The organism is Pseudomonas sp. MWU347 (assembly GCF_017947305.1).
Taxonomy (GTDB): Bacteria; Pseudomonadota; Gammaproteobacteria; order Pseudomonadales; family Pseudomonadaceae; genus Aquipseudomonas; species Aquipseudomonas putida_A.
In genome coordinates, this window is the sequence record NZ_JAFGZB010000004.1 from 226,054 (window position 1) to 281,012 (window position 54,959).

The following is a 54,959-nucleotide window of genomic DNA, read 5'->3' on the forward strand; positions in this document are numbered from 1 at the left end:
GGGACAGGGCGCGGGAGCATGGTGTCGAACCTGTTGTTATTGGTTTTGTGGAGCGAATGGTGCGGGGGGCGATGGGCGGGATTCAATCGGGGAAAGCGGGTTTTGGGCGATTATCGAACGCAAGATTGAGCCGGGTTTTTTCTCGCGTCTATCAGGGCCTCTTCGCGAGCAAGCCCGCTCCCACAGGAGAATGCATTCCAAAAGTGGGAGCGGGCTTGCTCGCGAAGAGGCCGGCTCAGACGCCACAATATTTCTGACAGGCAACAAAAAGCCCGCCAAGTGGCGGGCTCCTTGTGTTCACCGGATGATCAGAACAGCTTCATCTTCGGTGCTTCTTCTTTCAGCGGTTCGTTCTGCGCGGTCTGCGCATTCCAGCCACCACCCAGGGCCTTGTACAGGTTGACCGCACTGGTCAGCTGCGCGAGGCGGTCGGTGATCAGTGCCTGTTGCGCACTGAACAACTGACGCTGGGCGTCGAGGAAGGTCAGGTTGCTGTCGACACCGATGCGGTAACGACGCTCGGCCAGGCGGTAGTAATCCTGGTTGGCCGCGACGAAGTCACGCTGCGCCTGCAACTGCTCGGTGTAGGTCTGGCGGGCAGCCAGGCCGTCGGCGACTTCCTGGAAGGCGGTTTGAATCGACTTCTCGTAGTTCGCCACGCCAATGTCCTTCTGGATCTTGGCATAGTCGAGGCTGGCACGCAGGCTGCCGGCGTTGAAGATCGGCAGGTTGATCTGCGGCTGGAACAGCCAGGTCCCCGAACCGCCCTTGAACAGACCGGACAGGTCCGGGCTCAGGCTGCCCGCGTTGGCGGTCAGGCTGATGCTCGGGAAGAACGCTGCACGGGCGGCGCCGATGTTGGCGTTGGCCGCTTTCAGGTTGTACTCGGCCTGGAGGATGTCCGGACGACGCTGCAGCAGGTCCGAAGGCAGACCGGCCGGTACATCGCTGAGCAGGTCATCCGACAGCGGTTTGGCCGCTTGCAGATTGGCCGGGATGCCGGTGCCGAGCAGCAGCGTCAGGCTGTTTTCGTCCTGAGCCACCTGACGGGTGTACTTGGCCAGTTGCGCCCGGGCGTTTTCCACCGAGGTGCGCGACTGCGCCAGGTCCAGCGCCGAGGCCACACCGACTTCATTGCTGCGGCTGGTCAGCTTGTAGCTTTCTTCAAAGGCACCGAGGGTGTCTTGCGTCAGCTTGAGCAGTTCCTTGTCGGCCTGCCAGGTCATGTAGGCGTTGGCGACACTGGCCACCAGACTGATCTGCGTGCTGCGGCGCGCTTCTTCGGTGGCGAAATATTGTTGCAGCGCTTGTTCGCTCAGGCTGCGCACCCGACCGAACAGGTCGAGTTCGTAGGCGCTGATGCCGACGGTCGCGGTGTAGGAGCTGCTGATGTTCGCTTCACCGGTCTGCGACGCACGGGCCGGAACCCGCTGACGGCTGCCGCTGGCATTGGCCGACACCGCCGGGAACAGGTCAGCACGCTGGATGCGGTATTGAGCCGCATAGGCGTCGATGTTCAGCGCCGCGACACGCAGGTCGCGGTTGTTTTCCAGTGATACCTGGATCAGCTGTTGCAGGGCCGGGTCATGGAAAAACTGCTTCCAGCCCTGTTCGGCAGCGGCTTGCGCCGGAGCCTGGGCCGGCGAGTACGCCGGGCCCTGCGGGTACGCCGGGCCCTGCGGGTACTGGCCCGCGACCGGTGCTTCAGGCTGCTGATAATCGGGGATCAGCGAGCAACCGCTCAGCACGAAGGCGGCGACTGCGATGGAGAGTAGCGACTTGCTCATTGGCCAGCCTCTTTAGGAGTTTCAGTCGTCTCGTCCGGGTCGGCGATTTTACGCTGGCCGATGGACGAAACCGTGACGAAGAACAGTGGGACCCAGAAGATCGCCAGGATCGTGGCCGTGAGCATACCGCCAATCACGCCAGTACCGATCGCGTGCTGGCTACCCGAACCGGCACCGGTGGAGATCGCCAACGGTACTACACCGAGGACGAACGCCAGCGAGGTCATGATGATCGGTCGCAGACGCATGCGGCACGCTTCGATCGCCGCATCGCGCAGACTGCGCCCTTGTTCATGCAGCTCCTTGGCGAACTCGACGATCAGAATGGCGTTTTTAGCCGCAAGACCGATGGTCGTCAACAGGCCCACCTGGAAGTACACGTCGTTGGACAGCCCGCGCAGGCTGGTGGCCATCAGCGCACCGATGATCCCCAGCGGTACCACGAGCATGACCGCGATCGGAATCGACCAGCTTTCATACAACGCCGCCAGACACAGGAACACCATCAGCAGCGACAGGGCGTACAGCGCTGGCGCTTGCGAGCCCGACAGACGTTCCTCGTAGGACAGACCGGTCCAGGAGATACCGACACCGGCCGGCAGCTTCTTGGCAATCGCTTCGACTTCGGCCATCGCTTCACCGGTGGAGTAACCCGGCGCCGGAGAACCGAGCACTTCCATCGCTTCGACGCCGTTGTAACGGGCCAGTTTCGGCGAACCGTAGATCCACTCGCCCTTGGCGAACGCGGAGAACGGCACCATGGTCCCGGCGCTGTTGCGCACGTACCACTTTTTCAGGTCTTCAGGGCTCATGCGCGCACCGGCCTGACCTTGCACATACACCTTCTTCACCCGACCACGGTCGATGAAGTCGTTGACGTAGCTACTACCGAAGGAGATCGACAGGGTGCTGTTGATGTCGGAGAGACTCAGACCCAGGGCCTGGGCTTTCTCATCGTCAATTTCCAGGTGGTATTGCGGCTCGTCGTTCAGACCGTTCGGACGCACCTGGTAGAGCACCTTGCTCTGCGCGGCCATGCCGAGGAACTGGTTGCGGGCTTCCATCAGTTTTTCGTGACCGATACCGGCGCGGTCCTGCAGGAACACGTCGAAACCGGTGGCGTTACCCAATTCCAGTACCGCAGGCGGGGCGAACGCAAACACCATCGCATCGCGGAAACTGAAGAAGTGTTGCTGCGCACGCTGTGCCAAGGCAAACACGCTGTTGCTCGAATCACGCTCGTGCCACGGCTTGAGCATGATGAACGCCAGACCCGAGCTCTGACCACGACCGGCAAAGTTGAAGCCGTTAACGGTAAACACCGAGGACACCGCGCCCGCCTCTTTATCCAGCAGGTAGGTACGCATCTCGTCGATCACGACTTGAGTACGTTCGGCACTGGAGCCAGCCGGGGTTTGTACCTGGGCGAACAGTACGCCCTGGTCTTCTTCCGGCAGGAACGCGGTTGGAATGCGGGTGAACAGCCAGATCATGCCGACGACGATCAGCAGGTACGCCAGCAGGTAAGGGGCTTTGCGCGACAGCATGTTGCCGACACCGCGCTCGTAACTCCTGACACCGCGATCGAAATTGCGGTTGAACCAGCCGAAGAAACCTTTTTTCGGCGTGCCGTGGTCACCCTTGGCGATCGGCTTGAGCATGGTTGCGCAGAGCGCCGGGGTGAAGATCAGTGCAACCATTACCGACAGGGCCATGGCCGAGACGATGGTGATCGAGAACTGCTTGTAGATCACACCGGTGGAGCCGCTGAAGAACGCCATCGGCAACAGTACCGCCGACAGCACCAGGGCGATACCGACCAGGGCACCCTGGATCTGGCCCATGGATTTCTTGGTCGCTTCCTTCGGTGACAGGCCTTCTTCGGCCATCACCCGCTCGACGTTTTCCACCACGACGATGGCGTCGTCCACCAGCAAGCCGATGGCCAGCACCATACCGAACATGGTCAGGGTGTTGATGCTGAAACCGGCGGCGGCGAGGATGCCGAACGTACCGAGCAATACCACCGGTACGGTCATCGTGGTGATGACGGTGGCGCGGAAGTTCTGCAGGAACAGGAACATCACCAGGAACACCAGCACGATCGCTTCGACCAGGGTTTCAACCACACCCTTGATCGACTCGGTCACGACCGGAGTGGTGTCATACGGGAACACCACTTCCATGCCTTGCGGGAAGAACGGCTTGAGGTCGTCAATCGTCTTGCGCAGCGCTTTGGCTGTGTCGAGGGCGTTGGCACCGTTGGCCAGTTTTACCGCCAGACCGGACGCCGGGCTGCCGTTGAACTGCGCAGAAATACTCGAGTTCTCACCACCCAGACCGACGTCGGCCACGTCGCCGACACGGACCTGGGAGCCATCCTGATTGACCTTCAGCAGGATCGCCTTGAACTGCTCGGCAGTCTGCAGACGGGTCTTGCCGATGATCGTGGCGTTCAGTTGCTGACCTGGCAGCGCCGGCAAACCGCCGAGCTGACCGGAAGACACCTGGACGTTCTGCGCCGAGATCGCGGCGCTGACATCCGACGGCGTCAGGTTGTACTTGTTCAGCTTGGCCGGATCGAGCCAGATGCGCATCGCGTATTGGGCACCGAAGACCTGGAAGTCGCCGACACCGGCAGTCCGCGAGATCGGATCCTGCATGTTCGACACGATGTAGTTGGACAGGTCGTCCTTGGTCATGCTGCCGTCACGCGACACCACGCCGATCACCAGCAGGAAGTTCTTCACTGCCTTGGTGACGCGGATACCCTGTTGCTGCACTTCCTGCGGCAGCAGCGGGGTGGCCAGGTTCAGCTTGTTCTGAACCTGAACCTGCGCGGTGTCGGAGTTGGTGCCTTGCTCGAAGGTCGCGGTGATGGTCATGCTGCCGTCGGAGTTACTTTCCGAGGACACATAACGCAGGTTGTCGATACCGTTGAGCTGCTGCTCGATCACCTGGACCACAGTGTCCTGCACGGTTTGCGCCGAAGCGCCCGGGTAGGTCACGGAGATCGCGATGGCCGGCGGTGCAATGCTCGGGTACTGGTTGATTGGCAATTTCAGGATCGATAATGCCCCGACCAACATGATCACCAGGGCAATTACCCAGGCGAAAATCGGACGGTCGATAAAAAATTTCGACATGAGTTACTCCCCTTTGCCGCCAGCGGCTTTGTCAGCTGCTTGAGCGGGGGCCGGGTTCTTGGCTACGTTGGTCGCTTCGGTCGGGTTGACCTGAGCACCTGGGCGAACATATTGCAGGCCTTCGGTGATCAGACGATCGCCGGCTTTCAGGCCATCTTCGATCAGCCACTGGCTGCCAACGGTACGGCTGGCCTTGAGCTGACGCAGTTCAACCTTGTTGTCCGGGCCGACGACCAGTGCGGTCGGAGTGCCCTTGAGGTCACGGGTCACGCCTTGTTGCGGCGCCAGAATGGCCGCGGCGTTGACCCCGGCCTGCAACTGGGCGCGGACGAACATGCCTGGCAACAGGGTGTGATCCGGGTTCGGGAACACGGCGCGCAGGGTCACGGAACCGGTAGTCGGATCAACCGATACTTCGGAGAATTCCAGCTTACCGTCGAGCTTGTACTGGCTGCCGTCCTCAAGGGTCAGCTTGACCGCTGCCGAGTTGTCGCCGGCCTTCTGCAGACGACCGCTTTCCAGCTCGCGGCGCAGTTCCAGCAGCTCAACCGAGGACTGGGTAACGTCGACGTAGATCGGGTCCAGTTGCTGGATCGTCGCCATCGCGTCGGCCTGACCATTGCTGACCAGTGCGCCTTCGGTCACCGAGGAACGGCCGATACGGCCGGAGATCGGCGCGTAGACCTTGGTGTATTTCACGTTGATCTGCGCGCTCTGCAGCGACGCTTCCGATTCCATGCGATTGGCCACGGCGGTGTCGTATTCCTGGCGGCTCACAGCCTGCTCGTCGACCAGTTGCTTGTAGCGGTCGGAGATCGACTTGGTCGAACGCAGGTTGGCTTCGGCGCTTTTCAGGGTCGCTTCATAGACTGCCGGATCGATCTGATACAGCTGCTGGCCGGCTTTGACGTCGCCGCCTTCCTTGAACAGACGTTTGAGAATGATGCCGTTGACCTGTGGTCGAACTTCAGCGATGCGGTACGCACTGGTGCGCCCCGGCAGTTCCGACGTGAGGGTGAACGCTTGTGGTTGCAGGGTGACGACGCCGACCTGAGGAGGCGGAGCGGCTGGGGCCGCTTCTTCCTTTTTACATCCGCTGAGCAGCGATGCCAGGGCGACGGCAGTGACCAGAGCGGTAACAGCTGGCTTGAATTGCATGAAGATCCTCGGGTCAGGCGCGCACATTGCGCACAAGAAGTGTGAAAGGGTAAAAAAATCGGGTCGAGTGGATAAGTAGCTTGCTAAGGAATATACTTACGTTCATGGTTGTTTGTAAATAGCTTGGCGTCGTACCCACCCTGTTACAAAATGCGTCGCAAGGTTTGAAATTGTAGGCCGGGGAGCCGATTCGTGAGAGATCAGCCCCCTCTTTATTCAGCGGATATTCAGCCATCCCTGAAACATCCTGTTTGAGGTTTTACTGCCATGGTCCGTCGTACCAAAGAGGAAGCTCAGGAAACGCGCAGCCAGATTCTCGAAGCGGCCGAGAAAGCGTTTTATGAAAGGGGTGTGGCCCGCACGACCCTGGCGGATATCGCGACGATGGCCGGCGTGACGCGCGGTGCCATCTATTGGCATTTCAGCAACAAGGCCGATCTGGTGCAGGCGATGCTCGACAGCCTGCATGAACCGCTGGATGAATTGGCCAAGGCCAGCGAGAGCGAGGACGAACTCGACCCGTTGGGGTGCATGCGCAAGCTGTTGATCCATCTGTTTCATCAGGTAGCCCTGGATCCGAAGACCCGTCGCATCAACGAGATTCTGTTTCATAAGTGCGAATTCACCGATGAAATGTGCGATCTGCGCCAGCAGCGCCGCACAGCCAGTCTCGATTGCAACCTGCGCATCGGTCTGACCCTGCGTAATGCGGTCAATCGCGGCCAGTTGCCGGAAGATCTCGACACTGCCCGGGCGGCCATCAGCATTCATGCGTATATCGATGGCCTCCTGTATGGATGGCTGTTGGCGCCGGACAGCTTTCAATTGCATGCCGAAGCCGAGCGCTGGGTCGATACAGGGCTTGATATGCTGCGCCTGAGCCCTAGCCTGCGCAAATGAAACAAAATGCGTAATTGAATCTGTCCGTGTCAAGACTTGAAGCGGGAAATGTCCCTGCTTCAAGTCTTTTTGTAATGGAGTGCTTTTATATACGTACGTTGGCCAGGTTGATAGGTAGCGAGCTACGTATTTTGTAGGGGTTTTGTGTCGACTGTGTGAATGAATGTTAACGACTCGGGCTAAAAGGGCGCCGAGCAGCCGATACGCACCAACCGATCCGTTTCGTTTTTGAGTTCCCTTTGCCCGATCCTCACCACCAGGCTGCGTTACTTCCGATGGGCTCGAGCCACGGCCTTTAGTTTGCTCGCGCCTCTATAATGTCAGCGTTGTCCGTACCGTTACTGCATGAGCAGGTAACTCTCTATCAGGCCGATGGCGTCATGAATGCGATCATCTTATAGCTGTAAGGGTAAACCGGGTTTTCATTTTCCAATGCTGCGCCGCAGGTGATGGGGTCGGCGCCAACAGAGAACGCGTTGGTATCCCAGAAAAGTTCGACTTTTGGAGCCCTGTGCCCCGCCATTTGTCGGTAGCAATAACTGAGCGTAGTGTCGAACCGTACTTTCTGCTTGTAGTTGGTGTAGCAGATGTAAGTGTTGAATACCTCTTTTTTGATATCGTAATCAATAACGATGTCCTGTTTCAGATGAGGATCTCCTTCAAACAGCATAAAGACGGTCTGGTAAGGGAGGATCTTGTCGATACGCGTCAAGGGTGGGTGCTTTGGAGAGGCATCGTCAAGCCAGAAAGTAGAATCCGTGGCATTGGTGATTTGCAGGAGGAATGTAAGTTTGTTTGGATCTATATCATTCATCTTTATATTGCCTTGTTAGATTAAGTTGGTGGGTTGTAATTGATGAGTTGCTGGACGGAGCTTAGGTTTATATTGTTCTGATGGCGAATCTTTAAATGTATGAAAATAAAAAAAGCCCCGCCTCTTTCGAGGCGGGGCTTACTTGTTAGTTGTTGTTGTTTACAGCGTTGGATAATCGATATAACCGACCGGGCCTTTCGCGTAGAACAACTCGGGACGTGCGTCGTTCAGCGGTGCGTCGGCCTTCAGGCGTGCCGGCAGATCCGGGTTGGCAATGAACGGTACGCCGAACGCTACCGCGTCAGCCTTGCCTTCAGCCAGCCACGCATTGGCGCTGTCCTTGGTGAAGCGTTCGTTGGCGATGTACGCGCCGCCGAAAGCTTCTTTCAGCTGTGGGCCTAGGCTGTCGGCGCCTTCTTTCTCGCGGGAGCAGATGAAGGCGATGCCGCGCTTGCCCAGCTCGCGAGCCACATAAGTGAAAGTCTCGGCCAGATTGTCGTCGCCCATGTCATGGGAATCGGCGCGGGGTGCCAAGTGCACGCCGACACGGCCGGCGCCCCAGACGTCGATCGCTGCGTCAGTCACTTCCAGCAGGAGACGCGCACGGTTTTCCAGGGAGCCACCGTAGTTATCGGTGCGCTGGTTGGTGCTGCTTTGCAGGAACTGGTCGAGCAGGTAGCCGTTGGCGCCGTGGATTTCCACACCATCGAAACCGGCGGCTTTGGCGTTCTCGGCACCGGTGCGGTAGGCCTCGACGATCTCGGCGATTTCAGCGGTTTCCAGAGCTCGCGGGGTCGGATAGTCGGCCAATGGACGCACCAGGCTGACGTGACCTTTAGGCTGGATGGCGCTCGGCGCGACCGGGGTTTCGCCGTTGAGGTACGACGGATGCGAGATGCGGCCGACGTGCCACAGTTGCAGGACGATCTTGCCGCCGGCAGCGTGCACGGCTTTGGTCACGTTGGTCCAGCCGCGCACCTGGTCGTTGGACCAGATGCCCGGGGTGTCCGGGTAGCCGACGCCCATCGGCGTCACCGAAGTGGCTTCGGAGAGGATCAGACCGGCGGAGGCGCGTTGCACGTAGTACTCGGCCATCAGCGCGTTCGGCACGCGGCCTTCGTCGGCGCGGCAGCGGGTCAGCGGAGCCATGATGATGCGGTTGGACAGCTCGAGGTCGCCCAGTTTGATCGGATCGAAAATAGTTGCCATGTGTACAACCCTCGTCAGTTAAGTGGTTAATCAGTGGGTAGCGGGGGCCAGACCGGCGTCGCCGTTCTGACGGAAAGTGATCAGGGTCACCAGCAGCGCGAGCACGGCCAGCGCGGCGGCGGCCAGGGGCACGCTGGTCAGGCCGAAACCGTGGGCGATGACGCTGCCACCGACCCAGGCGCCCAGGGCGTTGCCGATGTTGAAAGCGCCGATGTTCAGGGTCGACACCAGGTTCGGTGCGGCCTTGCCGAAGGTCACCACGTTGACTTGCAGCGCCGGGACGGCGGCAAACGAAGCGGTGGCCCAGAGGAACAGGGTGATCTCCGTCGGGATCAGCGCAACGCTGGTCCAGCTCAGCACGGTGGAAACCACCGCCATCGCCACGAACACGCCGATCAGGGTCGCGCCGAGACGCTTGTCCGCCAGTTTGCCGCCGATGATGTTGCCCACCGTCAGACCGAGGCCGATCAGCAGCAGGGTCCAGGTCACGCCTTTTGGCGAGACACCGGTGACATCACCGAGCAGCGGCGCGACATAGGTGAAGAGGGTGAACATCGACGCGGCGAACAGCGCGGTCATGCTCAGCGACAGCCAGATGCCGGCGCCTTTGAGGGCGGCGAGTTCGGCGCGCATGTCGAGTTTTTCCTCGTCACGCTTGGCCGGCAGGAAGCGGATCAGACCGATCAGCGCCACTACACCAATCACGGTCACCGCCCAGAAGGTCGAGCGCCAGCCGGCTTCCTGGCCCAGCGCCGTGCCCAGCGGTACACCGAGCACGTTGGCCAGGGTCAGGCCGGTGAACATCAGCGCCACGGCCGATGCGCGTTTGTTCGGCGCCACCAGCCCGGCAGCTACCACAGAACCGATACCGAAGAACGCACCGTGGCACAGCGCCGTGACGACACGGGCAAACATCAGCACGTTGTAGTCACTGGCGATGGCACACAGCAGGTTACCGACGATAAAAATGCCCATCAGCGCTACCAGTGCGGCCTTGCGCGGCATTCTGGCGGTGGCCAGTGCCATGAACGGCGCACCGATGGCCACGCCCAGGGCGTAACCGGTCACTAGCCAGCCAGCGCCGGGAATCGACACACCGAGGTCGGCCGCCACATCGGGCAGCAGGCCCATGATGACGAACTCGGTGGTGCCGATGGCGAAGGCGCTCAAGGCCAGAATGAGTAGCGAGAGGGGCATTTGAATCAATTCCTTGTGGGAGCGCTGAGCTCTTTGACGATGGCGTCGAGGAACGCCTGGATCACGTCCTCGTTGCGTTTGAAGAAGTGCCACTGGCCGGCTTTCTGGCTGCTGATCAGACCTGCGCGTTGCAGGGTCGCCAGGTGGGCGGAGACGGTCGACTGCGACAGGCCGCAGCGTTGATCGATCTGCCCGGCGCAGATGCCGTACTCGTGGTTGTGTATCTGCTCAGGAAACTGGGCTTTGGGGTCTTTCAGCCAGATGAGAATGTCTCGCCGTACTGGGTGTGCCAGGGCTTTTATTATTTCGTCGAGGTCGAGGTTCATGGCTTTATGCTCGTGATGTGTAGCGCTATATCGCGATGAGGCGAACTTTAAATCGGTATTTCGCGATATACAAATATGAATTTGATCTGACGACCGCATAAATCGGTATATCGGGTTATAACGATACGTGTGCTGTAACGATGAAAGCGCGCAGTGCTAAGCTGCGCCCATGAACTATCTCGCACATTTACACCTCGGAGGCCAGCACCCCGAGCAATTACTCGGCAGTCTGTATGGCGATTTCGTCAAAGGACGCCTGCAAGGGCAATTTGCACCGCAGATTGAAGCGGCGATTCAGTTGCATCGGCGCATTGATGTATTCACCGATCGCCACCCGTTGGTGGACATCGCCCTCGGGCGTTTCACCGAGACCCGGCGGCGTTACGCGGGGATTGTCCTTGATGTGTTTTTCGACCATTGCCTGGCGCGGGACTGGACGCAGTACGCCGATCAGCCACTGGGGCAGTTCACCGCCGACGTTTATCGGGTGCTGTCGAGCGAGCCGCAATTGCCCGAACGCCTGGCGAAAATCGCCCCGCACATGGTCGCCAATGATTGGCTGGGTTCGTATCAGGAATTCGAAGTGCTGGACCAGGTGCTGCGCGGGATCTCGCGGCGTCTGACTCGGCCTGAGGAGCTGGCGGGGGCTATGCAGGAATTGCGGCGGTTGTACGAGCCGCTGAGTGAGGATTTCCGTTTGTTCTATCCGCAGCTTCAAGAATTTGCACAAACGTCGACAACGCAGTAACCCCCTGTGGGAGCGGGCTTGCTCGCGAATGCGGTAGGTCATTCAACATGTGCATTGGCTGAACCACCGCTTTCGCGAGCAAGCCCGCTCCCACAGGGGGGATCTGTGTTTCAGGCGGCGATCAATTCGCCGGCGCGACGCGGTTCGGCAGGTTTGGCCACCTCACCAAACAACGCCTTCTGCACCGCCTGCTGTGCTTCGAACGCCAGTGCTGCACGCTCGCGACCGACGCAGGCAATCGGCTTGAGCACGTGAATCTCGACATCGCCGCAGTCGTTGCTGAACAGACGCATCAGGTGCGACAGCAAGTCATCGTCACCAATGAACGGCGCCAACGCGTCGATTTCGCCATTGCGCAGATAACGGATTGCCACCGGTTGCAGCATCACCTCCGAATCAATCGCCGCCGACAGCAGGCGACCATGAAAGGTGCGCAGCGAGCGGCCATCGGTGGTGGTACCTTCCGGGAACATCAGCAACGGATGTTGCGTTTGCAAGTGACGGGTCATCTGTTTGCGGATCAACTGGCTGTCGCCCGAGCCGCGACGGATAAACAGACTGCCGGCCTTCGCCGCCAGCCAGCCGGCCACCGGCCAGGTGCGCACTTCGGCCTTGGACAGAAACGACAGCGGCGTGAGCATGCCCAGCACCGGAATGTCAGTCCATGACACATGATTGCTGACCCACAGCATCGGCTGCTGCGGCAACTCGCCGTGCACGGTCACGCGAAAGGGCAGGGCATGGCTCAAACGCGCCATGAAAAACCGTGACCAGCGCTGCCGACGTTGCATCGAGTGCGCCAGGCCCAGACGTTCGAACACGCCGAAGACGCTGGCCATGGTCAAGCCCAGCGCCACCACCAGCAGCACCCGCGCGATCCGCGCGTACACGCGCAACCGGCTCATCACACGGCCGCCTTGAAGTGCTTGGCGTAGCGCGGGCAGAGTTCGTCGCGCTTGAGCAGGATAAACACGTCGGCGACCTGGAAGTCTTCGTCCCAGCACGGCTCGCCGCAGATCTTCGCACCCAGACGCATGTAGGCCTTGAGCAACGGCGGCATCTCGGCGATCACGTTCGATGGAATATCCAGCGACGGCAGTGGATTTTTCGGCTCGGCGCGCAAGTGTTCGGTGCACAGATAACGTTCGCGCAGACGCTGCATGATTGCGTGGGCCTGTACGCCGCCGTCCTGCATCGGAATGCTCGCGCAACCCATCAGGTAGCTGTAGCCGCCCTGATTCAACACTTCGGCCAGTTCACCCCAGAGCACGGCGATGGTGCCGCCGTTGCGGTAGGCCGGGTCGACGCAGGTGCGGCCGATTTCGAGGATCGGGCCTTGCAGATGGGCGAGGCCGTGCAGGCTGAATTCTTCTTCGCTGTAGAACTTGCCCAGGCTGCTGGCGGCGGTGTGATCGAGCAAACGAGTAGTGGCGACCAGACGCCCGGTGTTCAGGTCACGCACGCCGATGTGGCTGCAGTGAACATCATAGTCATCCATGTCCAGACCCAGTTCCGCGCCTTTCAGCTTGGCGTTGAACTCGCCGCTGAATACGCTGAAGCGCAAGGCCTGGGCTTGCTGCAAGGCCTCGGCGCCGATCAGGCGTTCGGCTTGCAGGCGGCGTTCATTGCCGGTGTCGCTGATGCGGGCGATCTGAGTCATTTGAATCTCCGTACGGGCCTTGAACCCGTCGTGGGTTGCAGCCGATCGACTTTCTTTATGCAGCCATGTTGTGCAAAGTCAGGCTATGTAGCCCCGGTGTCATCACCGTGAACGTTTGGTGATGCTTGTATGACAGCCCTCAAGGAGCCTCTTATGCCCTGGCCCAGCCTGCTCGAAAGCCATGAACGCCTGCCCGCCGTGACTGATCTGGCGGAAGGTTTCGCTACCTTGCTGCATCAATTGGGCAACGTGACGCCGTTCGAACTGGCGGTGGCCGGAGGGCGGCGGATGGCGACGCCGGGGCTGGCATTTCTGGTGGGGTATCAGGCGGCGTTGCGCATGCTCTGGCCGAGCGCGCCGCCGAGTCTTGGTGCGTTGTGTGCGACCGAGCAGCGCAGCCTGCGCCCGGCGGACATGCAGACGCGCCTGACGGATTTGCGCCTCAACGGGCGAAAGGATTTCGTCACCGCCGGGGATGCGGCGGACTGGCTGCTCGTCGCCGCGCGCAGTGAAGAACCCGGCGAAACGCCGCGCCTGAGTCTGGCGGTGGTCTATCCCGGCGAGCCCGGCGTGCGCGTGGAAAAACTCCCGGCGCTGCCGCTGATGCCGGACATCAGTCACGGTCGGCTGCATCTGGACGGCGCGTTGTGCGAATTGCTCGCGGGCGATGGCTGGGACGCTTATGTAAAGCCGTTTCGTACCCTGGAAGATGTCTATGTGCTGAGCGCGATGACCGCGTGGTTGTACGGTGTCGGTCAGGACAGCGGCTGGTCGCAGCCGCTGCTGTTGCGCTTGCTGGCGCTGTTGGCCGGGTGCGCGGAAGCGAGTCGCCAACCACCGAACAACCCGGCCGGGCATGTGCTGTTGGGCGGGTTGTTTGCGCAGTTTGATGCGCTGAAGGGCGAGATCGATCAGGCGTTGCGCGCGGGTAATCCGGAGTGGGCGCAGATGTGGCAGCGTGATCAGGGGGTGATGCAGTTGGCAGCGGGGGCGCGGGCCAAACGCTTGGCCAAGGCTTTGGCGGTGGGCTGACTGGCCTCTTCGCGAGCAAGCCCGCTCCCACCCTTGGAAAGCGTTTCAAATGTGGGAGCGGGCTTGCTCGCGAAGGCGGTGGCAAAAACACCACACATCTGTCATGTGGCAAGACTACCCTCAGCAGGTTCTCCCCAAGAGCCCTCACCATGTGCAAAAGCCTGTCCCTGTTTCTGCTGCTGATCAGCTTCACGGTCCAGGCCGAGCAATGGCCCGGTGAGCAATGGCCGACTGGCGCAAAAATCAGCGGCGCAGCGGTCGAGGCATTAGAGACCTACGCCTTCCCACCCCGCGACGACACTACCCGCCAGGGCATCCGCACGGACGCGCTGCTGATCATCCGCGACGGCCAGTTGATCTACGAACGCTACGCCGGCCCGACCCGTGCCGAGACCCCGCACCTGACCTGGTCGATCAGCAAAAGCCTGATGGCCACGGTACTCGGCGTGGCGTATGGCGAAGGCCTGTTCAAACTGGATGATCCGGTTTCGAAGTTTTATCCGGCGCTGGAAAAACATCCGGCGATCACCGTGGCGGATCTGCTGCACTGGGCTTCCGGGCTGGACTGGCAGGAAGACTACGAATACGCGCCGCTGAAATCCTCGGTGGTGGCGATGCTCTACACCCGTGGGCACCGCGACATGCCAGGGTTCACCGCCGATCACGACGCCTACGCGCCGCCGGGGCAGGCGTTCCGTTACTCCAGTGGCGACAGCAATCTGCTGGCCGCTGCGTTGAAAGCCATGGTTGGTCCGCAGCGTTATCCCGACTATCCGTGGACGGCGCTGTTCGAGCCGCTGGGCATCCGCCATGCCGTGTGGGAAACCGATGCCGGCGGTACGTTTGTCGCGTCCTCTTATGCCTATCTCACGGCGCGGGATCTGGCGCGGGTCGGTCTGCTGATGGCTCGCGACGGACGTTGGGGTGACCGGCAATTGCTGCCCAAGGATTGGGTCGCTTTCAACCGCACTGCCTTTGCCGGCTACAAGGCGCATCAGGACGAAGCGGTGCCCGGTGGTCAGTGGTGGCTCAATCGCCCGGCGGATGGCGCCGCCGCGCCGTGGCCCGACGCGCCGCCCGACACCTTCGCCGCCCTCGGCCACTGGGGCCAGGCGCTGTATGTGATCCCCAGCGAGAAACTGGTGATCGTGCGTTACGCCGATGACCGCGACGGCAGCTATCGCCACAACGAGCTGCTCAAACGCGTGCTCAAGGCGGTGCAGCTATGAAACTGTTGAAGCGGGTGTTGCTGCTGGCGCTGATCGTGCTGCTGGGCTGGATCTGGCTCGAACGGGACAACCTGTGGGCGTTCCCCGACATCATCAGTGCCTACACGGCCAAGGAATATTGTTCGTGTCGTTATGTGATGAACAACGATGCCGAATACTGCCGGGGTTATGTGAAACAGTGGCTGCCAACCAGCGAATTCAGCGATGACAGCGCGAGCAAAACCATCACCGTCAGCGGCATGGGCCGCAGCAACCGCGCCCAGTGGCTGAGCGAACGGCAGGGCTGCCGCCTCAATCCTCAAGTCAATAGATAACCCTGTGGGAGCGGGCTTGCTCGCGAATGCGGTGTGCCATTCAGCATTTGTGTTGACTGATTCACCGCCTTCGCGAGCAAGCCCGCTCCCACAGGAGGTTTCACCAATCGATAGATTTGCGGCGATCAGTTTGCAATAACGGCGTGGGCGGTTAAGGTTCGTGCAGGTTTATCGCCCCCACGAGTATTCAATGTTCAACCGCTCCCTCTATACAGCCTTCGCCAGTCTGCTGCTGACTGCCGCCGCGCTGCCGGCGCAGGCCAACTGGTATCTGGATGGCGAGTCGTCGCGGCTGTCGTTCGTCAGCACGAAAAACGCCCACATTTCTGAAGTGCAGCGCTTTCTGGTGCTGCACGGCAAGGTCGATCCGGATGGCCGCGCTGAAGTCGAAGTCGAGCTGGACTCGATCAACAGCGGCATCCCGCTGCGCGACGAGCGCATGCGCAAGGAGCTGTTCCAGATCGAGCAATTCCCCGAAGCGACCATCAGCACCCGGATCGACCTGCGCCCGATCAACGATCTGGCCCCCGGTGCGCAGCTGGAATTGCGTCTGCCGCTGACCGTCAACCTGCACGGCAAGCAACATGAATACCCGGCAGAGTTGCTGGCCACCCGTCTCGACGACCGGCGTTTTCAAGTGGTGACCCTGGAGCCGGTGGTGATCAACGCCGAGGATTTCGATCTGGCGCCGGGGCTGGAAACCCTGCGCAACCTGGCCGGCCTGTCGGCCATCAGTCTGTCGGTACCGGTGGGTGCGGTGCTGATTTTCACGGCGCGCTGACATGCGCGGCGCGGTGTTCCCTTGGCGTGACGGCAACCGGTTCGAACTGTTGATTGACGGCCCGCAATTCTTCCCGCGCATGCTGGTGGAAATTGCCCGCGCCGAGGAGCAGGTCGAACTGGAGTTGTATCTGGTGGAGGCGGGCGCTTGTGCCGAGGCCGTGGTTCAGGCGCTGGTGCAGGCCGCCGAGCGCGGCGTGCGGGTACGCTGCCTGTTCGATGACTACGGCAGCCTCGCGTTTACCCTGCACCTGCGTCAGCGCCTGACCAAAGCCGGGGTCGAACTGCGTTTCTACAATCGCCTGAACTGGCGGCGCTGGGTCGGCAACTTCTATCGCGATCACCGCAAATTGCTGCTGGTCGATCAGCGTCTGGCGGTGGTCGGCGGCACCGGTGTTACCGATGAATTCTGGACACCGGGGCAGGACAGCAGCGAGTGGCACGAAGTGATGGTGGAAATCAACGGCCCGCTGGTGCTCGACTGGCAAGTGCTGTTCGACCGCCAATGGATCGCCAACCGCCATCGCCGGGCGTGGAAACCGTCGGCGCATGTCGGCCTGCCACGCTTGCCCAAGGTTCCGGACATGGGCGAGGGCATGGGCCGTGTGGCCTATGCCGATGCGCGTCAGCATCGCGACATTCTGCAGTCGCTGTTTCGTGCACTGAACAGCGGGCAGAAGCGCATCTGGATGGCCACCCCGTATTTCCTGCCGACCTGGAAAATCCGCCGCTCGCTGCGCAAGGCCGCTGCTCGCGGTGTCGACGTCCGGTTACTGCTGACCGGGCCGCGCACCGATCACCCGTCGGTGCGTTACGCCGGCCATCGCTACTACCCGCGCCTGCTCAAGGCCGGGGTGCAGATCTTCGAATACCAGCCGTGCTTCCTGCATCTGAAAATGGTGTTGGTGGACGAGTGGGTGAGTATCGGATCGTGCAACTTCGATCACTGGAACCTGCGCTTCAATCTGGAGGCGAATCTGGAGGCACTGGACCCGTCGTTGACGGCAGCGGTGGTGCAGAGTTTCGAGAAGGATTTCGGTCTGAGCCAGCAGGTCAGTCTGGAGGAGTGGCAGCGCCGGCCGTTGTGGCGGCGAGTGAAGCAGCGGATCTGGGGTTGGGTGGATCGGCTGGTGGTCAACATTCTCGATAGACGCGGTTAACGCCAATTCCGAACCCAGTGGATTCCAATGTGGGAGGGGGCTTGCTCCCGAAGGCGGCATGTCATTCAGCATTAATTTAGCTGATACACCGCATTCGGGAGCAAGCCCCCTCCCACAAAGGCCCCTCTCACACGGGCATTGGTTACTGAATAATTACAGCAACTCAAAGCTCTGCTGCGTCACATCCTGCGAATCCAGGCCGATCTGCACGTTGAACTTGCCAGGCTCGGCCGCGTACTTGAGCTGGGCGTTGTAGAACTTCAGGTCATCCTCGGTGATGGTGAAGTGCACGACTTTCTGTTCGCCGGCCTTGAGCATGACTTTCTGGAAGTTCTTCAGTTCTTTCACCGGGCGAATCATCGAACCGGCGACGTCCTGGATGTACAGCTGCACCACGGTTTCGCCGTCACGTTTGCCGGTGTTTTTCAGGGTGACACTGGCATCGAGCTTGCCGGTCTTGTTCAGCGTGGTTGACGACAGCGCCATGTCGCTCAGCGTGAACTGGGTGTAGCTCAGGCCGTAACCGAACGGGAACAGGGGACCGGTGGTGTCATCGAAATACTGCGAGGTGTAGTTGCCCGGCTTGCCCGGCGTGAACGGCCGGCCAATGCTCAGGTGGTTGTAGTAGGTCGGGATCTGGCCCACGGAACGCGGGAAGGTCACCGGCAGTTTGCCCGACGGGTTGTAGTCGCCGAACAGCACATCAGCGATGGCGTTACCGCCCTCGGTGCCGCTGAACCAGGTTTCCAGAATCGCATCAGCCGACTGGTTCTCTTCGAGGATGGTCAGCGGACGGCCGTTCATCAGCACCAGTACCAGCGGTTTGCCGGTGGCTTTCAGGGCACGGATCAGCTCGCGCTGGTTTTCCGGGATGTTCAGGTCGGTGCGGCTGGAGGATTCGTGGGACATGCCACGGGATTCGCCCACAGCGGCGACGATCACGTCGGCGTCCTTGGCCGCTTTCACCGCTTCGTCGATCAACACGTTGGCCGGGCGCGGATCATCGACCACTTCCGGGGCGTCGAAGTTGAGGAAGTTCAGGTAATCCAGCACCTTCTTGTCGCTGGTGATATTCGCGCCACGGGCGTAGATCAGGTTGGCCTTGTCGCCAATCACCGAGCTCATGCCGTCGAACAGCGTCACCGATTGCGCCGGCTTACCGGCCGCCGCCCAACTGCCCATCATGTCGATCGGCGCCTTGGCCAATGGACCGACCAGCATGACTTTCGCGTCTTTCTTCAGCGGCAGGGTTTCGTTCTGGTTCTTCAGCAGCACCAGGCTGCGGCGTGCCACGTCACGGGCCTCGGCGCGGTGCAGACGGCTTTCGGCGTAGGTGTCGGCCGGATCATCCTCGGCCTTGCCGATGCGCAGGTACGGGTCCTTGAACAGGCCCATGTCGTACTTGGCGGCGAGCACTTCGCGCACGGCGTTGTCGATGTCTTTCTGCTCGATCTCGCCGGACTTGAGCAGCCCCGGCAGCTCTTTGCCGTACAGGGTGTCGTTCATGCTCATGTCGATGCCGGCCTTGATCGCCAGCTTCGCCGCTTCACGACCGTCGGCGGCCACGCCGTGCTTGATCAGCTCGAAGATCGCCCCGTGGTCGCTGACGGCCAGGCCCTTGAAGCCCCAGTCCTTGCGCAGCAGGTCGTTCATCAGCCAGGTATTGGCGGTGGCCGGGATGCCGTTGATCGAGTTCAACGCCACCATCACCCCGCCGGCACCGGCGTCGATCGCCGCGCGGTACGGTGGCAGGTAGTCCTGGTACATCTTCACCGGGCTCATGTCGACGACGTTGTAGTCGCGCCCGCCCTCGACCGCGCCATACAGGGCGAAGTGCTTGACGCTGGCCATGATGCTGTCAGCCGCGCTCGGCGTGTCGCCCTGATAGGCCTTGACCATCACTTTGGCAATGCGCGAGGTCAGGTAGGTGTCTTCACCGAACCCTTCGGAGCTGCGGCCCCAGCGCGGATCGCGGGAGATGTCGACCATCGGCGCGAAGGTGATGTCGAGGCTGTCGGCCGCGGCTTCCTTGGCGGCAACGCGCCCGGACTGACCGATGGCGTCCATGTCCCAGCTCGATGCCAGGGCCAGCGGAATCGGGAAAATCGTACGGTGACCGTGGATCACATCGTACGCAAAAAACATCGGAATCTTCAGGCGACTGCGCATCGCCGCGTCCTGCATCGGACGGTTTTCCGGGCGGGTGATCGAGTTGAACGTACCGCCGATGTTGCCGGCGGCGATCTCTTTGCGGATCAACTCACGGGGCATTTCCGGGCCGATGCTGATCAGGCGCAACTGGCCGATCTTTTCATCGAGGGTCATTTGTTTCATCAGATTGCTGATGAACGCGTCCTTGTTTTCCAGGGGTACCGGGGTCGTGGCGGCCAATACTTGATGACTGGCCAGGCTGACGAACAGGCCCAGCAAACACAGCTTCTTCATGAATATTTTTCTCAAGGGCCCAAGCGGCAATGCAATGCCGGCCAGCCAAAAGTTAGGGAGCGACTATTGTTGTTCGGGTGCAGGCTCAAAATGACCGAGCCAAAAACGCCCGCCGACACTCGGCTGCGTTTGCGCAGGGCCTCTTTTTAGCCCATCGGCCCGTTGCAATCCAGTGGCGCGGCCGATTATGCCCCAACCGCTGATGCAGAAGGTTTCACGGTCGGTTTTTTATGAAATATGCCAGGGAGCATCACTTTGATGAATGTCAGTCCAACCTACCGCTCGCGACTGCAGGTCGCCACGCTGCTGGTGCTTGCCACGTTGTTGACCGCGTGCGGCATCAACAATATCCCGACCCTCGATGAACAGGCCAAGGCGGCCTGGGGTCAGGTCCAGAACCAGTACCAGCGTCGTGCCGACCTGATTCCCAATCTGGTGGAAACCGTCAGAGGCTATGCCAAGCATGAAGAAGCAACCCTGACTGCAGTGGTCGAGGCGCGGGCCAAGGCGACGTCGATCCAGGTCGATGCCAGCACCCTCGACAATCCGGAAAAACTCAAGCAGTTCCAGCAGGCTCAGGATCAGTTGAGTGGCGCGCTCAGCCGTTTGATGGTGGTCTCCGAGCGTTATCCGGACCTGAAGGCCAACCAGAACTTCCTTGCCCTGCAATCGCAGCTCGAAGGCACGGAAAACCGGATTGCCGTGGCGCGGCGCGATTTCATTCTGGCGGTGCAGAAGTACAACACCGAGATCCGCACGTTTCCCGGGCGCCTCTGGCACAGCGTGATGTACAGCGACCTGCCGATTCGCGAAACCTTCGAGGCCACCACCCCCGGTGCGGAAAAGGCCCCGGAAGTGAAGTTCTGATTCGAGGTTGCCCATGCGTGTGTTGAAGATAGGCCTGGTGCTGATGCTCTGGCTGTTCGCCGTCAGCGCCCGGGCCGAGTTGACGTTCCCGGCGCTGAGCGGGCGGGTGGTGGACGAGGCGCAGATGCTCGAGCCGTCGGTGCGCGCCCAGTTGAGCCAGCAATTGCAGGCTCACGAGCAAGCTACCGGCGAGCAACTGGTGGTGGTCACGGTGCCTGATCTGCAGGGCACCACCATCGAGGATTACGGCGTACAACTGGGCCGGCACTGGGGCATCGGCCAGAAAGACAAGAACAACGGCGCGCTGCTGATCGTCGCCCGGGACGAGCGCAAACTGCGCATCGAAGTCGGTTACGGGCTGGAAGATCGGCTGACCGATGCACAGAGTTCGGTGATCATTCATCAAGTGATCACCCCGGCGTTCAAGGCCGGCAATTTCAGCAAGGGCATCAGCGACGGCGTTGCGGCGATGCTGGTGGTGCTCGGCGGCAATCCTCTGGACGAACCGTCGACGGTGTACGAGTCGAGCGGCGATCCGCAGAGCGATTTTGTCTCGCGTCATCCGCTGTTGTTCGTTTTTCTGGTGGTGTTGTTCATCCTGACCGTGTTTGTCTGCCAGATGCTCGGTATCCTTCCCGCCGGCCGTGGCGGCTCCGGAGGCGGGGGCGGTTTCGGCGGTGGTGGATTTGGCGGTGGTGGATTTGGCGGTGGCGGTGGAGGCGGGGGCTTCAGCGGCGGCGGGGGCAGTTTCGGCGGCGGCGGTTCGTCCGGCGGCTGGTGAACACACAACAATAATGATCAGGCATTTTTCGACATGGCATTACTGAGCGAACACGAACAACGCAAAGTCGCCGAGGCGATCGCCCGGGTCGAGCGCGACACCGACGCCGAACTGGTCACCGTGCTGGCGGCCCGCGCCGATGACTACGCGTACATTCCGTTGCTGTGGGCCAGCCTGCTGGCGCTGCTGGTGCCGGGCATCGTCCATTACCTGACTGGCTGGCTGACCATGCACAGCCTGTTGCTGGTGCAATGGGGGCTGTTCATCGTCCTGTGCCTGCTGTTTCGCCTGCCGAAGATCACCACCCATCTGATCCCGCGCCGCGTGCGCCACTGGCGGGCATCGAATCTGGCGCGGCGGCAGTTCCTCGAACAGAACCTGCACCACACCGTCGGCAGCACCGGGATGCTGATCTTTGTCTGCGAGGCCGAGCGCTACGTGGAGATTCTGGTGGACGAGGGGATTTCCCGGCGGCTGGACAACAAAAGCTGGGACGCGATCGTCGCCGCGTTCACCGAGCAGGTGCGGCAGGGGCGCACGCTCGAGGGCTTTGTCACCTGCATCGAGGCCTGTGGGGAACTGCTCAAGGTGCACGTGCCGGTGACGCAGGTGAGGAATGAATTACCCAATCGGTTGGTGGTGCTGGCCTAGAAGCCCCTCACCCCAGCCCTCTCCCGGAGGGAGAGGGCGCCGACCTAGATGTCTTGCGCTCGACATCGGCCTTAGAAACCGAGTCGATTATGGATTCAAAGGCACTCTTTCAAGTCGGTGAACCTCTTCAATATCCCCCAATCAGTCCCCTCTCCCTCCGGGAGAGGGTTAGGGTTAGGGTGAGGGCGCTTTTAAAGCCGTTGGGTAAATAAGAACGTGTCCCCAACCCCCATCCCCCCTAAAATACTCGCCATTCCCGTTTCGCCCCGCCCGAGGCCGCTTGTTCATGTCCGTTACCGCCCCATCCGCGCCGTCTGCCAAACCCGCGCCCGATCATCACGCCCAGTTCATCGAGCTGCTGCAAACCAGCCTCGAACACAACGGCTTCATCAAACTGGTGCTGGCCAAGTACGTGGGTGAAGAGGCGGATCTGCAGCGGATCATCATCAAAGCGGTGACGGTCAAGGCGCAGCCACACCTGTCGTTTGTCTATCGCTACAAGACCCGCGACATCACCAAGAATCTGCCGCTGAGCGAAGGCGTGGCGGTGATTGCCGAGCTGTTGCCGGCCGCGTTCAAGAATGCGCATCTGCTGACCGTGACCGACGAAGCCCAGCTCGAATACAGCAAAAAGGGCAAGAGTTCACTGTTCAAGAGCAAACCTCAGCAATTGCGTGAAGCGCCGTCCGCCGAGCACAACCGTGAGAAAAACCGTTTTCTGGACTTGAGCCGACCGTTCCTCAAGGACCTGGGCGTGACCAACGCGCAGCATGAGCTGATCCCGGCGATGTCGCGCAAGTGGAAGCAGATCAACAAGTTCATCGAAGTCTTCAGCCACGCCCTGACCTCGTCACCGCTGGCGCTGGACAAACCGGTGCGGGTGGCGGATTTCGGTTCGGGCAAGGGCTACCTGACGTTCGCCATCCACGATTACCTGCGCAACACGCTCAAGGCCGAAGGCGAAGTCACCGGCGTCGAGCTGCGCGAAGAGATGGTCAACCTGTGCAACGCCGCCGCGGCCAAGTTGGAGCACCCGGGGCTGGTGTTCAAGTGCGGTGACGTGCGCAGCGTGGCGCCGAGCGAACTGGACGTGATGATCGCCCTGCATGCCTGCGACATCGCCACCGACTACGCGATTCACACCGGCATCCGCTCGGGCGCGTCGATCATCATGTGCTCGCCGTGCTGCCACAAACAGATCCGCCTGCAGATCCAGAGTCCGGCGCTGCTCAAGCCGATGCTGCAATACGGTCTGCACCTGGGCCAACAGGCGGAAATGGTCACCGACAGCCTGCGTGCACTGTTCCTCGAAGCCTGCGGTTACGAGACCAAAGTGTTCGAATTCATCTCGCTGGAACACACCAACAAGAACAAGATGATTCTCGCGGTGAAACGCGCCGAGCCGGTCGACCCGGCTCAGTTGCTGGTGAAGATTCAGGAGCTCAAGGATTTCTACAACATCAGCGAGCACTGTCTGGAAACGCTGCTGCGTTCGGATGGCTACCTCTGATCCTGTGGGAGCGGGCTTGCTCGCGAAAGCGGACTGACAGTCAACGATGATGTCGACTGTTACGGCCCCTTCGCGAGCAAGCTCGCTCCCACATTTGATTTTACTGCGGTCTTGCGCCCGAGCATCACCGTCGCGATCACCCCGCAGGCAAACACCCAGGTGATCGGCTCGACATGTTCACCAAAGAACAGCGCCGAAAACGCGATGGTGAAAAAGATCTGCAGCAACTGGATCTGACTGACCCGCGCGATCCCGCCCATCGCCAACCCGGCGTACCAGGCGAAGAAACCGAGAAACTGCGAAAACAGTGCCACGTAGCCGAAGGCCCACCAGGCCTTGGCTGACACTGCACCGTGATGCTGCAGCGCCAGATACAAGACTGGCCCGATCAGCAGCGGCGTCGACAGCACCAGCGCCCAGCAGATTACCTGCCAGCCGCCCATTTCCTTGGCCAACCGGCCACCTTCGGCATACCCCAGACCACCGACGGCAATTGCGCCGAGCATCAACAAGTCACCGGCCTGAATGCTCCCGGCTCCGGTGTACAACGCGTAGCCGAGCACCAGCGCACTGCCCAGTGCGGCGCAGGCCCAGAAGGCTTTCGATGGGCGTTCATGGGACAGCCACGCCGCATACAGCGCCACGCACAGCGGCTGCAACCCGTTGACCAGCGCGCCGTGGGACGCCGGCAAGGTCTGCATGGCCCACGCCGACAGCACCGGGAAGCCGAGAATCACCCCGGCGATCACCAGGCTCAGGCCTTTGATCTGCTGCCAGCTCGGCCACTTCTCGCGTCGCCATAACAACAACGCTGCCGCGGGAATCGCCGCGAACAGCGCGCGGCCGAGGCCGTTGAGCAGCGGATGCAGTTCCTGCACCACGATCCGGGTGAAGGGCAGGGTCAGGCTGAAAATCACAACCCCGAGCAGGCCGAGGGCCATGCCGGTGTTTTCGCGCGAGGACATGTGAGTGACCAGAATTGAAGGTGACAGGGAGGTGGCTTCATCTAGCCATAAACCGGGCGGGTCGGGCTGTTACAGCTAGGCACAGACTTAGGCGTACAGTTTGCGGACGCTATCGCGAGCAGGCTCACTCCTACAATTGGAATGCATTCCCCTGTAGGAGTGAGCCTGCTCGCGAAGAACGATAACGCGGTCTTCGAGGTAGTAGCCGGTTGTTACCCGGCCCAACCGATAAGGTCTACCTTGAATACTCCTGCAAGCCCATTCCCAGAGGAGTCCTCCCCATGGCCGCGAAAAAAATCCTGATGCTGGTCGGCGATTACGTCGAAGACTACGAAGTGATGGTGCCGTTCCAGGCCTTGCAAATGGTCGGTCACACCGTGCACGCCGTGTGCCCGGACAAGGCTGCGGGCAAGACCGTGCGCACTGCGATCCATGACTTCGAAGGCGACCAGACTTACAGCGAGAAACCGGGTCACCTGTTTGCCCTCAACTTTGATTTCGCCAAGGTCGCCGAGGCCGATTACGACGCGCTGCTGATCCCCGGCGGACGAGCGCCGGAATATCTGCGCCTGAACGAAAAAGTTCTGGAGCTGGTGCGCGCCTTCGACAAGGCTGGCAAACCGATTGCCGCTGTGTGCCACGGCGCGCAGTTGCTCGCGGCGGCGGGTGTTCTGGAAGGTCGCGAATGCAGCGCCTATCCGGCCTGTGCGCCGGAAGTACGCCTGGCCGGTGGCACGTTCATCGATATCCCGGTGACCGACGGCCACGTTCAAGGCAATCTGGCGACTGCGCCAGCGTGGCCGGCGCATCCGAACTGGCTGGCCGGTTTCCTCGGCCTGCTCGGCACCAAGATCACCCTGTAACGAGGATCCGCCGATGTGCGAGCTCTACGTCAAGGCCGACCCGATTCTCTACGAATCCCGCTCGCGCTCGCTGCGCATCTGCGGCGTAGTGACGACGCTGCGCCTGGAAAACCAGTTCTGGGACATCCTCAGCGAAATCGCCGAAGTCGATGGCATGACCACCAATCAACTGATCGCCAAGCTGTATGAAGAGGTGATGGATTATCGCGGCGAGGTGGTGAATTTTGCCTCGTTCCTGCGGGTGAGTTGTACACGCTATCTGAGTCAGCGGCGGGTGACGGAGCCGCAGTTGTCGGTGGTGCGGGCGGGGGTGAAATAGCTGATTGCGAGTCGCCCCCTTCGCGAGCAAGCCCGCTCCCACAGGTTTCTCAGGTGCTCACAAGTTTTGTGGCCGCTGAAGAACCCTGTGGGAGCGGGCTTGCTCGCGAAGAGGCCATTACAGGCGACAGAAATCTCGGGCTGGTCTTTACTCACTGGCGCAAAACCTTTCAACCGCCAAGGAGAAACGAGCATGTCCGGATGGTACGAAGTGAGCAAAAGCAGCAACGGCCAGTTCAGGTTTGTGCTGAAGGCCGCCAACGCTGAAACCATTCTCACCAGCGAGCTCTACACCACCCGCGCGGCTGCCGACAACGGCATTGCTTCGGTGCAGACCAATAGCCCGCTGGATGAACGCTACGAGAAGAAATCGACGAAGGATGGCCACCCATACTTCAACCTCAAGGCCGCCAACCATCAGATCATCGGCAGCAGCGAGTCGTACTCCACGGACGCCGCGTGCGCCAAAGGCATCGCCAGCGTCAAGGCCAACGGGCCGAGCAAAGTGATCAAGGACAAGACGTTGCCGGTGCTTTGAAATAACTCCACGACTCAGTCGCCAAAACAATGGCGACTGAATTCTGGCTATGTGCCACTACATCGCTTATCCTTCGCGACCAATCCATGGAAGGGGCGGCGTTCAATACTCTTTCGTGTGTTTTTCAATGTTTACGCGAGAGTTTTTCCTTTGATGATTCGCTTTTTCGCTGTTCTGACGGCGCTGCTCGGCCTGAGCGGTTGCTACAGCATGTCACCCACCCACATTGACGATGAACTCAAGCCAACCGCCGATTCCGGCGTGGCTTATGTGGTAGGTGTGGTCGGCATCTGGCCCAAGACGAGGTTTTCAGCGAAGGAACAAATGCTGATGATCCGTAAGCGTGGAAGCGATGATTTCGCCACTGCACGCCTGCACAACGAGTTTTACGCCCGAACCGAGCGAGATGTACGCGAGACCGATCACGGCATCGGCACGTTGTTTGTGATGCCGCTCAAACCCGGTCGTTACGAGATCTACAACGTGCGTTTCGATCATGGGCAGTCGGTGACGTGGAGCCGTGAAGACTTCACCATCGGCATGCAACTCGAGGCGGGCAAGGCTTATTACATCGGCGATTTTCGCGCCGGGTGCCTGATCGGTCTTCAGCTGTCATGCCTGTTCCTGCACAGCGATCATCTTGAACGTGATGCGGCGCTGGTTCGTGCCAAATACCCGCAAGTACCAGGATTGCAGCGTCTGGACATGCCGAATCTGGACACCGCCACGCCGTTCATTCGCGAAGAAAACGGCCCCAGCGCCTCTGTCTATAAAGCCATGTTGTCAGGAAAACTCTAATGCGCCTCAAGCTTCTGTTTCTGGGATTGCTCATGTTGCTGGGTGGTTGTCAGGCGACCCACAGCCTCAAGGCCCCCGACGTCGACTACAGCCAGCAACTGCCGGCGATCAACGTCAATGTGCTCGGTCTGCCGAGCTGGATGTTGCGAGACGAACTGCGTCGGCGCGGCACTTTCGACGAAGTTCGCGCCGGTCGAAGCGAGGATGGCTACAACGTTCTGGTAGTCGCCAACAGCGATGTCGGCGCGCTTCAGCCTCAGTTGTTCCTGAGTGCCTTCACGCTGTTCCTGGTGCCGGTACCGGTGAGCTTCGACAGCACAGTGGTGTTCAGTCTCAGCCATGGCAAGGAGATACTGGGTGTCTATGCCGTGCATAATCACACTGAATCCTGGCGGGGCGCCTTTAACGCCTCGGGCGGGCAGTTCGAACATGTGCGCTTGATCACTGACACGTTCATTGCGCAGGTCCTGAAGGATCAGCCCTTCCACCGCGAAGCGATGAAGCACGCCGCCAGTCTTTGACCGACAGGCAGGAAAAATCCCGCCCGGAGTGTTCCGGGCGGGATTTTTTTCATCAGCGCAAAACGTCGAGCAGCGCTTTGAGGTGATGTCTGCCGGTGTCACTCAACGGGAACACTGGCAACCGGGGATCGCCGACCTCCAGCCCCGTCTCGCGCAGTCCGGCCTTGATCGTCGCTGGCAAACCGCCCTTGAGAATGAAGTCCAGCAGCGGCAACTGGCGGTAGAACAACTCACGTGCCCGAACCAGATCACCGGCCAGCGACGCCGCATACAAATCCAGATTCAGCTGCGGTATCAGGTTTGGCGCGGCGGTGCACCAGCCTCTGGCGCCGGCGGCAAACGCTTCCAGTGCCAGCGGATTGCAGCCGTTGTAGAACGGCACCTGACCTTCACCGAGTAATTGCAGCTTGTGCATGCGCTGAATGTCGCCGGTGCTCTCCTTGACCATGGTCACGTTTTCCACGCCATTGACGATGCGCAGAATCAGCTCCACCGACATGTCGGTGCCGCTGGTGGCCGGGTTGTTGTAGAGCATGATCGGCACACCGACGCTGTCGCCGATGGCGCGGTAGTGCGCGAGGATTTCCGCTTCAGTCAGCTTCCAGTACGACGCTGGCAGCACCATCACCACGTCAGCGCCGTGGGCTTCAGCGAAGCGTGCGCGGCGCACGGCTTTGGCGGTGGTCAGATCGGAGACGCTGACGATGGTCGGCACCCGTTTGCCCACGTGTTTGATGCTGAATTCGGCGACCTGATCCCACTCGGCGTCGCTGAGGTAAGCGCCTTCGCCGGTGCTGCCGAGCGGGGCGATGGCATGGACGCCGCTGTCGATCAGACGATCGATCGATTGGCCGAGGGCCGGCAGATCGAGGCCTTCGCCGTGGGTGCCGAACGGGGTGATGGTGTAGCCGATGATGCCGTGAATGTTGGACATGATGAGTCTCCGGGAAAGGCTGAAATCAGTTCAGGCAATCGGCGTGTTGGCGCAGGTTCTGCCGGGCGTAGTAGTTGAAAGCGGCGGCGTGGCGCTTGGGTTTCGACACCCAGTCATGGGCCTCGCGCCCCAGCGCCGGAATGATCGGTTTGATCGTCCCGGCGGCCATTGCCAGCAGTTGCAGTTTGGCGGCGCGCTCGATCAGTTGGGCGATGACACAGGCTTCTTCGATCGTGCTGCCGGTCGACAGTTGGCCGTGGTGCGACAGTAGAATCGCGCGCTTGTCGCCCAGTGCACCGGCAATCAGTTCGCCCTCTTCGTTGCCCACGGGCACGCCCGGCCAGCCTTCGAGAAACGCACAGTCGTCGTACAGCGGGCACAGGTCCATGTGGGAAATCTGCAGTGGCACCTCCAGCATCGACAGCGCGGCAATGTGCGTCGGGTGCGTGTGGATGATGCAGTTCACGTCCGGCCGGGCGCGATAGACCCAGCTGTGGAAACGGTTGGCCGGGTTGGCCATGCCGTGGCCTTCGAGCACTTCCAGATCTTCGTTGACCAGCAGCAGATTGCTCGCGGTGATTTCATCGAAACCCAGGCCCAGTTGTTGAGTGTAATAGGTCCCCGGTTGTGGGCCGCGAGCGGTGATTTGTCCGGCCAGACCGGAGTCGTGACCGCTCTCGAACAGGATCCGGCAGGTCAGCGCCAGCTTTTGCCGGTCAGTCCACGTATTATCCGCCAGGGTGTTTTGCATCTGGGTCAGCGCTTGCTTGACCAGTTGCGCTTTGGGTAGTGCTAATGTCTTGGCCATGTCGGTGTCCTTTGGGTGATTGCAAATGACACTAAAGAGCCTATATGACACAAAGTGTCATAAGCAAGCATCAATCGTCGTTTCCTTGATGGAATAACTGCTGCGCATGTCTATCCGTTTGAAATTGTTGAGAAAAAAACTTGGCGTGACACTTGAGGCACTGGCGGAAAAATCCGGCATGACCAAGAGTTATCTGTCGAAAGTCGAGCGCGGGCTGAACACCCCGTCGATTGCGGCCGCGCTGAAACTGGCGAAGGCACTGAACGTGAAGGTCGAGGAATTGTTCTCCGAAGACAACGTCAGCCTCGACAGCTATAGCCTGGTACGCAGCCACGAACGCCAGTCACTGGCGGCCAACGATCAGAGCCCGGGGTATGCGGTGCTGGCACATCAGGTCAGCGAACGCAATCTGCTGCCGTTCATCATCTACCCGCCGCGCGAATTCACCGACAAGACCTTCAAGGAGCACTTGGGCGAGGAGTTTCTGTTCGTCCACGAAGGGCAGGTGGAAGTGGATTTCATGAACGAGCGGGTGCTGCTGGAGCGTGGCGATGCGCTGCACTTCAATGCGCAGAAGCCGCACCGGATCAGATCGGTGGGCGAGGTGCAGGCGCAGTTGCTGGTGGTGGTGCACAGCAGCGAAGAATGAGTTGGCCCCAAAAGCTTCGCGAGCAAGCTCGCTCCCACAGTAGTTCGCGTTCCAATGTGGGAGCGAGCTTGCTCGCGAAGGCGTCAGTCCGGTTACATCAAACCTCGACCGGCACCGAAAGCTTCGGATCCCCCAACGCATGCGTCTTCGCATCAAAAAACCGCAACGCAATCCCGGTGCCCTCGAACACCTTGGCGTAATGGCGTTTCTGATGCTGAATGAACGCCGCACTGCGCGGATAGATCGAGATGGCCACGCTCGCCGGTTTCGCCAGGCGCAGCGCCCTGACGATGTGAGCATCCTGCTCGCCCAGTGCATGACCGAAGATGCACAGGTTCTGCGCGTGGCCCAATAACTGCTCATAGCAGAACGACAGATAATCCGAGCTGCGAATGGTCTTGAGCTTGTCTGTGCTCGGCCCTTCGTTGACGAACAGCGGCACGTCGTCGAGCGTCTTGATCGTGTTGTTGATGGCAAAACTGCCGAGCAGGGTGCCCTCGGTCGAGGTCAGTTTGCGCGCGGTGCCGTCCTGATTGCGCACCAGGTGCAGCCCGCCGTGCAGATACAACAGACGCGGTTTGGCGCTGCTGCTTGCGCTCAGATCGAAACTGGCATCGGGACCGTTGAACAGGTCGTCGATCGCCTCGCTGCGGTGCTGGATCGCCCAGTAGCTGAGCAGGTCGTAATTGGTGGTGAACACCGTGCGATACCGCGCCAGTTCTTCATTGAGCGTGGCCAGAGTCGGGGCCTGCACCAGGCGCCAGGGAATGTGCACGGCGTGTACGGTGTTGATCAGCGCTTCCTTGATCGCGTAGTAGCGATTGCGCGGTGCCGCCGAACTGACGGCCAGGGCCTTGTTGACCCGGCTGGTGGTTTTCAGCGCACCGAGCACCTGCTCGAAGCTGCGCGTCTGCATCGCGTCGAACACGCTCAGTTCCGACGGGCTCAGTGGTTTCTCTTCCACGGTGCGCGCGTTTTCGAACAGCGAGTCATAGCCAAAATCGTCCCACACCGCGCGGCTGGCGCCATTGCCCACCAGCAGACCGTTGAAGTCGGCGGTGGCGCGCAGGGCGCTCCAGTCTTCGAGGGTGGCATCGACGTCCAGAAAATCGGTCATTGCGTGGGCAGTCTCAAAACAAAGGGCGGATGGACGGCGACTTTATCACGAGCGGGCATTGAGCCAGATCAACATCGGTGGTGACCGATCGGTCAATCCTGTGCACATCCGCCGTATCGGAGCAGTCGATTCGGCTCCAGTCAGGAGACGCGCATGAGCAGCACCTTTTTCATTCCGGCCGTAAACATCATGGGCAACGGATGCCTCGACGAGGCCATGGTTGCGATCCGCAACTATGGGTTTCGCAAGGCGCTGATCGTCACCGACGCGGGGCTGGCCAAGGCCGGCGTGGCGACCATGCTTGCCGAAAAACTGGCGATGCAGGACATCGATTCGGTGATCTTCGACGGCGCCAAACCGAATCCGAGCATTGCCAATGTCGAGGCCGGGTTGGCGCTGCTCAAGGACAGTCGCTGCGATTTCGTGGTGTCGCTGGGCGGCGGTTCGCCCCATGACTGCGCCAAGGGCATTGCTCTGTGTGCGACCAACGGCGGGCAGATCCGCGACTACGAAGGCGTCGATCAATCGAGCAAGCCGCAGTTGCCGCTGATCGCCATCAACACCACCGCCGGCACTGCCAGCGAGATGACCCGTTTCTGCATCATCACCGACGAATCGCGCCACGTGAAAATGGCCATCGTCGACCGCAACGTCACGCCGCTGCTGTCGGTCAACGACCCGGCCCTGATGGTCGCCATGCCGAAAAGCCTGACGGCCGCCACCGGCATGGACGCACTGACCCACGCCATCGAAGCCTACGTTTCGACTGCGGCCAACCCGATCACCGACGCTTGCGCGCTGAAGGCCATGACCCTGATCAGCAACAACCTGCGCCTGGCGGTGCGTGACGGCAGCGACCTTGCGGCGCGCGAGAACATGGCTTACGCGCAGTTCCTCGCCGGCATGGCGTTCAACAACGCGTCGCTTGGCTACGTGCACGCGATGGCCCACCAGTTGGGCGGTTTCTACGACTTGCCCCATGGCGTGTGCAACGCCGTGCTGCTGCCGCATGTGCAGACCTTCAACGCGTTGATCTGTGCCGAACGCCTGACTGACGTCGCCCACGCCATGGGTGCGGACATCCGTGGTTTCAGCCAGGAAGAGGGCGCTCAGGCGGCGATCAACGCGATCCGTTGTCTGGCCAAAGATGTCGATATTCCGGGTGGCCTGCGTGAACTCGGCGCCAAGCTCAGTGACATCCCGGTGCTTGCCACCAACGCGCTGAAAGATGCATGCGGCCTGACCAACCCACGGGCGGCGGATCAGCGGCAGATCGAGGAGATTTTCCGTAATGCGTTTTAAGGGCTGACGCGCGTCGGCGTGAATGTCACACAGAGCATCGCGCCGACTGCAAGCAAACTGCATAACAGTGCCAGCGGCCACGCCGAAGGGCTAGCGACAAGACTGGCAATCGCGCCGATCATTGCCGCCATCAGTTGATGAATAAATCCGCTCAACGCCATTGCGTAAGCACCCGCAATCGGTGCGCCATCGTTGGCACGGGACAGGCTGATCGGGTAGTTCAGCGATTGTCCGAACACCGCTACGCAATAGGGCAGCCACAGCATCAGCGCGATGGAACTGGCTGTCAGACTGCCCAGCAGCATTACTCCGCACCCCGCCATCACCAGCACCACGCCCAACGTCATCAACCGGTGTTGACCCGTGCGCAGAACGAAGCGATTGACCACCAGTGCCCCGAGAAAGTATGCCGCACTGATCGGCCAGCCGAGCAGACCGTAATCCACCGTAGACCAATTGAACGGTCCTTGCAGGATCAGTGGCGCAGCCGTGTTGAAGGCGATGATCACCCCGTAGCCGAGGCCTCCGGCCAGTGCCGGCAACAGGAACGCGCGATGGATCAGGATGCGCCGGTAAATCAGCCATGCCGAAGCATTGGTTTGCGCCTCCTCCAATGTCGCAAAATTGACCCGGAATACGATCATGGCCATCAGCAGGCACGTGATGCCGAGCAAGTAGAAGATTGCCTGCCAGCCCAGCGTGACCTGAATGATCGAACCCAGGTACTGGCCGATGCCTAGAGCCACCACGAACGAAATCGAAATCCATGACAATGCTTTGGCCAGCAGGTCGCCGCGAAAACTGTCGCGAATCAGCACCCGTGCCATCACCGAAATCCCGCTGGCGCCGACGCCCTGAATCAGGCGCAGTAACAGGAACGACTCCAGCGTCGAACCCAGCGGCAACGCCAGGTTCGCCGCGCCATACAGCCCCAATGCTGCGAGTAACACAGGTTTGCGCCCGATACGCTGGGCTAGTGATCCCCAAAGCAGCATTGGCAGCGCCATGCCGACCAGATAAATCGATAAACCCCACGCCACTTGCGCAGGCCCTGCATGCAGATGGCCGGCAATCTCCGGCAGCGCTGGCAGGTAAATACTCATGCCCAACTGTGCGAGGAACACAGTGCAGCAGGTGATAAGAAGGGTGGCGCTGGCGTTCATCGATCGTCCCTGGCTCAGATGTCGAAATCGACGCGGTGTGTGCGCAACAATTCGCTGACTACATCGCAGAAACGTCGGATCAGCGACGGCTCCATATCAGCACGCAAGGTTACCCGAATGGCCGCTTTACCTTGGGCAACTACCGGGAAAAATACTGCGCTGGTGAAAAAGCCTTGCTCGGCCAGCTCGCTGGCGATGCGATTGGCCAGATCCGCCTGGCCGCAGTCGATCAAGCGGATTGCCATCGCGCTGTGGCATTGCTCTGTACTGATCAAACTGTCGAAGAGGCGGATATTAGCCTGGAGGCAGGCCTGTAGAGCGGCGAATTCGGCGGTGTAATGTAGACGAATTGACGCTCGTCCGGCGCCGATTGCCGCACAGTTGAGACTTTGTGACCAATTGCTCGGGCCGCCATAACGCTGGATGATTTTTTTCTGGCGCTGGTTGCCAAGCATCACCAGTCCACCACTGGCGCCAAATGACTTGGCCAGCGACGCGACGATCACGCAGTCATCTTCCAGCGTCTGGATTCTCGGGCGTATCAGACCGACGCCGTTATGGCCCACGGCTGACAACGCGTGTGAATCATCCAGATAAAGAAACAGCCCGTAACGATTCTTGAGGTACAGCAGGCCTTCCATGTTGGACACACCGCCCATGCTGTAGGCGCCATCGCCAATATAGGCCACACGACCATATTGCTGGCAGATCTTTTCTAGAAAATTCATATCGTTGTGCGGACAGGTCATCACACGGGTTTCGTCGGCGCATGCAGCTTTCAAGTGATTCATCGAGTAATGCGCCTGACGGTCAAAGACCATCACTGGCGGGCGATTCTCGGTCAATACACCGCTGGCCAGCAGCGGCAAGATCCCCGCACTTGCAGCGCTGCAGGACAGGGTCGTCAGGCACACTGCATCGAACAACTGCGAAAGCTCGGTTTCGTATTTTTCGAGAATCCCCAGCTTGCAGCGATTTTTCGAGTTGGCGACGCGCAGGGTGCCAGTTTCCTGCAGTGCGGCGATTGCACCTTGGAGCAGGGCTGGGTGGTGATCAAGGCCAAGGTAGGACGTGGTACAGAAGTGTTGTAACTCCCGTCCGTATTGATCGAGCAGGTGGTTGGAACCCATGACCTCGACATTGAGCCCGGCGACTTTGCCGAGCTCGGCGTTTTCCCAGTCCTGGTTCGCCAGGGCGATGACTTTTCGATAATTGGAATAAAGGTTTGGTGCTTGCTGTATATGGTTCATCAGGGCATCCCTTAAGCGTGGCAATCCGTGGGTCGTTGCAATTTGTGTGTATTGCCAGACTTTACGGAACACGACTTCGGGCCTGAATCAGACACTTCCTGCAATACTGAGCGGAATTGGATATTTGCTTGTAGGGCGATGTTCTGATGCGGTGTCGGGGGCGCCTCCGAATCCTACCCGGCAGGTGCCAGATTCCTGCTCGCCGCCCCACCAAACTGAATCAACACCACCCCGCCAATCAGCAACAACGCGCCCAACACCCGCGACATCGACAGCTGTTTCTCCACCAGCCCAAACAACCCGAAGTGATCCAGCACCATCGACGCAATCACCTGCCCGGCCAACGCCAGCGCAACAAACCCCGACGCGCCGAGCTTCGGCAGCAACATCACCGCCAGCGCCACAAAGCACACGCCGAACGCACCGCCAGCCCACATCCACAACGGCGCCTTGCTGATAAAACCCAGCGACGGCAGCGGCAGGCGCAACGCCAGAATCACCGGCAACAGCACCAAAACACTCACCAGCAATGAGGCCAACGTTGCCCATAGCGGATGGCCGAGGCCCCGCGCCAGGTTGCTGTTGATCGCACTCTGAAACGGCACCACCGCGCCGGCAAACGCGGCCAGCAGCAATAAACCGACCCACTGCAACGTACTCATGATCACTCTCCAACAGGTTTTTCTGGACTCTAGAGTATTCGTCGCGCAGATTTAAATTCCGTTTTATCATCCAGAACATGCACGAGATGAATGATCTACGCCGTATTGATTTGAACCTGCTGGTGGTCCTCGATGCCTTGCTCAGCGAGCAACACGTCACCCGCGCTGCTGAGCGGCTGCACCTGAGTCAACCGGCGGTCAGCCATGCGCTGGCGCGTCTGCGCGACTTGCTCGGCGATCCGCTGCTGGTGCGCGCCGGTTCGACGCTGGTGCCCACGGCGCGGGCGCTGGAACTGGTTGCGCCACTGGCCGAAGCGTTGGCCCAGGTGCAGTCGCTGCTGGCGCCGAACACGTTCGATCCGGCCACTGCGCGGCGAACCTTTCGTGTGGCGATGTCCGACTACGGCGCGGCCATCATCCTGCCCGGGCTGATCCGCACCTTGCGCCGCGAGGCCCCGGGCATCGACCTGCAAATCAGCCATGCCAGCCGCGAGGGCATGCTGGAGGGTGTGCTCAACGGTGACATCGACGTGGCCGCCGGGGTGTTCCCGGAAATGCCCAACGAATTGCGCAGCACTTTGCTGTTTGAAGAACGCTACGTCTGCCTGCTGGATCGCCGCAGCTTGCCGGCCGACGGCGTACTGGATTTGCCGACCTACCTGTCGCGCCCGCATGTTCTGCTGGAAATGCGCGGCAGCGGCACCCCGGAAATCGAACGGGCGCTGACCTCATTGCGCGAACGCCGCCGCGTCGCCATCAGCCTGCCGCACTGGAACGTCGCGCCGCAGTTGATCAGCGGTACGGATCTGATTCTCACGGTGTCGTCACGCAGCGTGCGCGAGATTGATCAACAGGAGCTGATCGTGCTGCCGCCACCGTTCGAGATCGCGCCGTTCACGTTTGTGCTGGCGTGGCATAAGCGCCGGGGTGGGGATCAGGCGTTGAACTGGTTGAATCGCCGGATTGAGGAGGGGATAGTGCGCGGCTGAAAACGTTATCAAGGAGTGGGATGTGACAGTGAAGTCTGGATGGATCGGCTGGGTGGCCCTGAGTGGGTGGTTGATGGCAGGTCAGGTATTGGCTGATTGCGTACCAACACCGATGGCAGGAGATCTGGATCTTTCTGTCTGCAAGGAGTGGCCTGCATATCCAGGATTAACCATCAACGCCACTGCACAGTTTAAGCGCGGATCCCCATCTGATGACCCAGAAGCGCTGAGTACCTACGATTTCGACTTGTCCGTTCTGGACACCGCTCAATCGAAGCCCATTGCGACTTATTACAAAGCGGCTGCATTTGTATTGGATGGCGTCAGTTTGCGAGAAATAACGCTCGATACGGCTCGCTACGCACTGACTGCCGAACTTCGTGCCTTTGGCGTACGTGCGTTATCCACTAATGGATCCCGGATCAATCCGATGGAAGAAAACCTGCTTTCGCTCTACGTGAAAGAGGGCGAAAAATTGCGCCCGGTATTGGATAAATTAGTGGTTTATCGGTATGGCGGCGAGTGGGATGGTGACTGCGAAGGCGAGCGATATGAGATTTCAAGAACGGTAGAAATCGCTAAAACGAGCTCTCACGGCTATGCAGATCTGATTGTCAAAACCTTGGAGAAAGACACAACAAGTGTGGGGACGGGAGACGCATGTAAAACTAAAACCACTGACAACAAACCCGTTTTGACAACATTGCACTACGACGGAAAATCCTACGTTTTGCCAAACGGTTTCCAAGGCCTGTAACCCGCTAGCCAAATACGACACTTATCAAGGAAGAACCATGCTTAACCCCACCAGACTCCTGATCGCCCTCGGTTTGCTGGCCATCACCACCCAAGTCCACGCCGCCTGCACCACCAAGAGTTTCGACGGCAAATCCATGTCACGCTGCAACGTCTGGCCGGCGTTCCCGAGTCAGGCGATTTCGGTCAAATCCACCTATCTGGCCGATTCTGGCGGCGACGATGCCGGGGCGTTCGATCTGGATCTGGCGCTGCTCAATGCGAGCAACGCCAAACCGATCGCCACCTACCGTAAACCGGGCGCTTACAACTCTGATGCCGTGCGCCTGGATGATGTACGCATCGATACGGCGCGCTACCGATTGACGCCGGATATCCGCGCTTTTGGTCTGCGCGCGAAGTTCGTCCACAGTTCCCATGCCATTCCCTACGAGAAAACCGATCTGGCGCTGTATGTTCGCGAGGGCGACGAGTTGCGTCCGGTGCTTGAAGGCCTGGTGGTCTTCAAGGACAACGGTGAGTTCGTGAATGACTGCGAGGGCTACAGCAAAAAAATCCGCCGGACCCTCGAGATCGCTCCAACGAGCCACAATGGTTTCGCCGATCTGATCGTCACCACCACCGGCAGTAAAATGAAAAACACCAAGTCCGGCAATCAGTGCGTTTCGACAAACACCGACCTGAAGAAGAAACAGATCACCCTGACGTACGATGGCCAGCAGTACAACGTCCCTGAAGATCTCAGAGGTTACTGAACCATGCTCACCGGCCTCAACCACCTGACCCTCGCCGTCAGTGATTTGCCCCGTAGCCTGGCGTTCTATCGCGATGTATTGGGTCTGCGCGTCGAAGCCTCGTGGGACGCCGGTGCCTATCTGTCGCTGCCGGGGCTGTGGTTGTGTCTGTCGCTGGATGCGCAGCGCACCACCGAGCCGTCCGTCGACTACACCCATTACGCGTTCAGCCTCGCCGAGGCAGATTTTCCGTTGTTTGTGCAGACGCTAAAAGCGGCGAATGTGAAGGAATGGCGCGACAACCGCAGCGAAGGTGCGTCGTTCTACTTTCTTGACCCTGATGGCCACAAGCTTGAGGTTCACGTCGGTGATCTGGCTTCGCGACTGGCAGCCTGTCGGTTGAAACCGTACACGGGCATGCGTTTTTACGACGCGTCGTGATCAGACACATTGGGCTGATATAGACTGGCCATCATTTGTACTGGCGCCAGCAGGTTTTTCATGACTCCATCGCTGCTAATGGCCGTTCTGGCCTCGGGTTTCATTTACGGCATCACGCCCGGGCCGGGCGTTCTGGCAGTGTTCGGCATTGGCGCGGCGCATGGGCGACGGGCCGGGGCCGGGTTTCTCTGTGGGCATTTGCTTGGCGATGTGGTCTGGTGCAGCACCGCGCTGATCGCCATCGTCGGTGCCCGCGAGATCGGCAGCACCGCATTCGATGTGCTGGGTGTGCTCAGCGGCTTGTACCTGTTCTGGCTTGGCTGGCGCGCAGTGCGAGCCCAGCGGCGCAGCGCTGATCAGCCGCAGGGCGCGGCGCGTCAGCCGTTCTGGCACGGCATCCTGTTCGGCCTGACCAATCCCAAGGCGTACCCGGTGGCGGTGGCGACGTTTACCGCGCTGCTGTCGAGCCGCGCCGAACTGCTCAACTGGTCGATGTTGCCGGCGCTGATCGCCCTGAGCTTTCTCGGCGGATTGCTGGCTTACGCTATCTTGATCGGCGTTGTCGGCGCCCGACGGGTGCGCACGCTGTATCAGCGCCACGAGCTGATGATCACGCGTTTGTGTGGCGTGATGTTCATCGGTTTTGCGATCAACGCACTGATGCACGCACTACCGGGATTGCTGCCGAACAAGGCTTGAAGTTGTGTGCAGGGATGCGTGAACAAAGGGTCAGGGATGGTTGAACAGTGCTGCATTGTCCGGACACCCACGCTGAACCATGGAAAGCCGAAATTCCGCGCCGTTGGCGAGTTATATGGACCTGTTGCTCGATGCCGTCTGCGCGGTGGACAGGCAGGGCCGTTTCGTTTTTGTCAGTGCTGCCTGCGAGCGTATTTTTGGTTATACGCCTGACGAGTTGATCGGCCGTTCGATGATCGAACTGGTGCATCCCGCAGACCGCCAGCGCACCTTGGCCGCCGCCCACGACATCATGAGCGGCGAACCCAAGCACAACTTTGAAAACCGTTACGTGCGCAAGGATGGCCGCATCGTCAACATCCTCTGGTCGGCGCGCTGGTCGGAGGTCGATCAGCTACGCATCGCCGTGGCCCGCGACATCACCGAGCGCAAGCAGGCGGAATCGCGTCAGGCTGCGCTGTATGCGATTTCCGAGGCGGCGCATGTCGCCGAAGACTTGCTGGCGCTGTTCAAACGCATTCACCTGATCATCGGCGAATGGCTGCCGGCGCTGAATTTCTCCGTGGCGCTGTACGACGAGCACTGTGCGCAGCTGAATTTTCCCTATCACGTCGACGATCACGAATTGCAGCCCGAGCAACCTGGCACCGTTACCGGGCGTTTGTGTGCGGAGGTTATCCGCAGCGGTCAGCCGATTCTGCTGACGCCGGACAGCCCCGACGCCTCGCCCGACTTCGCCGCGCTGGTGGCGGGGCAGGACTCACCGTGCTGGCTCGGTGTGCCGCTGAATTCGAAGAACGGCACCATCGGTGCGCTGATCGTCAAAAGCCTGCCGGGCGGTGAGCGTTATACCGAGCAGGACAAGGAACTGCTGCAATACGTCTGCGCCCAGGTCGCCACCGCCATCGAGCGCCAGCAGTTGCACGCGCGGCTCAAACGCATGGCGCAGTACGATCAACTGACCCAGTTGCCCAATCGCGGGTTGCTCAAAGACCGCCTCAAAGCTGCGCTGGCCGCTGCCCGCGAAACCTCGGGAAACATGGCGCTGCTGTACGTCGATCTGGATCGCTTCAAACAGGTCAACGACACCTTTGGCCATGCGGTCGGCGACATGCTGCTGCAAACGGTGGCGAGTCGGCTCAAGGGCTGCGTACGCGACACCGATACCGTGGCGCGCATCGGTGGCGACGAATTCGTGGTGCTGTTGCACAGCGTTCACGCCGCTGAAGACGCCGACATCGTGGCCGGAAAAATCCGCCAGGTGCTGGTGCAGCCGATGCGCCTGGACGGTCACAACCTGCACATCGAACCGAGCATCGGCGTGGCCCGCTATCCCGAACATGGCAGCGAGGAGCAACAATTGTTCCGGCATGCCGACCAAGCGATGTACGCCGCCAAACGCCTCAATCATCGGGCGGTGGATAGCTGAAACAGTGCGCGCCGTTCGTCGCGGCGCGGGCAACTTTTCTAAACCTTTGGCAGTCCGGCAATTCTCAATCTAGGCGGGCATCTGCTCGCCAACGATCAACACCAAGAGGAAGAGAATCATGCCTAATTCAAGAAACTCGAACTCGGGAAACTTCGCCAACGATCGAACCAAGGCCTCTGAAGCCGGTCGCAAAGGTGGGAAAACCACCACCACGACAGTCGACAAAGAGCCTGCGAAAACCGAAATGGGCCGCAAGCCAGCTCAGAAGTCGAAGTAGTCGGTGAGGTAGTTTTGATTGAGAGGCGGGGGCGCAAGCCCCCGCTTGAATTTGCAGAGATAGGAGGGCGTGACCATGAGCCGGATGGCCACCCAGATACGTCGTTTCAGTTTTGCCACACTGTTGGGATTGTTCGCGGGCACAGCATTCGCCCAGTCGCCTGCCGACTTCATCAACGATGCGTCCGCCAAAGGCATGGCCGACATCGAAGCCAGCCGTCTGGCGCACCAGAAATCCGAATCCAAAGAGGTCAAGGATTACACCATTGTCGTGATCAATGACCGCACCACGGCCAACCAGCATCTGGCGAAGATCGCGAAGAAACTCGATCTGCCGGTCGCGCCCCGTGAAGAAATCGCCGACAAGGCCAAGACCATGATTCCTCAGGTCAAAGACGGTGAAACCTTTGACCAGGCCTACGCCGCGAGCCAGGTGAAGGCGACCGAAGAGGCCATCCAGCAGATCCAGCAGGAAGCGCAGTCTACCGACGTGCCGGAAATCAAGGCCTTTGCCGACGAGACACTGCCAAAACTGCAAAGCCATCTGGAAATGGCGCGGGCGCTGCAAGCCAGTCGCTGACACCAACTGCCAATCAAAAGATCGCAGCCTGCGGCAGCTCCTACATAGAACGGTGTAGGAACTGCCGCAGGGTGCGATCTTCTGCTTTGTTCAACTTTACTTAGCAGTCATTCAAATCCTGCTTCGGCTTGCTCTTCTCTCCCAGCCCCTCAAGGTTGAACACCTCGCTTTCCCCCAAGCTGCGGTAATGCTTGCGCAGCGCCTCGAGTTGTTTGAGATCCAGCGACTCCAGCCCGAGCATAGCGTTCTGCGCTTCCTTATTCACCCGCAACAACTCATCGAGCTTCAGATGCAGGATGTCGGTATCACGGTTCTGCGTGTTCTGAATCAGGAACACCATCAGAAAAGTGATGATCGTGGTCGAGGTGTTGATAATCAGTTGCCAGGTGTCATTGAAATCAAAAATCGGCCCACTCAACCCCCACAGAAAAATCAGGATCAATGCGCCCATGAAGGTTTTCGGGCTACCGGCCCAGAGGGCCAGGGTCTGGGAGATTTTCGCGAATTTCATTGCGGTGTTCCTTATTGGGAGAGCTTGAAATTCAGACATCCGGGGCGCGATGAAAATTCTACTTACTAATGACGTCTGCCAATAATTGTGAGGGTGAAGACATCCCTTGCAATAAGCCTGTCTGGAACTGCGCGCAGCGCTGCCTGTATTGTGACGAACCGCACGAATGTCCCGACAGGAGAACGCAATGAGTTGGTCCGCCAGACAATACGTCGCTTTCGAAGATGAACGCACCCGCCCGGCACGTGATCTGCTGGCGGCGATTCCCACGGTTCAGGCGCGATCGGTGGTCGATATCGGTTGCGGTCCGGGTAACTCCACCGAGCTGCTGGTGCAGCGTTTTGAGCAGGCCCAGGTCAGGGGTCTCGACAGTTCGCCGGACATGGTCAACGCCGCGCGCAAGCGCCTGCCGCAGTTGCAGTTCGAGGTCGCAGAAATCGATAGTTGGGCGGATCAAGGGCCGTTCGATGTGATCTTCGCCAATGCAGTGCTGCAATGGGTGCCGGATCACGCGACATTGCTGCCGGCGTTGGCGGCTAAACTTTCGGACGGTGGCAGTCTGGCGATCCAGATGCCGGATAACCTCAACGAGCCTTCCCACCGACTGATGCGTGAAGTCGCCGCCAATGGCCCATGGGCCGCCAAACTGGCTGGCGCCGCCGGGCAGCGCACCGACATGGCGAGTGCCAGCGAATACTTCTCGATGTTGCGTCCGCACTGCTCGCGGGTCGATGTGTGGCGCACCACCTATCACCATCAGTTGTCAGGTGGAGCGGCGGGGGTGGTGGAGTGGTTCAAGGGCAGTGGCTTGATTCCGTTTTTGAACCCGCTGACTGAAGAGGAACGGGCGCAATATCTCACGCAGTATATGGCGGTGGTTGCCGAGGCTTATCCGGCGTTGCCGGATGGTTCGGTGCTGTTGCCGTTTCCGCGGCTGTTCATCGTCGCGACTCGGTGAAGCCAGCCTTCAGCCACCTGTAGTGAGGGGATTTATCCCCGATGGACTGCGCAGCAGGCCCTTTAAGCGGTTGCTACGCAACCATCGGGGATAAATCCCCTCACCACATATTGTTTGCTCAGCTCAGATTAGCGCTGCACCGCCACCAACAACATCATCGGCCGCTCCCGCTCTTCAGCCAGCGCTGGTTGCGCCGCCACCTCCGCATCGCTCGGCCCCCATTCATTGACATGGCGAATGGCAAAACCCGCCGCGATCAACGAATTCAACAGCGTGCCCATCGTGCGGTGCTGCTTGATCACCCCGTCGGCCAGCCAGTGGGTCACCCGCTCGCCCTCCATCTGATAGCTGTCCAGCGGCCAGCGCTTGTGGCCATCGCTGTCGACCAGCCAGCCTGGATTGCGCGGGGCCATGAAGATCGGGTGTTCGATGGAGAACACAAAATGCGAACCCGGTTTCAACGCCGCGTACAGATGAGCGAACAGTCCGGTCAGATCCTTGATGTAGTGCAGCGCCAGCGAACTGTAGGCCAGATCGAAACTGCAGGCCGGCAAGTCGAGATGTTCAAGGTCGGCACGTTCATAGCGAATGTTCGCCGCCGCAGTGGTTTCGCGCGCGCGCTCCAGCATCTTTTCCGAGACATCCAGCCCCAGCACATTGGCGGCGCCGTGCTCACTTGCCCAGCGGCTGAACCAGCCATAGCCGCAGCCGAGGTCGACCACGTTCAAGTCGTGCATCGACGGCAGCAAGGCCTTGAGTGCCGGCCACTCCGGCGCGGCATCGAGGCCACCGATGGAGCGGTTCATCTGGCTGTAACCCTGGAAAAACTCCGGGTCGTCGTAAATATTTTGCGTCATGGGGGAAATACTCTTTTGAGTTCGGTCATCAGCGGCACAGAGGCCGCGCCATGGAGTCCCTCGAAAGTCAAAACGCGTATTCGTCGATGGCCGCGCAGGGGGAGGGTGGTGGGTGATGGGGGAAATGCTAGCGGGTCGTGGGGAAGGTGAGAATCGTCGGTGTGTTGTGGATCTGTAATGTCGGAACAGTGAGAATAAAAAAGCCCGGCAAAGGGCCGGGCTTTTTGAATATCAGTGATGTGATCAGGTCTGCTTTTCACGCGCCGCCAACATCAGATCATTCTGTTTTTTGGTGGCTTCGCTCAGCACTTCGCTGTAAACGCGCTTTTTTTCTTCCGATTTCGCATTGCGAATGAAATCTGCGAATGGACTCGTGGACTCCTTTGTGGATCCGAGTTTCATGCGGTTGCTCCGTAATTGATCCCAAGCATGGCCATCAGTTCGTGTCTCGTATGCTTCTCGGGGATATGGTAGTCAATCTTGTCGACACCAGCCTTGTAGAGGCGTCCAGAATTATCAATATGCTTCACAAGCAGATCGACATGCAGGTCTTTGCCAAACTCTAGCTTAAGCGTGTTTACCACGTCACGCGCTGCAAAGTATTGGTCGACGAAATGCTCCGGTCGAATCCTGCGTCCTTCAACTTCCTCGCGGGCTCTGACAAAGGACCAGGCCAGGCTAGGGTCTTGGTAGACGTAGAGAATTTGCACAAATCTCCCTTTGTGGAGGCACCGCTGCACATTTTTCCTTGCGATTTCGATATTCGAAAGTGTTCCATCCAACAGGAAGGATTGCTTTCGATCCAGAGCCAGATCAATCAGCTTTCCAACCAGAATCGAAACGGCGCCTTGGAAAAGCCAGGCATTGCCACCTTGATAGGCTTCAAATTCATATCTGAGTTCGTCTGGATCAATTCGCAAGATGGGCGTATCGGAGAAAAGGTTCAGCAGAGCTAATGACGCCTCCGTTTTGCCAGCGCCCGGCGACCCCGCCATGAAAACCGAAACAGGTTCTTCTTCGGGTGGATACTTGGTTTGCGCCGTGAGCCGCTTGCCAATCGCCTTCTTGTTTGATCGAGCAAACCTGATCGCATCATTCCAGATAGCCTGCTCTTCCCCCGTCATTCCAGATTTTTTGTTTTCCTGCACTGATGGAAACCCTCTTGAGTGAAAGGTGATTTACCGGCGGTGCTTCGGACTTACCGAACTGCCGCGCCTTCCAATCAGTCAAAGCCCAAGAGCGGCTCTGCTAATACCGATTGGGAAGCCCATGCATGGGGATCATCCCTTTGAGCAGGCAGCGCTTCGTCGTTAGTAACGATCAAAGCGTAAAGAGGGCTGGTGCATCTGCAATAAACGGTGTGTTGCATAATGGTTCGGTGCCGACCAAGTAGCCGACATCAAATCCCGGACACAAAAAAACCGGCCCTGTAGGCCGGTTTTTTCTGTTCCTGCATCCCCCGTCATAACACGACGTGGGACCTGATTGAGTGGAGCGGGTAGAGGGAATCGAACCCTCAACTAAAGCTTGGGAAGCTTTCGTTTTGCCACTAAACTATACCCGCTCAGAGCGGCTGACTTTGTACCAGAGTCGGGCGCAGATTTGAAGTTTTTCTTTTGCTCGCAGCGCGTTACAGCATTGAAAACGGTCATTCGCGGGCAAATCTGCGGGCAATCAATGCTGGTTTTTCAGCCCCACAGACTCGCTCGCGACGACGCTTTTTCAAATGGCCAATGCATGGTGATCCTGGACGAACGCGTAGCGCGTTCGGCTCGACTGCGGTGAGGGTTTCAGGAAACCCAGCAGGGCGTTCTGGCTATCGCGGCACGCAGCCTTGTGTTCCATGTCGAGGAAGTGGCCGGTGGCCTGCAGCGTGGTGAAGGTGCTGTGCGCCACATGGTTGCCGAATATCCGGGCGTCTTCGGCGGCGGTGTATTCATCCCATTCGCCGTTGAGGAACAGCACCGGCACGTTGATCTTTTTCGCCGCATTCAAATAGCACTGGCGATCGCTGTGCAGCACGTCACTGATGTGGAAGTGCATCTGCCCGTATTCGTGTTCGGCCAGGCTGCTGACGTGGCGATAGTTAAAGCGCTTGAACAGTGACGGCAGGTGTTTGCCGATAGTGCTGTTGACCAGGTGCCCGACGCGGTCGCCATCGCGCTGGCCGAGGTAATCGACACCGCGCTCAAGGTAATCAAGCATGTGTGCGTTGATCACCGGCGAGAACGAGCTGATCACGGCTTTCTCGATACGCCGCGGCTGGTGTGACAGGGCAACCAGGGTGGCTGCGCCGCCCCAGGAAAACGACAGCACGTGTTCGGCGCCGAAGTGGTCGATCAGCTCCAGCAGGATCTGCCCTTCGACTTCCTTGGTCAGATGTTTCTCGTGACGGTTGTGGATTTTCGACCTGCCCGCGTAGGGCTGGTCGTAGCAAACCACGTTGAATTGCGGGTGCAGGTTTTTCACAGTCTGTGCAAACGACGCAGTCGTGGCCATCGAGCCGTTGACCAGGATGATGGTCTTTTCTGCGGCGTCTGCGCGATAGAACTCCGTGTAAACCCGATACTGACCCTGTATATCCAGCACAGCGATTTCTGGCCTCATGTCATAAGACTCCTGGCAAGCAAGCGGGTATGCGCGCAAATAGAGATTGCACGAGCTTTGTGACAGGTAGGCATACGCCTGGAATTTGCTTGGCCCATGTCGATCCATGACTGCGGTCGACGGGTGTTGTTATTGGCGGGCAGTCTGCCGGCTGAGGCGCAACCCAAGGGGCTGACGACCGGCAAAAAGTTTCTTGGATGTATGGTGTGACTAATCGGTCACAATTTGGCCGACGTCCTGATTCAAGCAGTGAGAGAGGGATCGCGCAAGTGCCGTTGGTAAATTGTTCGACAACTTCTGCTGAGCGGTCGCCGGCTTAGAACAAATGAATCTCTTCGGTGCGCAAAGCGCGGTACTCGCCCGGTTTTAGCGCGTTATCCAGCGACAGCGGGCCCATGGATTCGCGGTGCAGGCGCAAGACTTTGTTGTTGAAGTGACCAAACATGCGCTTCACCTGATGGTAGCGACCCTCGACGATGCTCAGACGCGCCGCTCTTGGGCCGAGCACTTCGAGTTGCGCCGGTTGCGTGGTCAGGTTTTCGAAGGCGAAGTAGATGCCATCGGCAAACGTCAGCGCGTATTGCGGCCCGATCTCCTGTTCGGTCTCGACGTAATAGACCTTCGGCAGTTTGGTCTGCGGTTGGGTCAGGCGTCGCGACCAGCTGCCATCGTTGGTGATCAGCATCAGCCCGGTGGTGTTGAAGTCGAGGCGACCGGCGATGTGCAGGTCGTCCTTGTCCGGTTCATCGATCAGATCAAGCACGGTCGGGTGCTGCGGATCGCGGGTGGCGCTGACGCACCCCGGCGGTTTGTGCAGCATGAAGTAGCGTGCCTGTTTGCCGAGTTGCAGGATTTCTTCGTCGACTTCGACGCGGCTGAATTCCAGCACCTCGCTGTGCGGGTCGCTGACGACTTTTCCGTCGATCCGCACACGCTTTTCCACCAGCAACAGGCGAACCTGCTGACGGTTGTAGCGGGGCAGGTTGCTGAGGAAACGGTCGACGCGCATGGTCAGGAATCGGCGGATAAAGGGGCGCGTATCTTACGGGATCGGCCGCACCGCTGCTTGCAGTTGCGCTTCGACCTGAGCGCAGCGCGGGCATAGGCAGGATTGATTGCGCAGCGCTGCGGGCAAGGCTTCAAGCACTGCCGGATCGATGCTCACGGCATAGCACCAGCAAGCCTGGTCGGCGGTGCGCGGGTCAGCCAGGCTGCAGTCGTTGCGCGCGCCGCAGGCCGGGCAGAGGTCGGGTTTGATGTCGGAATCAGGCATAGGACGAGTAAGGCATTTCCACGCAATTGCGGTTACGGCCAGTTTGTCTGGCCTGCTACATCGCATGATCGGCCCGAGACAGCAGGGTATGCAAGGTGTCATCAGCATGTACGGTGGTGGCACCGATGTATTCCTGGGCATTACGCAGGTCAACAGTGGGAGCGGGCTTGCTCGCGAAGGCGTCCTGTCAGTCAGTGATTCATCACTGACCCACCGCTTTCGCGAGCAAGCCCGCTCCCACAGAGGATTTTCAGTGTGACTGACACCGCTGATCTGAAGCCTTTGCGCGCCCGGCACTTGCCCCGGACCTGACAGTCAAAACTGTGTCGGCTGCGCTGTCCTGCTGCGGCCGTGGGTCTTTCAGGAGGCCGTCATGGGTATTTCAAAACTGTTACGTCGAGTGCTGCTGGGAGCGGTGCTCGGTTCAGGCCTGTCCGGGTGTTATTACTATGCCGGTCCCTACGATGCTTATCCCGCCACGTCTTATTATCCCGGCTACTACTCGCCTTATTACTACGGCGGATATTACGGACCGCGTTACTACGGCGGTGCTCATTATTACTACGGCGGCTACGGCTATCGCGGCGGTTACGGACGCGGTTATCACGGCGGCGGCTATCACGGTGGGCACCACTGATCAGCGGCTGAATGACAGTGGTTTCCAAATGAACAGGATTTCATCAATCACATGTTTCAACTTGTTACGGAAGCGCACCAGATTCGGAAAACGCTGTCAGATGTTTCGTCAGTCACCGAATAACCGACTGATGCCTGCCAGCGTCGCTGGTGTGGCTACCCGCGGTCCAGGAGGCCGCCATGTATCGACGAATTCTTCTACTTGCTGCGATGATGTTTTCCGTTGCCGGTTGCGCTCCCTACTCCTACGCAGACAGTTATTACAGCTCGGAGGTCTACACCTCACCCGCTCCGGCGTACTACAACACTGGCGGCACCTATTACAGCGGCGGCAGCACCTATTACTCGGCCCCGCGTTACTACCAGGCGGCCCCGCGTTACTATCAACCGGCTCCGCGTTACTACTCGGCGCCACGCTACTACCAACCAGCGCCGCGCTACTACGAGAGTCGTCGCTGGCACGACAACGATCGCGGGCGCTGGGACGGGCACCGTGGTGGGGGTTGGGATCGTGACCGGGGTGGCCGTGATCATCACGGTAACCGCGGTGATCACGGCGGGCGAGGCGGTCGCTGGTAAGCATCCGCAAACAAAAAAGCGGCGCATTGAGCGCCGCTTTTTTTGTGCCTGCGATTTACCGGGCGTTCAGTATTGCGTCAGATCCGCCAACGGATGCCGACCTTCCCAGACCTTGTGAAAATGCGCCTCGACCACCGCGTCCGGGACGTTATTGATGTCCGGCCAATGCCAGTGCGGTTTCTGATCCTTGTCGATCAGCCGTGCCCGCACCCCTTCGCTGAATTCCGGGTGCCGACAGCAATTGAGGCTCAGGGTGTATTCCATCTGAAACACTTCAGCCAGCGACAGGTAGCGGGCGCGGATGATCTGTTCCCAGACCAGATGCGCGGTCAGCGGTGAGCCTTCGCTCAGGGTTTTCGCGGCGCGGGCGATCAGCGGGTCGCTGCTGTCGCGTTGCAGGCTGATGGCTTTCCAGGCACAGGTGACGTCGCTGACGTCGAGCAGTTCATCGATCTGCTGGCGGCGCGGCAACCATTGCGCCTCGGGCATCTGCCCGACGGCTTCCTGTTGCAGGGCCTTGAGCAGGCTGTTGAGCTGCATGTCGGTCTGTTCCTGCCAGTTGAGTTGCAGCAGGCCTTCGATCAGTTGCGGTTGCTGCTCTTCAAGCAGAAAGCGGTCGGCCAGATCCAGATCGATGGCATCACGACCGTTCATGTGCGCGCCGGTCAGTCCAAGAAACAAGCCGAGCTTGCCCGGCAACCGTGAGAGAAACCAACTGGCGCCGACGTCCGGATACAGACCGATGGTGATCTCGGGCATCGCCAGGCGACTGCTCGGCGTGACGATCCGCGTGCTCGCGCCTTGCAACAGGCCCATGCCGCCGCCGAGCACGTAACCGTGGCCCCAGCAGACCAGCGGTTTGGGGTAGGTGTGCAGGCTGTAGTCCAGGCGATATTCGGCGGCGAAAAACTGTGCGGCCAGTGGCGGGACTTCACCGGGGTGGGCCCGGCAGGCCTCCACTAGACTGCGCACTTCACCGCCGGCGCAGAATGCTTTGGCACCATTGCCGCGCAGCAATACGCAGACGATCTGCGGATCCTTGGCCCAGGCGTTCAGTTTGTCGCTCAGGGCGTTGATCATCGGCAAGGACAGCGCGTTGAGCGACTTTTCAGCATCCAGGCTGGCGATCCCGAGGCGGGCGCCGTCGGTGCCGGTGAGTTCTTCGAAGTGCAGATTCATCGTGACCTCGATCGGGAAATTGAGCGTTCAGTATGATCGCTGTGTGGGAAAGTGCCGGATCTGTGTCAGATCAATTGACAAGCGTGGTCGGCTTTCCTAGGGTTCGCCCCATTGTTTTTGCCGGGTATGACCATGACTGCTGACGACCGTATCAAACTCGAACCAAGCTGGAAGGAGGCACTGCGTGCTGAGTTCGACCAGCCTTACATGGCAGAGTTGCGCACTTTTCTGCAGCAGGAACGGGCGGCCGGCAAGGAAATCTATCCGCCGGGACCGCTGATTTTCAATGCGCTGAATTCGACACCGCTGGATAAAGTCAAAGTGGTGATCCTCGGCCAGGACCCGTACCACGGCCCGGGCCAGGCCCATGGCTTGTGCTTCTCGGTGCAACCGGGCGTGCCGGCGCCGCCGTCGCTGGTCAACATCTACAAAGAGTTGAAACGCGACTTGAACATCGACATTCCCAACCACGGCTACCTGCAGAGCTGGGCCGATCAGGGCGTGTTGATGCTCAACACCACCATGACCGTCGAGCGCGCCAATGCCAACGCGCACAAGGACAAGGGCTGGCAGTTCTTCACCGACCGGATCATTGAAGTGGTCAGCGAACGCCAGCCGCATCTGGTGTTCATGCTGTGGGGCGCGCATGCGCAGAGCAAGCAGAAGCTGATCGATGCGACCAAGCACCTGGTGCTGACGTCGGTGCATCCGTCGCCGTTGTCGGCTTATCGTGGCTTCCTCGGCTGCGGGCATTTCAGCCGGACCAACAAGTTTCTCGAGCAAAATGGCGAAGCGCCGATCGAGTGGCGGCTGCCGCCGATTTGATCGGCTGACCGGACCGGCCCCTTCGCGAGCAAGCCCGCTCCCACATTGGTTTTGCGGCATGCACATAACCAATGTGGGAGCGGGCTTGCTCGCGAAGAAGGCAACTCGGTCTATCGGTGTTACTCGGGATTACGGTTCCAATACTTGAACAACGGCTCCGCCAGAAACAGCACAAACAGCAGCCGCATCACCTGCATCGCCGTCACCAGCGGCACCGACAGTTGCAGGGTCTCCGCCGTCAGGCTCATCTCGGCGATGCCGCCGGGCATCATGCCCAACGTCAGCGAACGCAGATCCAGATGGGTCAGCGCACTCAAGCCCAAAGCCGCCAATGTCGCGATCAACATGGTCAGCGCCGTGCCGATCAGCGTACGGCCCATGAATGACGGCGCGCGGCGGAAGAACTGTCGGTTGAAGTGACAGCCCAGGCCGCTGCCGATCAGCCACTGGCCGATCTGGCTTCCACCGTCCGGCAGGCCGATGTGCAAATCCCAGGCAATGCTCACCGTGGCACTGACCAGCAGCGGCCCGAACAGCCACGGATTGGGCTGACGCAAACGCTGCCAGAGCCAGGCGAGCAGGGCGCCCGTGGGAAACAGAACCGCCAGCCAGCGCCAATCGACGTTGCCGGCGTGGGAAATCGGTGTGCCGTCGCCCAGCAGATACTTGAACGCGGCCGGCACGCACAGCACCACCACCAGCACCCGCAGACTCTGCCCCGCCGCGACATGACTGAGCAGCGCGCCATTGCGTGCGCCGAGGTTAACCATCTCACCTGAGCCACCGGGCATGCTCGAGAAAAATGCCGTGGCACGATCCTCGCCGGTACGGCGCATCAACCACACGCCGACCACCGCCGACAGGCTGGTGACCAGGGCACCGAAGAAGATCAATCCGAAATGACTCAGCACCTGCTCCATCACCAACGGGGTGAAATGCAGGCCGATGCCGATGCCGACAATCCATTGGCCGCATTTACGCCCTCCGGGGATTTCCGTGAGTTGCCACGGGGTCAGGCAGCGCACGAGGATGATCGCCAGCAACGAGCCGACCATCCACGGCAGTGGCCAGCCGATCTGGCTGGCGATAAAACCGCCAAGCAGACCGACCAGCGGGGTGGCCCACCAGCTTCTGAGGGAGGAGCGATCAGACATCGGCGATGGCGCGTTGCGCCGCCGAACGTTTGCGCCAGATGCGCAGCAGCGGCATCAGCAACATGATCGCGGTCAGGATCCACACACCGAAAGTGATCGGACTCGACCAGAGGATTTCCAGCGCACCGTTGGAAATCGACAGCGCACGACGCAGGTTCTGCTCCATCAGCCCGCCGAGAATGAACCCCAGAAGCACCGGCGACAACGGGAAATCCAGTTTGCGCAGGATGTAACCGAAGATGCCGATGCCGACCATCAGGAACAGGTCGAAGGTGGTCGCATGCACCGCATACACACCGATTCCGGTGATGATCGCGATCACCGGCACCAGTGCCCAGTTCGGCACGGCGAGGATGCGGGTGAAGATGCGGATCATCGGGATGTTGAGGATCACCAGCATGATGTTGGCGATGAACAACGACGCGATCAGGCCCCAGACGATGTCCGGTTGCTGTTGGAACAGCAGCGGCCCCGGGGTGATGTTGTACAGCGACAGCGCGCCGATCATCACGGCGGTGGTGCCCGAACCGGGTACGCCGAGGGTCAGCATCGGCACCAGCGCGCCACAGGCCGAAGCGCCGATCGCGGTCTCAGGAGCGGCGAGGCCACGGGCGTCACCCTGACCGAATTTGCCGCCGGCACCGGCGATGCGTTTTTCGGTCATGTAGGCCACGGCACTGGCCAACGTCGCGCCGGCACCCGGCAACACGCCCATGATGAAACCCAGCAGGCCGCAACGGATGTTCACCACGAACACCGACGCCGCTTCCTTGAAGTTGAACATCATGCGTCCGGTGGCCTTCACCGCTTCCTGCCCACGATGGGTTTTTTCCAGCAGCAGGAGGATTTCACTGACCGAGAACAGACCCAGCACCAACACCACAAACTGGATGCCGTCGGTCAGGTGAATGTTGTCGCCGGTGAAGCGGTATACGCCGCTGTTGGCGTCGATGCCAACGGTCGACAGGAACAGCCCGATCAACGCCGCAATAAACGTCTTCAACGGACGATCGCCGGCCATGCCGCCGAGACAGACAATCGCGAACACCATCAACACGAAGTATTCCGCCGGGCCGAAGGCAATCGCCCATTTCGCCAGCAGTGGGGCGAACAGCACCATGCCGCAGGTGGCGATGAACGCACCGATGAACGAACTCCATGCCGACAGCGACAGGGCGACACCGGCCAGACCCTGGCGCGCCATCGGATAACCGTCGAGGGTGGTCATCACGGTGGAGGCTTCGCCCGGAATGTTCAGCAGGATCGAGCTGATCCGCCCGCCGTATTCGCAGCCCAGATACACCGCCGCCAGCAGAATCAGCGCCGACTCCGGTGGCAGGCCGAGGGCGAAGGCGATCGGGATCAGCAGGGCCACGCCATTGATCGGACCCAGGCCCGGCAACAGCCCGACCACGGTGCCGATCAGCGTGCCGGTCAAGGCCGTGACCAGGTTGTACGGGCTCAGCGCGACGCCGAAGCCCTGACCCAAATAACCGAGAGTATCCATATCAGTTCTCCAGAACGTCGAGCAGGCCCAGCGGCAGTGGAACGTCCATCAGACGGTCGAACAGCAGGTACAGACCGATGGCCATCAACGTTGTCACCACAATGCTCGGTAGCCAGCGACCGCCATACAGGCGCGCCATCGGGATGCCGATCAGGATGCTGCTGAGAATGAAGCCCAGTGGTTCGAACAGGCCGGCGAACACCAGCAGCAGGACGACGCAGATGCCGATCTTGGTCAGGGTTTGGCGATCCAGCGGTGGCTCGTCTTCGCTGTGTTTGATCGGTGCCGGGCGGAACACCATGTACAGCAGCGCCACGCCCATCAGGCCGAGCATCAGCAGAGGAAAGGCGCGCGGGCCGACCGGTTCATAAGAAAAAGCCGCTTGATACGGCCACGCCATCAGCGCCAGGCCAACGCAGGCCAGCAACAGCACCGAGGCGAAAATGCGTTGTAAGAGCATGGGAAACTCCTGTGCCGAGGCCTCGATGCGCGAGGCCGCAGCCGCTAGACAGAGACGATCACTGAATCAGGCCGAACTCTTTGGCCAGCACTTTGTAGTCCGCGACCTGCTTCTTCACGTAGGTGTCCAGCTCCGGGCCGGTCATGGCGAACGGGAACAGTTCACGTTGATCGCGCAGCTTGGCGAAGTCGTCCGAGGCCAGCAGTTTGTCGAAGGCGTCTTTCCACCAGGCGTAGTCTTCGTCGCTGACTTTTGGCCCGAGGTAGAAACCGCGCACCACCGGCCAGACGATGTCGTAGCCCTGCTCGCGCGCGGTCGGGATGTCCTTCATTTCCGGTTCGTCGATGCGTTTATCGGCGAACACTGCGAGCAGACGCATGTCACCGCTCTGGATGTGCGGCATGGAGTCGGAGATGTCGGTACTGCCGACCTGGATGTGACCGCCGAGCAGTGCAGTAGCGATTTCGCCGCCGCCTTCGAGGGCGACGTAACGCAGGTCACGCGGGTTGATCCCGGCAGCCTTGGCGATCAGTGCGGTCTGCATCCAGTCCTGGCTGCCGACGGTGCCGCCGGAACCTATGACCACGGAGCTCGGATCTTTCTTCAGGGCTTTGACCAGATCGTCGAGGGTCTTGTAGGGCGAATCGCTCTTCACCGCGATGGCGCCGTAACTGGTGCCGACGGCGGCCAGCCAGCGCACGTTGGTCTCGTCGAAACGACCGAACTTGCCTTGCGCCAGGTTCAGCAACGAACCGCTGGACCACGCCACCAGCGTGCCGGCATCGGCCGGGCGCTGGGCGACGACCGCGTTGTACGCCACCGCGCCGACACCGCCGGGCATGTAGGTCACGCGCATCGGTTTGGTCAGCAGTTTTTCGTTGACCAGCGCGCTTTGCGCCAGTTTGCA

The 54,959-nt window shown here is 60.0% G+C and carries 59 protein-coding genes and 1 tRNA gene (1 of these 60 running past the window's edge); 30 read left to right on the forward strand and 30 right to left on the reverse strand.

Annotated features, from left to right (window positions below; translation table 11 throughout):
• Positions 1-308 precede the first annotated feature (308 nt).
• From emhC to emhA, 3 genes are read right to left on the reverse strand one after another with little or no spacing between them, the layout of a single operon-like run.
• Positions 309-1,787: an AdeC/AdeK/OprM family multidrug efflux complex outer membrane factor gene (gene emhC / locus KCG87_RS10335; protein WP_210557949.1), complete on the reverse strand. Its 1,479-nt coding sequence runs from the start codon at positions 1,785-1,787 to the stop codon at positions 309-311.
• Complete coding sequence (gene emhB, locus KCG87_RS10340; RefSeq protein WP_210557946.1) at positions 1,784-4,933, reverse strand: efflux RND transporter permease subunit; 3,150 nt, start codon at positions 4,931-4,933, stop codon at positions 1,784-1,786. Before emhB ends, emhC begins: the two co-directional genes overlap by 4 nt.
• Before the next feature lie 3 nt (positions 4,934-4,936).
• A complete protein-coding gene (emhA, locus tag KCG87_RS10345) occupies positions 4,937-6,091 on the reverse strand; it encodes an efflux RND transporter periplasmic adaptor subunit EmhA (protein ID WP_027614406.1) in 1,155 nt (384 codons plus the stop codon).
• A 267-nt stretch (positions 6,092-6,358) separates the two neighbouring features.
• On the opposite strand from emhA, the gene emhR reads away from it, so the two are divergent.
• Positions 6,359-6,991: an efflux system transcriptional repressor EmhR gene (emhR, locus tag KCG87_RS10350; RefSeq protein WP_027614407.1), complete on the forward strand. Its 633-nt coding sequence runs from the start codon at positions 6,359-6,361 to the stop codon at positions 6,989-6,991.
• Between the two features lie 364 nt (positions 6,992-7,355).
• On the opposite strand, the gene KCG87_RS10355 is transcribed toward emhR, so the two are convergent.
• The 4 genes from KCG87_RS10355 to KCG87_RS10370 all read right to left on the reverse strand — a co-directional run bounded on the left by KCG87_RS10355 (position 7,356) and on the right by KCG87_RS10370 (position 10,537).
• Entirely contained in the window at positions 7,356-7,805 is a 450-nt protein-coding gene (locus tag KCG87_RS10355) for a hypothetical protein (protein WP_210557944.1), read from the reverse strand.
• A 159-nt stretch (positions 7,806-7,964) separates the two neighbouring features.
• Positions 7,965-9,014, reverse strand: a complete 1,050-nt coding sequence (locus KCG87_RS10360) for an alkene reductase (protein ID WP_096797051.1) — start codon at positions 9,012-9,014, stop codon at positions 7,965-7,967.
• Between the two features lie 30 nt (positions 9,015-9,044).
• Positions 9,045-10,211 (reverse strand): MFS transporter, encoded by a 1,167-nt coding sequence (locus KCG87_RS10365; protein WP_210557942.1) that lies wholly within the window; start codon positions 10,209-10,211, stop codon positions 9,045-9,047.
• Positions 10,212-10,216: 5 nt separating this feature from the next.
• Positions 10,217-10,537, reverse strand: coding sequence for a helix-turn-helix transcriptional regulator (locus KCG87_RS10370; RefSeq protein ID WP_003222436.1), 321 nt, complete (start codon positions 10,535-10,537; stop codon positions 10,217-10,219).
• Between the two features lie 169 nt (positions 10,538-10,706).
• Here KCG87_RS10370 and KCG87_RS10375 point away from each other — a divergent pair, with 169 nt between their 5' ends.
• Complete coding sequence (locus KCG87_RS10375) at positions 10,707-11,285, forward strand: ACP phosphodiesterase (RefSeq protein WP_098967601.1); 579 nt, start codon at positions 10,707-10,709, stop codon at positions 11,283-11,285.
• Between the two features lie 110 nt (positions 11,286-11,395).
• On the opposite strand, the gene KCG87_RS10380 is transcribed toward KCG87_RS10375, so the two are convergent.
• The gene (locus KCG87_RS10380) at positions 11,396-12,190 is read right to left on the reverse strand and encodes a lysophospholipid acyltransferase family protein (protein WP_210557940.1); all 795 of its coding nucleotides are present in this window, start codon (positions 12,188-12,190) and stop codon (positions 11,396-11,398) included.
• Positions 12,190-12,945 (reverse strand): L-ornithine N(alpha)-acyltransferase, encoded by a 756-nt coding sequence (gene olsB / locus KCG87_RS10385; RefSeq protein WP_007963187.1) that lies wholly within the window; start codon positions 12,943-12,945, stop codon positions 12,190-12,192. Before olsB ends, KCG87_RS10380 begins: the two co-directional genes overlap by 1 nt.
• Before the next feature lie 153 nt (positions 12,946-13,098).
• Here olsB and KCG87_RS10390 point away from each other — a divergent pair, with 153 nt between their 5' ends.
• The 5 genes from KCG87_RS10390 (at position 13,099) to KCG87_RS10410 (ending at position 17,460) form a co-directional block, all read left to right on the forward strand.
• On the forward strand, positions 13,099-13,977 hold the full coding sequence (locus tag KCG87_RS10390) for an acyl-CoA dehydrogenase family protein (RefSeq protein WP_210557938.1): 879 nt from the start codon (positions 13,099-13,101) through the stop codon (positions 13,975-13,977).
• A gap of 149 nt (positions 13,978-14,126) precedes the next feature.
• Positions 14,127-15,206, forward strand: coding sequence for a serine hydrolase (locus KCG87_RS10395; RefSeq protein WP_210557936.1), 1,080 nt, complete (start codon positions 14,127-14,129; stop codon positions 15,204-15,206).
• Positions 15,203-15,520: an amidase gene (locus KCG87_RS10400; protein WP_210557933.1), complete on the forward strand. Its 318-nt coding sequence runs from the start codon at positions 15,203-15,205 to the stop codon at positions 15,518-15,520. Before KCG87_RS10395 ends, KCG87_RS10400 begins: the two co-directional genes overlap by 4 nt.
• 190 nt (positions 15,521-15,710) lie before the next feature.
• Positions 15,711-16,301 carry a YceI family protein gene (locus KCG87_RS10405; RefSeq protein ID WP_134785607.1) on the forward strand — a complete coding sequence of 197 codons (591 nt, stop codon included), beginning with the start codon at positions 15,711-15,713 and terminating at the stop codon, positions 16,299-16,301.
• A gap of 1 nt (position 16,302) precedes the next feature.
• Positions 16,303-17,460: a phosphatidylserine/phosphatidylglycerophosphate/cardiolipin synthase family protein gene (locus KCG87_RS10410; RefSeq protein WP_098967611.1), complete on the forward strand. Its 1,158-nt coding sequence runs from the start codon at positions 16,303-16,305 to the stop codon at positions 17,458-17,460.
• 153 nt (positions 17,461-17,613) lie between these two features.
• Here KCG87_RS10410 and bglX read toward each other — a convergent pair whose 3' ends face one another.
• Positions 17,614-19,905 carry a beta-glucosidase BglX gene (gene bglX, locus KCG87_RS10415; protein ID WP_098967613.1) on the reverse strand — a complete coding sequence of 764 codons (2,292 nt, stop codon included), beginning with the start codon at positions 19,903-19,905 and terminating at the stop codon, positions 17,614-17,616.
• Positions 19,906-20,163: 258 nt separating this feature from the next.
• On the opposite strand from bglX, the gene KCG87_RS10420 reads away from it, so the two are divergent.
• The 4 genes from KCG87_RS10420 to KCG87_RS10435 all read left to right on the forward strand — a co-directional run bounded on the left by KCG87_RS10420 (position 20,164) and on the right by KCG87_RS10435 (position 23,714).
• A complete protein-coding gene (locus tag KCG87_RS10420) occupies positions 20,164-20,772 on the forward strand; it encodes a LemA family protein (protein ID WP_007963199.1) in 609 nt (202 codons plus the stop codon).
• Between the two features lie 13 nt (positions 20,773-20,785).
• The gene (locus KCG87_RS10425; RefSeq protein WP_210557930.1) at positions 20,786-21,553 is read left to right on the forward strand and encodes a TPM domain-containing protein; all 768 of its coding nucleotides are present in this window, start codon (positions 20,786-20,788) and stop codon (positions 21,551-21,553) included.
• A 33-nt stretch (positions 21,554-21,586) separates the two neighbouring features.
• Positions 21,587-22,204, forward strand: a complete 618-nt coding sequence (locus KCG87_RS10430; RefSeq protein WP_210557927.1) for a hypothetical protein — start codon at positions 21,587-21,589, stop codon at positions 22,202-22,204.
• Between the two features lie 286 nt (positions 22,205-22,490).
• Positions 22,491-23,714 carry an SAM-dependent methyltransferase gene (locus tag KCG87_RS10435; protein ID WP_139055283.1) on the forward strand — a complete coding sequence of 408 codons (1,224 nt, stop codon included), beginning with the start codon at positions 22,491-22,493 and terminating at the stop codon, positions 23,712-23,714.
• A gap of 59 nt (positions 23,715-23,773) precedes the next feature.
• Here the strand turns inward: KCG87_RS10435 and KCG87_RS10440 are convergent, their stop codons facing one another.
• Positions 23,774-24,679: a DMT family transporter gene (locus tag KCG87_RS10440; RefSeq protein ID WP_210557925.1), complete on the reverse strand. Its 906-nt coding sequence runs from the start codon at positions 24,677-24,679 to the stop codon at positions 23,774-23,776.
• Between the two features lie 281 nt (positions 24,680-24,960).
• Here KCG87_RS10440 and KCG87_RS10445 point away from each other — a divergent pair, with 281 nt between their 5' ends.
• The 5 genes from KCG87_RS10445 to KCG87_RS10465 all read left to right on the forward strand — a co-directional run bounded on the left by KCG87_RS10445 (position 24,961) and on the right by KCG87_RS10465 (position 27,717).
• A complete protein-coding gene (locus KCG87_RS10445; RefSeq protein ID WP_095138502.1) occupies positions 24,961-25,542 on the forward strand; it encodes a DJ-1/PfpI family protein in 582 nt (193 codons plus the stop codon).
• A gap of 13 nt (positions 25,543-25,555) precedes the next feature.
• Positions 25,556-25,861: a ribbon-helix-helix domain-containing protein gene (locus tag KCG87_RS10450; protein ID WP_098967621.1), complete on the forward strand. Its 306-nt coding sequence runs from the start codon at positions 25,556-25,558 to the stop codon at positions 25,859-25,861.
• 192 nt (positions 25,862-26,053) lie between these two features.
• Positions 26,054-26,398 carry a YegP family protein gene (locus KCG87_RS10455; protein ID WP_210557920.1) on the forward strand — a complete coding sequence of 115 codons (345 nt, stop codon included), beginning with the start codon at positions 26,054-26,056 and terminating at the stop codon, positions 26,396-26,398.
• A gap of 153 nt (positions 26,399-26,551) precedes the next feature.
• Positions 26,552-27,196 carry a hypothetical protein gene (locus KCG87_RS10460; protein WP_098967624.1) on the forward strand — a complete coding sequence of 215 codons (645 nt, stop codon included), beginning with the start codon at positions 26,552-26,554 and terminating at the stop codon, positions 27,194-27,196.
• Positions 27,196-27,717, forward strand: coding sequence for a hypothetical protein (locus KCG87_RS10465; RefSeq protein WP_098967625.1), 522 nt, complete (start codon positions 27,196-27,198; stop codon positions 27,715-27,717). Before KCG87_RS10460 ends, KCG87_RS10465 begins: the two co-directional genes overlap by 1 nt.
• 52 nt (positions 27,718-27,769) lie before the next feature.
• On the opposite strand, the gene KCG87_RS10470 is transcribed toward KCG87_RS10465, so the two are convergent.
• Positions 27,770-28,654 carry a dihydrodipicolinate synthase family protein gene (locus KCG87_RS10470; RefSeq protein ID WP_210558129.1) on the reverse strand — a complete coding sequence of 295 codons (885 nt, stop codon included), beginning with the start codon at positions 28,652-28,654 and terminating at the stop codon, positions 27,770-27,772.
• Positions 28,655-28,676: 22 nt separating this feature from the next.
• Complete coding sequence (locus KCG87_RS10475) at positions 28,677-29,459, reverse strand: aldolase (protein WP_135295124.1); 783 nt, start codon at positions 29,457-29,459, stop codon at positions 28,677-28,679.
• Between the two features lie 106 nt (positions 29,460-29,565).
• Here KCG87_RS10475 and KCG87_RS10480 point away from each other — a divergent pair, with 106 nt between their 5' ends.
• Positions 29,566-30,108, forward strand: a complete 543-nt coding sequence (locus KCG87_RS10480) for an XRE family transcriptional regulator (RefSeq protein WP_027614428.1) — start codon at positions 29,566-29,568, stop codon at positions 30,106-30,108.
• Positions 30,109-30,205: 97 nt separating this feature from the next.
• On the opposite strand, the gene KCG87_RS10485 is transcribed toward KCG87_RS10480, so the two are convergent.
• Complete coding sequence (locus KCG87_RS10485) at positions 30,206-31,225, reverse strand: DUF4917 family protein (RefSeq protein WP_210557918.1); 1,020 nt, start codon at positions 31,223-31,225, stop codon at positions 30,206-30,208.
• A gap of 153 nt (positions 31,226-31,378) precedes the next feature.
• Here KCG87_RS10485 and yiaY point away from each other — a divergent pair, with 153 nt between their 5' ends.
• Entirely contained in the window at positions 31,379-32,527 is a 1,149-nt protein-coding gene (yiaY, locus tag KCG87_RS10490; protein WP_210557916.1) for an L-threonine dehydrogenase, read from the forward strand.
• On the opposite strand, the gene KCG87_RS10495 is transcribed toward yiaY, so the two are convergent.
• The 3 genes from KCG87_RS10495 to KCG87_RS10505 form a co-directional block, all read right to left on the reverse strand.
• Positions 32,524-33,690 (reverse strand): MFS transporter, encoded by a 1,167-nt coding sequence (locus tag KCG87_RS10495; protein ID WP_098967633.1) that lies wholly within the window; start codon positions 33,688-33,690, stop codon positions 32,524-32,526. The genes yiaY and KCG87_RS10495 overlap by 4 nt on opposite strands.
• A gap of 14 nt (positions 33,691-33,704) precedes the next feature.
• The gene (locus KCG87_RS10500) at positions 33,705-34,940 is read right to left on the reverse strand and encodes an aminotransferase class I/II-fold pyridoxal phosphate-dependent enzyme (RefSeq protein WP_210558126.1); all 1,236 of its coding nucleotides are present in this window, start codon (positions 34,938-34,940) and stop codon (positions 33,705-33,707) included.
• Positions 34,941-35,113: 173 nt separating this feature from the next.
• Complete coding sequence (locus KCG87_RS10505) at positions 35,114-35,602, reverse strand: DMT family transporter (protein WP_134785610.1); 489 nt, start codon at positions 35,600-35,602, stop codon at positions 35,114-35,116.
• Positions 35,603-35,679: 77 nt separating this feature from the next.
• Between KCG87_RS10505 and KCG87_RS10510 the strand changes: the two genes are divergently transcribed.
• The 8 genes from KCG87_RS10510 to KCG87_RS10545 all read left to right on the forward strand — a co-directional run bounded on the left by KCG87_RS10510 (position 35,680) and on the right by KCG87_RS10545 (position 41,506).
• Complete coding sequence (locus KCG87_RS10510) at positions 35,680-36,591, forward strand: LysR family transcriptional regulator (RefSeq protein WP_171061893.1); 912 nt, start codon at positions 35,680-35,682, stop codon at positions 36,589-36,591.
• A 22-nt stretch (positions 36,592-36,613) separates the two neighbouring features.
• Positions 36,614-37,348, forward strand: a complete 735-nt coding sequence (locus tag KCG87_RS10515; protein ID WP_134785612.1) for a hypothetical protein — start codon at positions 36,614-36,616, stop codon at positions 37,346-37,348.
• 37 nt (positions 37,349-37,385) lie between these two features.
• On the forward strand, positions 37,386-38,102 hold the full coding sequence (locus KCG87_RS10520) for a hypothetical protein (RefSeq protein ID WP_134785613.1): 717 nt from the start codon (positions 37,386-37,388) through the stop codon (positions 38,100-38,102).
• Between the two features lie 3 nt (positions 38,103-38,105).
• Positions 38,106-38,522, forward strand: coding sequence for a fosfomycin resistance glutathione transferase (gene fos, locus KCG87_RS10525; protein WP_027614435.1), 417 nt, complete (start codon positions 38,106-38,108; stop codon positions 38,520-38,522).
• A 60-nt stretch (positions 38,523-38,582) separates the two neighbouring features.
• The gene (locus tag KCG87_RS10530; protein ID WP_027614436.1) at positions 38,583-39,221 is read left to right on the forward strand and encodes a LysE family translocator; all 639 of its coding nucleotides are present in this window, start codon (positions 38,583-38,585) and stop codon (positions 39,219-39,221) included.
• A gap of 79 nt (positions 39,222-39,300) precedes the next feature.
• Positions 39,301-40,650, forward strand: a complete 1,350-nt coding sequence (locus tag KCG87_RS10535) for a sensor domain-containing diguanylate cyclase (RefSeq protein WP_210557913.1) — start codon at positions 39,301-39,303, stop codon at positions 40,648-40,650.
• 118 nt (positions 40,651-40,768) lie between these two features.
• Complete coding sequence (locus KCG87_RS10540) at positions 40,769-40,927, forward strand: KGG domain-containing protein (protein ID WP_003222499.1); 159 nt, start codon at positions 40,769-40,771, stop codon at positions 40,925-40,927.
• A gap of 75 nt (positions 40,928-41,002) precedes the next feature.
• Positions 41,003-41,506: a DUF4142 domain-containing protein gene (locus KCG87_RS10545; protein WP_027614439.1), complete on the forward strand. Its 504-nt coding sequence runs from the start codon at positions 41,003-41,005 to the stop codon at positions 41,504-41,506.
• Between the two features lie 100 nt (positions 41,507-41,606).
• Here the strand turns inward: KCG87_RS10545 and KCG87_RS10550 are convergent, their stop codons facing one another.
• Positions 41,607-42,017, reverse strand: coding sequence for a low affinity iron permease family protein (locus KCG87_RS10550; RefSeq protein ID WP_047598058.1), 411 nt, complete (start codon positions 42,015-42,017; stop codon positions 41,607-41,609).
• 187 nt (positions 42,018-42,204) lie between these two features.
• Between KCG87_RS10550 and tam the strand changes: the two genes are divergently transcribed.
• The gene (tam, locus tag KCG87_RS10555; RefSeq protein WP_098967646.1) at positions 42,205-42,975 is read left to right on the forward strand and encodes a trans-aconitate 2-methyltransferase; all 771 of its coding nucleotides are present in this window, start codon (positions 42,205-42,207) and stop codon (positions 42,973-42,975) included.
• Between the two features lie 128 nt (positions 42,976-43,103).
• On the opposite strand, the gene KCG87_RS10560 is transcribed toward tam, so the two are convergent.
• The 7 genes from KCG87_RS10560 to KCG87_RS10590 all read right to left on the reverse strand — a co-directional run bounded on the left by KCG87_RS10560 (position 43,104) and on the right by KCG87_RS10590 (position 47,712).
• A complete protein-coding gene (locus tag KCG87_RS10560; RefSeq protein ID WP_210557910.1) occupies positions 43,104-43,832 on the reverse strand; it encodes a class I SAM-dependent methyltransferase in 729 nt (242 codons plus the stop codon).
• A gap of 243 nt (positions 43,833-44,075) precedes the next feature.
• Positions 44,076-44,234 carry a hypothetical protein gene (locus KCG87_RS10565; protein ID WP_167734096.1) on the reverse strand — a complete coding sequence of 53 codons (159 nt, stop codon included), beginning with the start codon at positions 44,232-44,234 and terminating at the stop codon, positions 44,076-44,078.
• On the reverse strand, positions 44,231-44,956 hold the full coding sequence (locus tag KCG87_RS10570; RefSeq protein WP_098967650.1) for a zeta toxin family protein: 726 nt from the start codon (positions 44,954-44,956) through the stop codon (positions 44,231-44,233). Before KCG87_RS10570 ends, KCG87_RS10565 begins: the two co-directional genes overlap by 4 nt.
• 366 nt (positions 44,957-45,322) lie before the next feature.
• Positions 45,323-45,396, reverse strand: a tRNA-Gly gene (locus tag KCG87_RS10575).
• A 158-nt stretch (positions 45,397-45,554) separates the two neighbouring features.
• Positions 45,555-46,439: an alpha/beta hydrolase gene (locus KCG87_RS10580; protein WP_095138524.1), complete on the reverse strand. Its 885-nt coding sequence runs from the start codon at positions 46,437-46,439 to the stop codon at positions 45,555-45,557.
• A gap of 316 nt (positions 46,440-46,755) precedes the next feature.
• On the reverse strand, positions 46,756-47,448 hold the full coding sequence (locus KCG87_RS10585; protein WP_210557906.1) for a pseudouridine synthase: 693 nt from the start codon (positions 47,446-47,448) through the stop codon (positions 46,756-46,758).
• A 33-nt stretch (positions 47,449-47,481) separates the two neighbouring features.
• On the reverse strand, positions 47,482-47,712 hold the full coding sequence (locus KCG87_RS10590; RefSeq protein ID WP_134785617.1) for a cysteine-rich CWC family protein: 231 nt from the start codon (positions 47,710-47,712) through the stop codon (positions 47,482-47,484).
• A 373-nt stretch (positions 47,713-48,085) separates the two neighbouring features.
• Between KCG87_RS10590 and KCG87_RS10595 the strand changes: the two genes are divergently transcribed.
• Both KCG87_RS10595 and KCG87_RS10600 read left to right on the forward strand, forming a co-directional pair.
• Positions 48,086-48,349, forward strand: coding sequence for a hypothetical protein (locus tag KCG87_RS10595; RefSeq protein ID WP_134785618.1), 264 nt, complete (start codon positions 48,086-48,088; stop codon positions 48,347-48,349).
• Between the two features lie 179 nt (positions 48,350-48,528).
• Positions 48,529-48,927, forward strand: a complete 399-nt coding sequence (locus KCG87_RS10600; RefSeq protein ID WP_007963255.1) for a hypothetical protein — start codon at positions 48,529-48,531, stop codon at positions 48,925-48,927.
• A 66-nt stretch (positions 48,928-48,993) separates the two neighbouring features.
• Here KCG87_RS10600 and KCG87_RS10605 read toward each other — a convergent pair whose 3' ends face one another.
• Positions 48,994-50,106 (reverse strand): enoyl-CoA hydratase/isomerase family protein, encoded by a 1,113-nt coding sequence (locus KCG87_RS10605; RefSeq protein WP_210557904.1) that lies wholly within the window; start codon positions 50,104-50,106, stop codon positions 48,994-48,996.
• 132 nt (positions 50,107-50,238) lie between these two features.
• On the opposite strand from KCG87_RS10605, the gene ung reads away from it, so the two are divergent.
• The gene (ung, locus tag KCG87_RS10610) at positions 50,239-50,931 is read left to right on the forward strand and encodes a uracil-DNA glycosylase (protein ID WP_139055269.1); all 693 of its coding nucleotides are present in this window, start codon (positions 50,239-50,241) and stop codon (positions 50,929-50,931) included.
• 119 nt (positions 50,932-51,050) lie between these two features.
• On the opposite strand, the gene KCG87_RS10615 is transcribed toward ung, so the two are convergent.
• The 4 genes in view from KCG87_RS10615 to KCG87_RS10630 are tightly spaced (at most 58 nt apart) and all read right to left on the reverse strand, a layout consistent with a single transcriptional unit that may run on beyond the window.
• Positions 51,051-52,085: an AbrB family transcriptional regulator gene (locus tag KCG87_RS10615; RefSeq protein WP_210557901.1), complete on the reverse strand. Its 1,035-nt coding sequence runs from the start codon at positions 52,083-52,085 to the stop codon at positions 51,051-51,053.
• Positions 52,078-53,592, reverse strand: a complete 1,515-nt coding sequence (locus tag KCG87_RS10620; protein WP_027614452.1) for a tripartite tricarboxylate transporter permease — start codon at positions 53,590-53,592, stop codon at positions 52,078-52,080. Before KCG87_RS10620 ends, KCG87_RS10615 begins: the two co-directional genes overlap by 8 nt.
• A 1-nt stretch (position 53,593) precedes the next feature.
• Entirely contained in the window at positions 53,594-54,052 is a 459-nt protein-coding gene (locus tag KCG87_RS10625; protein ID WP_201135575.1) for a tripartite tricarboxylate transporter TctB family protein, read from the reverse strand.
• A 58-nt stretch (positions 54,053-54,110) separates the two neighbouring features.
• Positions 54,111-54,959, reverse strand: the 3' portion of a protein-coding gene (locus tag KCG87_RS10630; protein WP_169841079.1) for a tripartite tricarboxylate transporter substrate binding protein. The gene runs 129 nt beyond the window's last position; 849 of the gene's 978 nt are visible here — the last part of the coding sequence; its start codon lies off the right edge, out of view — the gene reads right to left on this strand; it ends in the stop codon at positions 54,111-54,113.

Coding starts and splice junctions, on each gene's coding strand:
- KCG87_RS10440 (WP_210557925.1), bottom strand. CDS start 24,679: ATGTCCTCGCGCGAAAACACCGGCATGGCCCTCGGCCTGCTCGGGGTT.
- KCG87_RS10585 (WP_210557906.1), bottom strand. CDS start 47,448: ATGCGCGTCGACCGTTTCCTCAGCAACCTGCCCCGCTACAACCGTCAG.
- KCG87_RS10455 (WP_210557920.1), top strand. CDS start 26,054: ATGTCCGGATGGTACGAAGTGAGCAAAAGCAGCAACGGCCAGTTCAGG.
- emhC (WP_210557949.1), bottom strand. CDS start 1,787: ATGAGCAAGTCGCTACTCTCCATCGCAGTCGCCGCCTTCGTGCTGAGC.
- KCG87_RS10400 (WP_210557933.1), top strand. CDS start 15,203: ATGAAACTGTTGAAGCGGGTGTTGCTGCTGGCGCTGATCGTGCTGCTG.
- KCG87_RS10375 (WP_098967601.1), top strand. CDS start 10,707: ATGAACTATCTCGCACATTTACACCTCGGAGGCCAGCACCCCGAGCAA.
- KCG87_RS10435 (WP_139055283.1), top strand. CDS start 22,491: ATGTCCGTTACCGCCCCATCCGCGCCGTCTGCCAAACCCGCGCCCGAT.
- KCG87_RS10505 (WP_134785610.1), bottom strand. CDS start 35,602: ATGAGTACGTTGCAGTGGGTCGGTTTATTGCTGCTGGCCGCGTTTGCC.
- KCG87_RS10605 (WP_210557904.1), bottom strand. CDS start 50,106: ATGAATCTGCACTTCGAAGAACTCACCGGCACCGACGGCGCCCGCCTC.
- yiaY (WP_210557916.1), top strand. CDS start 31,379: ATGAGCAGCACCTTTTTCATTCCGGCCGTAAACATCATGGGCAACGGA.
- KCG87_RS10370 (WP_003222436.1), bottom strand. CDS start 10,537: ATGAACCTCGACCTCGACGAAATAATAAAAGCCCTGGCACACCCAGTA.
- ung (WP_139055269.1), top strand. CDS start 50,239: ATGACTGCTGACGACCGTATCAAACTCGAACCAAGCTGGAAGGAGGCA.
- KCG87_RS10425 (WP_210557930.1), top strand. CDS start 20,786: ATGCGTGTGTTGAAGATAGGCCTGGTGCTGATGCTCTGGCTGTTCGCC.
- KCG87_RS10430 (WP_210557927.1), top strand. CDS start 21,587: ATGGCATTACTGAGCGAACACGAACAACGCAAAGTCGCCGAGGCGATC.
- KCG87_RS10540 (WP_003222499.1), top strand. CDS start 40,769: ATGCCTAATTCAAGAAACTCGAACTCGGGAAACTTCGCCAACGATCGA.
- KCG87_RS10390 (WP_210557938.1), top strand. CDS start 13,099: ATGCCCTGGCCCAGCCTGCTCGAAAGCCATGAACGCCTGCCCGCCGTG.
- KCG87_RS10570 (WP_098967650.1), bottom strand. CDS start 44,956: ATGACGGGGGAAGAGCAGGCTATCTGGAATGATGCGATCAGGTTTGCT.
- KCG87_RS10545 (WP_027614439.1), top strand. CDS start 41,003: ATGAGCCGGATGGCCACCCAGATACGTCGTTTCAGTTTTGCCACACTG.
- KCG87_RS10520 (WP_134785613.1), top strand. CDS start 37,386: ATGCTTAACCCCACCAGACTCCTGATCGCCCTCGGTTTGCTGGCCATC.
- olsB (WP_007963187.1), bottom strand. CDS start 12,945: ATGACTCAGATCGCCCGCATCAGCGACACCGGCAATGAACGCCGCCTG.
- KCG87_RS10465 (WP_098967625.1), top strand. CDS start 27,196: ATGCGCCTCAAGCTTCTGTTTCTGGGATTGCTCATGTTGCTGGGTGGT.
- KCG87_RS10510 (WP_171061893.1), top strand. CDS start 35,680: ATGCACGAGATGAATGATCTACGCCGTATTGATTTGAACCTGCTGGTG.
- KCG87_RS10365 (WP_210557942.1), bottom strand. CDS start 10,211: ATGCCCCTCTCGCTACTCATTCTGGCCTTGAGCGCCTTCGCCATCGGC.
- KCG87_RS10600 (WP_007963255.1), top strand. CDS start 48,529: ATGTATCGACGAATTCTTCTACTTGCTGCGATGATGTTTTCCGTTGCC.
- emhA (WP_027614406.1), bottom strand. CDS start 6,091: ATGCAATTCAAGCCAGCTGTTACCGCTCTGGTCACTGCCGTCGCCCTG.
- bglX (WP_098967613.1), bottom strand. CDS start 19,905: ATGAAGAAGCTGTGTTTGCTGGGCCTGTTCGTCAGCCTGGCCAGTCAT.
- KCG87_RS10410 (WP_098967611.1), top strand. CDS start 16,303: ATGCGCGGCGCGGTGTTCCCTTGGCGTGACGGCAACCGGTTCGAACTG.
- KCG87_RS10360 (WP_096797051.1), bottom strand. CDS start 9,014: ATGGCAACTATTTTCGATCCGATCAAACTGGGCGACCTCGAGCTGTCC.
- KCG87_RS10450 (WP_098967621.1), top strand. CDS start 25,556: ATGTGCGAGCTCTACGTCAAGGCCGACCCGATTCTCTACGAATCCCGC.
- tam (WP_098967646.1), top strand. CDS start 42,205: ATGAGTTGGTCCGCCAGACAATACGTCGCTTTCGAAGATGAACGCACC.
- KCG87_RS10620 (WP_027614452.1), bottom strand. CDS start 53,592: ATGGATACTCTCGGTTATTTGGGTCAGGGCTTCGGCGTCGCGCTGAGC.
- KCG87_RS10475 (WP_135295124.1), bottom strand. CDS start 29,459: ATGGCCAAGACATTAGCACTACCCAAAGCGCAACTGGTCAAGCAAGCG.
- KCG87_RS10615 (WP_210557901.1), bottom strand. CDS start 52,085: ATGTCTGATCGCTCCTCCCTCAGAAGCTGGTGGGCCACCCCGCTGGTC.
- KCG87_RS10460 (WP_098967624.1), top strand. CDS start 26,552: ATGATTCGCTTTTTCGCTGTTCTGACGGCGCTGCTCGGCCTGAGCGGT.
- emhR (WP_027614407.1), top strand. CDS start 6,359: ATGGTCCGTCGTACCAAAGAGGAAGCTCAGGAAACGCGCAGCCAGATT.
- KCG87_RS10420 (WP_007963199.1), top strand. CDS start 20,164: ATGAATGTCAGTCCAACCTACCGCTCGCGACTGCAGGTCGCCACGCTG.
- KCG87_RS10480 (WP_027614428.1), top strand. CDS start 29,566: ATGTCTATCCGTTTGAAATTGTTGAGAAAAAAACTTGGCGTGACACTT.
- KCG87_RS10500 (WP_210558126.1), bottom strand. CDS start 34,940: ATGAACCATATACAGCAAGCACCAAACCTTTATTCCAATTATCGAAAA.
- KCG87_RS10395 (WP_210557936.1), top strand. CDS start 14,127: ATGTGCAAAAGCCTGTCCCTGTTTCTGCTGCTGATCAGCTTCACGGTC.
- KCG87_RS10565 (WP_167734096.1), bottom strand. CDS start 44,234: ATGAAACTCGGATCCACAAAGGAGTCCACGAGTCCATTCGCAGATTTC.
- KCG87_RS10590 (WP_134785617.1), bottom strand. CDS start 47,712: ATGCCTGATTCCGACATCAAACCCGACCTCTGCCCGGCCTGCGGCGCG.
- KCG87_RS10485 (WP_210557918.1), bottom strand. CDS start 31,225: ATGACCGATTTTCTGGACGTCGATGCCACCCTCGAAGACTGGAGCGCC.
- fos (WP_027614435.1), top strand. CDS start 38,106: ATGCTCACCGGCCTCAACCACCTGACCCTCGCCGTCAGTGATTTGCCC.
- KCG87_RS10625 (WP_201135575.1), bottom strand. CDS start 54,052: ATGCTCTTACAACGCATTTTCGCCTCGGTGCTGTTGCTGGCCTGCGTT.
- KCG87_RS10355 (WP_210557944.1), bottom strand. CDS start 7,805: ATGAATGATATAGATCCAAACAAACTTACATTCCTCCTGCAAATCACC.
- KCG87_RS10580 (WP_095138524.1), bottom strand. CDS start 46,439: ATGAGGCCAGAAATCGCTGTGCTGGATATACAGGGTCAGTATCGGGTT.
- emhB (WP_210557946.1), bottom strand. CDS start 4,933: ATGTCGAAATTTTTTATCGACCGTCCGATTTTCGCCTGGGTAATTGCC.
- KCG87_RS10535 (WP_210557913.1), top strand. CDS start 39,301: ATGGAAAGCCGAAATTCCGCGCCGTTGGCGAGTTATATGGACCTGTTG.
- KCG87_RS10380 (WP_210557940.1), bottom strand. CDS start 12,190: ATGAGCCGGTTGCGCGTGTACGCGCGGATCGCGCGGGTGCTGCTGGTG.
- KCG87_RS10405 (WP_134785607.1), top strand. CDS start 15,711: ATGTTCAACCGCTCCCTCTATACAGCCTTCGCCAGTCTGCTGCTGACT.
- KCG87_RS10595 (WP_134785618.1), top strand. CDS start 48,086: ATGGGTATTTCAAAACTGTTACGTCGAGTGCTGCTGGGAGCGGTGCTC.
- KCG87_RS10530 (WP_027614436.1), top strand. CDS start 38,583: ATGACTCCATCGCTGCTAATGGCCGTTCTGGCCTCGGGTTTCATTTAC.
- KCG87_RS10445 (WP_095138502.1), top strand. CDS start 24,961: ATGGCCGCGAAAAAAATCCTGATGCTGGTCGGCGATTACGTCGAAGAC.
- KCG87_RS10495 (WP_098967633.1), bottom strand. CDS start 33,690: ATGAACGCCAGCGCCACCCTTCTTATCACCTGCTGCACTGTGTTCCTC.
- KCG87_RS10560 (WP_210557910.1), bottom strand. CDS start 43,832: ATGACGCAAAATATTTACGACGACCCGGAGTTTTTCCAGGGTTACAGC.
- KCG87_RS10550 (WP_047598058.1), bottom strand. CDS start 42,017: ATGAAATTCGCGAAAATCTCCCAGACCCTGGCCCTCTGGGCCGGTAGC.